Origin of the sequence: Xanthomonas sp. DAR 35659 (assembly GCF_041242975.1) — a bacterium.
GTDB classification, from domain to species: domain Bacteria; phylum Pseudomonadota; class Gammaproteobacteria; order Xanthomonadales; family Xanthomonadaceae; genus Xanthomonas_A; species Xanthomonas_A medicagonis.
The window spans coordinates 2,601,863-2,659,533 of the sequence record NZ_CP162488.1; the positions used below are offsets into that span (position 1 = coordinate 2,601,863).

12 protein-coding genes (2 of these 12 running past the window's edge) are annotated in these 57,671 nt (G+C 69.1%); 3 read left to right on the forward strand and 9 right to left on the reverse strand.

The features are described from left to right. The 6 genes from AB3X07_RS11110 to AB3X07_RS11135 all read right to left on the reverse strand — a co-directional run. On the reverse strand, positions 1-4,620 hold the start of the coding sequence (locus AB3X07_RS11110) for a non-ribosomal peptide synthetase (RefSeq protein ID WP_369944550.1). 4,884 nt of this gene lie to the left of the window's left edge; the window shows 4,620 of its 9,504 coding nt (coding positions 1-4,620); its start codon is at positions 4,618-4,620; the stop codon falls past the left edge of the window. A 1-nt stretch (position 4,621) separates the two neighbouring features. After that, a complete protein-coding gene (locus AB3X07_RS11115; RefSeq protein WP_369944551.1) occupies positions 4,622-9,991 on the reverse strand; it encodes an amino acid adenylation domain-containing protein in 5,370 nt (1,789 codons plus the stop codon). Positions 9,992-10,075: 84 nt separating this feature from the next. Beyond that, positions 10,076-17,893 carry an amino acid adenylation domain-containing protein gene (locus tag AB3X07_RS11120; protein WP_369944552.1) on the reverse strand — a complete coding sequence of 2,606 codons (7,818 nt, stop codon included), beginning with the start codon at positions 17,891-17,893 and terminating at the stop codon, positions 10,076-10,078. Between the two features lie 4 nt (positions 17,894-17,897). After that, positions 17,898-30,863, reverse strand: coding sequence for an amino acid adenylation domain-containing protein (locus AB3X07_RS11125; protein ID WP_369944553.1), 12,966 nt, complete (start codon positions 30,861-30,863; stop codon positions 17,898-17,900). After that, positions 30,863-37,471 carry an amino acid adenylation domain-containing protein gene (locus AB3X07_RS11130; protein WP_369944725.1) on the reverse strand — a complete coding sequence of 2,203 codons (6,609 nt, stop codon included), beginning with the start codon at positions 37,469-37,471 and terminating at the stop codon, positions 30,863-30,865. The genes AB3X07_RS11125 and AB3X07_RS11130 overlap by 1 nt, the downstream gene beginning before the upstream one ends. Beyond that, a complete protein-coding gene (locus tag AB3X07_RS11135) occupies positions 37,471-47,088 on the reverse strand; it encodes an amino acid adenylation domain-containing protein (RefSeq protein ID WP_369944554.1) in 9,618 nt (3,205 codons plus the stop codon). Before AB3X07_RS11135 ends, AB3X07_RS11130 begins: the two co-directional genes overlap by 1 nt. A 940-nt stretch (positions 47,089-48,028) precedes the next feature. Here AB3X07_RS11135 and AB3X07_RS11140 point away from each other — a divergent pair. Together AB3X07_RS11140 and AB3X07_RS11145 are read left to right on the forward strand one after the other, a co-directional pair. Continuing rightward, positions 48,029-49,495 carry a serine hydrolase domain-containing protein gene (locus AB3X07_RS11140; protein WP_369944555.1) on the forward strand — a complete coding sequence of 489 codons (1,467 nt, stop codon included), beginning with the start codon at positions 48,029-48,031 and terminating at the stop codon, positions 49,493-49,495. Between the two features lie 446 nt (positions 49,496-49,941). After that, positions 49,942-51,855 (forward strand): XVIPCD domain-containing protein, encoded by a 1,914-nt coding sequence (locus AB3X07_RS11145; protein ID WP_369944556.1) that lies wholly within the window; start codon positions 49,942-49,944, stop codon positions 51,853-51,855. Positions 51,856-52,158: 303 nt separating this feature from the next. Here AB3X07_RS11145 and AB3X07_RS11150 read toward each other — a convergent pair whose 3' ends face one another. The 3 genes from AB3X07_RS11150 to AB3X07_RS11160 form a co-directional block, all read right to left on the reverse strand. Continuing rightward, on the reverse strand, positions 52,159-52,839 hold the full coding sequence (locus tag AB3X07_RS11150; RefSeq protein ID WP_369944727.1) for a TraX family protein: 681 nt from the start codon (positions 52,837-52,839) through the stop codon (positions 52,159-52,161). A 215-nt stretch (positions 52,840-53,054) separates the two neighbouring features. Continuing rightward, positions 53,055-54,767: an ATP-binding cassette domain-containing protein gene (locus tag AB3X07_RS11155; RefSeq protein WP_369944557.1), complete on the reverse strand. Its 1,713-nt coding sequence runs from the start codon at positions 54,765-54,767 to the stop codon at positions 53,055-53,057. Positions 54,768-54,896: 129 nt separating this feature from the next. Further along, a complete protein-coding gene (locus tag AB3X07_RS11160) occupies positions 54,897-55,961 on the reverse strand; it encodes a serine kinase (RefSeq protein WP_369944728.1) in 1,065 nt (354 codons plus the stop codon). A gap of 334 nt (positions 55,962-56,295) precedes the next feature. Here AB3X07_RS11160 and AB3X07_RS11165 point away from each other — a divergent pair, with 334 nt between their 5' ends. After that, positions 56,296-57,671, forward strand: the 5' portion of a protein-coding gene (locus tag AB3X07_RS11165; protein ID WP_369944559.1) for a radical SAM protein. Its footprint extends 112 nt past the window's final position; 1,376 of the gene's 1,488 nt are visible here — the first part of the coding sequence; it begins with the start codon at positions 56,296-56,298; the stop codon falls past the right edge of the window.

Genomic DNA, 57,671 nt, shown 5'->3' on the forward strand with positions numbered 1-57,671 from the left:
GCGCATCCGCCCACCGAGCACGAAGGCCGCGATCGACAGCCTGTGCATTCTGGGCGCGGTCGGCGCGCTCTCGGGCCCGGCGGCTTCGTTGGCCAGGCCGAACGCGGACGTCGCCTCGCCACCGGCGTCGAGCTGCCCCAGGTAATTGAAGACCAGCTGCTCGGCGCCATGCGCCTGCTGGAGTGCGGCGTCCCCGACGAGATACTTCAGCACGCCGAATCCGATGCCGCCGCGCGGCACGGCGCGCAGATTGTCCTTGATGCTGCGCAGCGTCGCACCAGGATCGGTGGGATCGCCGCTCAGCACGTGGGGATGGATGCTGGTGAACCAGCCCAGCGTCTCCGAGAGGTCCAGTCCCGTTTCCAGGTCCTCGCGGCCGTGGCCCTCCAGCGCGACGCTGAAGGAGGTCGTGCCGGCGCGCGGCGCCAGCCCCAGGTACACGGAGGCGAGCAGCAACTCGAGAGTGCGGGTGGCGTACGGCGCGTTGGCGTGGGTCAGCAGCGCGGAGGTCTCCTCGTCGGAAAGTTCGACCAGCACTTGCCGCGTGCTCTGCATCGTGGGCGGGCGGTCCGGCAGGTGTTCGCGATAGTCGAAACCGACGCCGGCGGCCTGGCCGCGCCAGTAGTCGCGCTCGCCGGCAAACGCTCCTTCGGCCGCCAGGCGGCCCAGCAGCTGGCTCCAGTACTGGTAGGAGGTCCCGCCTGCGCCCAGTGCGATCCCGCTGCCGTCCAGGCACTTCTGCCAGGCGCGCTCGAAATCCTCCAGCAGCACGCGCCAGGAGACGCCGTCGACCACCATGTGGTGGGCGACGATCAGGACCCGCGACGCTTGCGTGCCGCTGAACAGCACCGCCTTGAATACCGGTCCGCGATCCAGGCGCAGGCTCGCCTGGTGGTGCTCGCCACGCGAGGCGATGAATCGGCGACGCGCTTCGACGCCGTCCGGCAGTGGCTCCACCACCACGCTGTCGGCGACCTGGCTCGGATCGAATGCCGCCACGCGCGCGTGCCAGCCCGCGTCCTCGCGCGCGAAGCGGGTGCGCAGGCCGTCGTGCCTGCGCAGCAGCGCCTCGACGATGGCGGCAAGACGCGACGCGTCCAGCGCGGCCGGCGCTTCCAGCAGCAGGCTCTGGTTGTAGTGGTCCGCGGTCTCGGGCTGGGCGAGCACGAACCATTGCTGGATCGGCGTCAGCGCGAAGGGCGCGGCGCTGGTCTGCGCTCCCACCGCGGGCGCGGCGGTCGTCGATGCCACGCGCGCCAGCGCCGCCACCGTCTGATGCTCGAAGATCTGCTGCGTCGATACGCGCAGCCCGGCCTTCCTGGCGCGCGATACCAGTTGGATCGCGAGAATGGAATCGCCGCCCAGGGCGAAGAAATTGTCGTCCAGGCCGACACGCTCGCGATTCAGCAACGCGCCCAGCAGCGCGCAAAGCGACCGCTCGACCGGCGTCTCCGGCGCGCGATAGGACGCGACCGGTTGCAGGTGGACGGGCAATGCCGCCAGCGCCTGCCTGTCCACCTTGCCGTTGCTGGTGGTCGGCAGGCGCGGCAGGAGCCGAAACGCGGCGGGGATGCTGACCGCGGACAACCGCGCCTGGCACCAGTCGCGCAGCGGGCCTTGCAGCGCCGCTTCCTGCTCGTCGCTGGCGTCGGCGACCAGGCAGGCGACCAGCACGGGCGGTGTCGTCTGACTGGACAGGACGACCGAGGCCTCGCGGATGCCGGGATAGGCGCACAGGCAAGCTTCGATCTCGGCCGGTTCGATGCGGTGGCCGCGCAACTTGATCTGTTCGTCGTTGCGGCCCTTGAACTCGAGTTCGCCGGCGTTGTTGCGCCGGACCAGGTCGCCGGTGCGATAGAAGCGCTGCGGCATGCCCGCGAGGTCGCGCACGACGAAGTGGCGTGTCTGCAGCGCGTCCCGATTCACGTAACCGCGCGCGACGCCGGCGCCGGCAATGAACAGTTCGCCCGTCGTGCCGTGCGGTACGAGGCGCTGGTCGTCCAGCACCAGCAGGCGGGTGTTCTGGATCGGGCGCCCGATCGGCACCGCGGCCGTGGCCACCTGCAGATCGGCCAGGGAGCGCACCGTGTAAACGCAGCAGCCCACGACGGTTTCGGTCGGGCCGTACTCGTTGACGAAGACGGAGCCGGCAGCGAGACGCTCCAGCAACGGCGCCAGCGTCTTGCGCAGCAACTGCTCGCCGCCGATGACCAACTGCATCGGAACCAGGCCCTGGCGCTGCTCGCCCTGCTCTTCCCAATAGCGCGCCAGCAGATCCAGGTGCGCCGGCGTCAACTTGAACAGGCGGCGGACCCGGTCACCCAGCATCAGGTCGCCGAGCGTCCGCGCCAGGTCCTCGTGGCGGGCAGCCACGATGCGCAGCGCGCATCCGCTGATCAAGGGCGTGAACAGCGTGGTGATGGTCGCATCGAAGGTGAGCGGCGAGCTGACCACGGCCTCCTCGACGCCTTCGTTCGCATACGTCCGCAGGCAATGACCGAGATAGTTGCTGAGCCCGGCGCGGGTGATCGCCACGCCCTTGGGCTGTCCGGTGGAGCCGGAGGTATAGAGGATGTAGGCCAGTTCGTCCGGCGCCGCGGCGACGGCGGGCAAGGCGGCGGCGGACGAAGCGGCGGCTGTGCGGTCGGGCTCGTCGACGTAGCAGGCCGCCACGCCGGTGGCCCGGGTGAAGTCCGGCAGGGTGGAGAGCGTCAGCAACAGCCGCAGGCCGCTGTCGCCGATGATGTGATCGATGCTGCTTTGCGCGGCGGCGGGGTCGATGGGCACGTAGCAGGCACCGATCCGCAGGCAGGCAAGGACGGCCACCGCCATCGAACTGCTCGGCGGCAAGGCGATACCGACGTTGTCCTGGGACGCGACGCCGTGCGCGATCAGCCGCGTCGCCAGCCGGTCGATTTCCGCATCGAGCCAGGCATAGCTCAGGGACGATCCGCCGTCGATGAGTGCGATCGCGGCCGGCGTTCGGCGGGCGAACTGCGCGACCCGCAGATCCGGCAGCAAGGCATGATCGACGGCGACGCTTTCGCCCACCATGCCGCCCTCCAGCTCGGCCCGTTCGGCGGGCGTCAACCAGTCCAGCGCGGACAGCGGGCGCTCCAACTCCCCTGGCAACGACGCCAGCAGGGCCTCCAGGTGCCCGCACAAGCGCTCGACGGTGCCGGCGCTGAACAGCGCGGTGTCGTAGACCCAATCCAAATGCAGGCCTTGCTGATCGACAGCCGCGTGTAAGGTCAGGTCGTACTTGGCCTGGATCACGCCTGTGGACAGCGGCTCGACCGCGAGGACCCCGCCGCTGTCCGCCGTCCTGGACGTATTGTCCAGCGACAACATGATCTGGAACAGAGGGCTGTACGCGCTGCTGCGCGGAAGCTCCAGCCGCTCGATCAACAGGTCGAATGGCACGTCCTGCCGCGCCTGTGCCCCCAGGTTGACCTCGCGGACGTGCCGGAAGTAGTCGGCGACCGTCTGCGACTCGCGACAGGAAACGCGTAGCGCCAGGGTATTGATGAAGTATCCGATCAGTTCGTCGAGCTGCGCGCTGCCCCGGTTGGCGACGGGGGTTCCGATCACCACGTCCGGTTCCGCGCCCTGGCGCGCCAGGACCAGCGCCAGCGCGCCGTGCAGCAGCATGAACAGGGTGACGTCCAGGCGCGCGGCCAGCGCTTCCAGGCGCGTCAACTCCGCGACCGGAATGCGTCCGTTGACCCGCGCGCCCACGTGCCGCCTCTGCCGTGGACGCGGGTAATCCAGCGGTAGCGCGTGTTCCAGGGGCGCACCGGCAAGCGCCTGCGTCCAGTAGCCGAGCTGTTCCTCCACGCGCTCCTGGTTCTGTCGTTGGCGCTGCCAGATGGCGTAGTCGGCATACTGAATCGACAGCGGCAGCAGTCCATGCGGCACGCCCTGCGTGCGTTCGCGATAGAACGCCACGAACTCCCGCAGCAGGATGTCCATGGACCAGCCGTCGAACACGATATGGTGCAGGTTGAAGTACAGCACGCCCTCGTCCGCGGCCAGCGCCATCCAGGCCGCACGCAGCAACGGCGGTTGCGCGAGGTCGAACGGAGTGCCGGCGTCGGCGGCGATGATGCGGGCGACGGCGGCCTCGCGATCGGCGGCGGCCAATCCACTGAGGTCGTGGCGGGCGATGGTGGCCCGCAACGCGTCGTGCGAGCGCTGGTGGACCTGCTCCTCGTCCTGGTGGAAGCTGCTGCGCAGCACGGCGTGCCGCGCCATCACCGCGTCCAGTGCGGCCTGGGCGGCGTCGATGGAGAACGCGCCGCGCACGCGGTAGGCGGCGGGAATGCTGTAATCGGCGGTTCCCGGATGCAATGTCTCGTTGACCCACAGGCGCTGCTGCTGCAGTGACAGCGGCAGTCGCCCTTCCCGCTGCAGGCCGGGCAGGATGACATCGCGCCCGTCTTCGCGCCGCACGCCGTCCAGTTCCGTCAGCAACGCGATCAGCTCGGCCTTGGACGCCAGGATGCGTTGCCGCAGGTCATCGCTGACCGCGCCGCGATTGGCGCGCAACTTCAGCTTTCCGTTGCTCAGGAACAGGACCACGCCCGCTTCGCCGGCTTCGTTCAACAGGTCCATTGTCATCTCAGATCTCCTCTTCGACGATGTCTTCGTCGAGTGATTCTTCCGCCTTGGCCACCGCCAGGAAGCGCTCGATGATGCGAGCCTGCGCGGCGATGCTGCGATGCGCGAACAGGGTTCCGACCGGCACGGCCACCTCGCATTCGGCGCGGATCCTGCTCTGCAGCCTGGCCAGGAGCAGCGAGTTGCCGCCGACGGCGAAGAAGTCCTGGTCGCAACCGAACACCGCATGCGGCAGCAGGCCCTGCCACACGCGATGCAGCATGTGCTCGATCTCGCTGCGCGGCGGCGACTGCCGGTCCGCGTCCGGCGCCGGAACCGGCAGCGGCAACGCCGCGCGGTCGAGTTTGCCGTTGCCGGTCAACGGCAGCGCAGGCAGGAACACGATCGCGGCGGGCAGCATGTACGCCGGCAGGCGGCCGGACAGCGCCTCCTTCAGCGCGGTGGCGTCGAACGCGGCGCCGGGACGCAGAACCGCATACAGCACCAGATCCAGGCCGCCACCGGAGACGAGCTCGCGCGCCACCACGGCGGCCTCGGCGATCTCGGCGCAGTGGCGCGCGGCAGCCTCGATCTCGCCAGGCTCGATGCGCACGCCGCGGATCTTGAGTTGATCGTCGTTGCGGCCAAGGAATTCCAGCACGCCGTCGTCCAACCATCGCGCCACGTCGCCGGAGCGGTACATGCGCGCCTCGGGCTTCGCGCTGAACGGATCGAGCACGAAGCGCTCGGCGGTCAGCGCCGGCTGATTGAGATAGCCGCGGGCGACGCCCGCACCGCCGATGTGGAGCTCGCCGGCAACACCGACCGGTACGGGTTCTCCCAGCGCATCGAGGACATAGATCGAGGCGTTGGCGATGGGCCGGCCGATGGGCACGGTGTCGGCGTGGCCTAGCCAGTCCGTGGCGGAAAAGGCCGTGCAGCCGACCACGGTCTCGGTCGGGCCGTACTCGTTGATGATGCGCGAGGCCGGGGAGACCGCGCGCCAGCGCGCCACGGTGGCGCTGGGAAGCGCTTCGCCGCCCACCACGAACAGATGCGGCGGGCAGCTGTCTTCCTGCAGACCGTGGCCAAGGACCGCCAGGTGCGCCGGGGTGATCTTGACCAGGCAGGGAGACGGGGCCGCCAACAAATGCCGCTCCAGCTCCACCACCTCCTGGCCCTGCGGCAACAGCGTGAGTGCGCCGCCAACCAGCAGCGGCACGAAGAGGCTGGTCACGGTCGCGTCGAAGACCAGCGGCGTGGAGACCACCGCGTCGATGCGCGCGTTTCCAGCGTAGTGGTCGACGGCCCAGTGCAGATAGTTCGCCAGACCGCCGTGTTCCACCACGACCCCCTTCGGCGTCCCCGTGGAGCCGGAGGTATAGATGACGTACGCGGCGGTGCCCAGCGTCAGGCCTGGCACCGCTGGCTCGTCCTCGGGCAGCCCGGCGATGTCGGCGGCGGTGCCATCCAGCGGCAGCACCGGGCATGGCGCGTCGTGCAGGGCCAGCGACGACCGCGTCAGCATCAGCACCGGCTGGCAGTCGTTCAACTGCGCGTGGAGACGCGCGGCCGGAGCGCCCGGGTCGAGCGGAACGTAGGCGCCTCCGGACTTCAGCACGGCCAGTACCGCCACGACCATCTCCGGTCCGCGCTCGATGCACAGCGCGACCCTGGACTCGGGCGTGACGCCGGCGGCCACCAGGCGATGGGCCAGCTGATTGGCCAGCCGCTCTAGCGTCGCGTAACTCAAGCGCGTGTCGCCGGCGATCACCGCGGGTGCGTCCGGCGTGGCGCGGGCCTGCGCCGCGATGGCGTGGTGGACCGGGCGCAACTGTGCGCGTTCGACCCATGCCGGGTTGAACTCCTCAACCACGCGGCGTCGTTGCGTCGCCGGCAGGACGTCCAACTGCCGCAGCGGCGTCGCGCCGGCGGCGTCGGTGTCCTGGGCGAGCCGTGCCAGGGCACCGAAGATCTGGTGAAGATGCGCGTCCAGGCGCTCGATGCTGGCGCGGTCGAAGATGCTGTGGTCGTAGGTCCAGCTGACCGATGCACCATCCGGCGTCCACCGGCTGTGGATCTCGATGTCGAACTTCACCCCGGTGCCTTCGAAGGCATAGGTCCGTACCTGCGCGCCGGGTACTTCGAGCAGCGCCCGTTCGTCGCCGCGCTTGAGCCCGTAGTCCGCATCCGCGCTCAGCATGATCTGGAACAACGGCGTGTGCTTCGGGGTGCGCTGCACCTGCAGGCGATCCACCAGCAGTTCGAACGGGATGTCCTGGTTGGACTGCGCGTCGAGGTGCACCTGCCTGACCTCGGCCAGTAAGTCCCCGAGGGTCGCATGCGCGGTCGTCAGGCGCAGCACCAGGGTATTGATGAAGAAGCCGATCAACTGCTCGGTCTGCGCCTGGTGGCGATTGGCCACCGGCGTGCCGATCAGCACCTTGCCGGCATGGCTGTGACGGTCCAGCACCAGGGCCAGCGCCGCGTGGGTCAGCATGAACGGGGTCAGCTGGAAATGCTTCGCCAGCCGCTCCAGCGCGGCGGCCTCCGCCGCCTGGACGCGGCTGATGACGCTGCTGCCGACATGCGCCTTGGTCTCAGGCCGGGGTCGGTCCAGGCGCAAGCCATGGACGGGCGGCGCGTCGGCCAGTTGGGTGAGCCAGTATTGCAACTGGCGCTCGAACGCATCGCTGCCCATCCATTGCCGCTGCCAGTGCGCATAGTCCGCGTACTGGATCGAGAGCGAGGCCGGCGCTGCGCCGCCCTGAGCGAGATGGCGGTAGGCGACGACGAACTCGTTGACCAGCAGATCCTGCGACCAGCCATCGCAGGCGATGTGGTGCACGTTGAACAGCAGCACGCCCTGCGCATGCCCTGCCCCGTCGCGGCCGGTGTCGAAGTAGGTCGCGCGCACCATCAGGTCCTGCGCCAGGTTGAACGGACGCGTCAGTTCCTCCTGGATGAGCCGCGACAGGCGCGGCTCGCGTTCGCCGGGCGGCAGCGCCGCCAGATCGTGGCGCAGCACATGGAACCGTTCTTGCTCGAGCACGCGTTGCACGACGCCGTCGTCGTCGGTGGCGTAGACGCTGCGTAGCACTTCATGGCGCTGGATCACCAACCCCATCGCGCGTTCGGCGAGATCGAGATCAAGCGTCCCGGTCAGCTGGAACAGCGCCGGCATGTTGTACTCGGGGCTGCCGCCGTTGAGCTGGTCGATGAACCATACCCGCTCCTGGGCGAACGACAGCGCCATCCGCGCGCCCGCCGGCCGTACCGGAATCAGCGGGCGCTTTCCGAGGCCGCGCGCCTCGAGCACGAGCGCATAGTCGGCCAGGACCGTGTGCTCGAAGATGTCGCGGATCTGCATTTCCACCGAGCACAGTTCGGACAGCCTGGAGGTGGCGCGCATCGCCTTGATGGAGTTGCCGCCTCGGTCGAAGAAGTCGTCGGTGAGGCCCAGGCCGGGACATTCGAGCATCTCGCTCCACACGGCTGCGACCCGCCGCTGCGCCTCCGTCTCGAGCGGAAAGTGCACCGTCGGCAATTTCCTGTGGTCCAGCCGGCCCGCCCCGCGCAGACAATCCGCGCCGACCAGCGACCAAGCATGCGGCACCCAGTCCTGGCCGAGCGTCGCTGCGACCTGCCGCTCCACCGCCAGTTGGCGTTGGCGCAGCGCCTGGGCGTCGGGCGCCGCATCGGCCAACAGGTGCAGCACGTGGCGTGGCGCCGTGCTGCCGCCCTGCCTGATCCAGGCCAGCGGGCAGCCGGGGAAGGCGTCCTGGGCGATCGCCAGCGCCTGCCTGAGCGCATCCTCCGGCCCGTCGCCGATGCGCGTGGTGCGCGGGACCAGTCCCGGGAACTCCAGTGCGGCCACGTCCTCCACATCGCCAGCCGCCAGTTGCCGCAAGGCGGCAAGACAGGCGTCGGCCAGCATCTGCACGGTGCCCGCCAGGAACAGGCGATCGGCATACTTCCAGCTCAGCGTCAGGCCGTCGGCATCCTGCAGCGCCACGATCTCCAGGTCGTACTTGATCAGCGGCGGCTGCGCGAGCGCGGACAGCGCGACCTCGCCCAGGCGTGGCGCCGCGTCCACGGCGTTCTGCAGATTGAACACGGTCTGGAACAGCGGCGAGTGCCCCATCGATTGCTCGATGTCCAGCGACTCCAGCAGATACCCTAGCGGCAAGGCCTGCATGGACAGCGCTTGGAGCGTGCGCTCGCGGGACTGCGCCAGATACGTTGCCAAGGGCCCCTGCGCCGGGCAGCGGGTGCGCAGCGGCAGCACATTCACGAACAGCCCGACGATGCCGTGCGTCGCTTCGCGGTCGCGGCCGGAAATGGGGGTGCCGATGACGACGTCGTCGCGATCGGCCCAACGCCCGATCATCAGCGCCAGGATCGCCTGCATCAGCATGAACAGGGTCATGTTGTGCTGCTTGGCCAGGGTGGACAGCCGGGCCAGGTCGCCGGCGTCGAGCCGGGTTTCCACCGTCGCGCCGGAGGCGACGAACACCGGCGGGCGCGCCAGGTCGGTCGGCAGCAGCGGCGCGCTCGGCACGCCATCCAGGGTCGCCTTCCAATACGCCAGTTCCTGTGCGAATCGGCCCTGCGCCAGCGCACGGCGCTGGCTGTAGGCGTAGTCGCCGTAACCGAGCGACAGCGGCGGCAGGCGTGGCGCGATCCCTGCGCGCAGGGCCTCGTAGACGGCGCAGATCTCCGCGACCAGCAGTTCCTGCGACCAGCCATCGGAGGCGATGTGATGGATCGTGATCGACAGGACGTGGCGCCCCGACGAACAAATGAAACACGCCACCCGCAGAGGAAGGTCGTGGCCAAGATCGAACCGCCTGGACCGTTCGGTCGCCAGGCGCGCGGACAGTTCCTTCTGCTGCCCGGCATCGTTGAGCCAGCTCAGATCGATCACGTGCAACTGGAACCGCGTCGCATCCACCACGCGCTGCACGATGCCGCCGTCCTCGCCGGGCGCATACAGCGTACGCAGGATCGCGTGGCGCTCGACGATGACCTCCAGGGTACGGCGCAGCGCGTCGTGGTCCAGCGGCCCACGCATGTCGAAGGTGTTGGTGATGTTGTACTGGCCCTGCTCGCTGATGGTGTGGCCCAGCCACACCTGCTGCTGTTGCAGCGAAAGCGGCAGGTCCTCGGCGTCGGGAGCGGCGTCGAGCGGCCAGGTGCCGGCGTCGGCGTCGGTCGCGTCCGCCATTGCGCCGAGATACGCGATGATGTCGCCCTTGTGCGCGGCGATCTCCGCGCGCAACTCGTCCGACAGCGCGCCATCGGCGGCCGTGTAGGCGAGCTTGCCTTGTTTGAGATACAGCGCGACCTGCGCCTGCAGCGCACGCTCGATGATGCCTTCCACCTTCTTCATGACTGCCCCCACAGAACGACCCCGGCGATGCCTGGGCCAGGTCCTTGCAGCAACGGCGCAAGGGATGCTTGACGATCGATCACCTCAGAACTCTCCTTCCTCGACGGTCTGCGTCGCGCGCAGCGCATCGCGCATCGAGGACGAGCGGTCGGTGACCGACAGGCCATCGATGCGCGTGGCGATGTGCGCGACGGTCGGGTTGGCGAAGAATTCGGAGAGCGAGAAAACGCGGTCCGCGACGTTGAAGCGGGCGCGGATCTTGGCCACCAGGCGGGTCGCGATCAGGGAATCGCCGCCCAGTTCGAAGAAATTGGCGTGCGGATCGATCGGGTGGATGCCGAGCACATCCTGCCAGAGCGCGGCCACGGCCCGCTCGGTGGACGGCGGCAGGGCCGCCTGCGACGCGTCCGCCGGGTCCCGCGCGTCGCCGCCGGCGGACACGTCCGCCAGCGACCCCACCCAGCGGGCGAAGCGCGCATCCAGGTCGGCCGTGGAATTGATCAGGCAGGGCTGGTCGCAATGGCCCATGGCCACGGCGAAGGCGCGCAGGCCTTCTTCCGGCCGCATGGCGTGGGCCGTGCCCGGCGTCGTGTCCGCGCCGAAGTTCCAGCCGTCCCAGGCCACGCTGAACCACTGTTCGTGCCCTTGGTTGCGCAGTTGCTGAACGAATGCATCGGCGAAGGCGTTGGCGGCCGCATAGGCGGTGAAGCCAAGTCCGCCCAGCTCGATCGCCAGCGACGACATGACCAGGCAGAAGTCGACATCGCGGCCGCGCAGGACCGACTCCAGGTTCATCAGGCCGGCGACCTTGGGCAGGAAATGGATCGCGCAGGCCGTCTCGTCGGTCTGCGCCAACGGCAGCAGCGCATCGGCGACCACCCCGGCGGCGTGGATGACGCCCGCGACCGGGCCGAACGCCTGCTCGGCCGCGTCCAGCGCGGCGGCAAGGGCCTGGCGGTCGCCCACGTCCGCATGCAGGAAGCGGATGCCGCCGCCGGCATCCGTTAGCGCCGCGGACGCCGGCTCCCGGCGACCGAGCAGACTGACCCGCGCATCGAACTGCTGCGTCAGCCAGGTAGCCAGGACCATTCCGATCCTGCCCGTCCCGCCGGTGATCAGGTAATGCCCGCCGCGTCGCAGGCGCATCGGGGACGGTGCCGGTGCGACCTCGGCGAGTGGGCGGTATTGCTTCAGCCAACGTGTATTGCCGCGCAACGCCAGCTCGGGAACGCCCGTCGCGCAGGTCATCTCCCGCCACAGGCGGATGGCCATGCGCTCGCGCTGGCTGTCATCGGCGAGCGCCGACGCGTCGATGTCGATGAGGCGGCAGGACATCTGCGGCAATTCCTGCGTGGCGACCCGGCACAGGCCGCGCAGCGTCGCCAGCGCCGGGCGCATCAGTTCCGTGCCGGTCACGCGCAGCGCACGGTCGGTGACCACGGCCAGCTGCACGGCCAGGCGCGGATGACGGTCGTTGATCGCCTGCAGCAGGCGCAGGAGCGGATAGAGCACGCGGCGCTGGTCCTGCGCGAACCGCGCGTGCTCGTCCATCGCGGTCACCGCGTGCAGCGGCCACAGGCAGACGATGGCGACGGAGGGGCGTCCGTCGAGATCCTGCAGCAGTGCCTCCCGCCGCGCGTCGTCCGGGAAGGTCGTGCTGCCGTCCCCGCCTTGGTCCGCGAGCAGGATGCCGCCGTGCGCGGCGATGCGCCTGGACAATGCATCGCCGAGGCCGAGGTCGTCTGCAAGCACGACCCAGGCATCGGCGAGCGTTGCATCGTCCGCGCCCGCGTCGCCGAGGTTGGGGACCAATCGCCACTGCGGCACGTAGAACCAGTCGCGCGCCTCCGTCGAACGCGTGCCGCTGGCGGCCGCGGCGGTCGCCAGCGGCGCGCGCGGCGCAAGCCAATGGCGCGCACGGTCGAACCGATAGGTCGGCAGTGCGATGCGCCGCGGCTGCTCCGTGCCTCGCAGGCTGGACCAGTCGATGGCCAGGCCGGCGGACCACAGCCTGCCCAGCGCCTGCTTCCAGTGCCGGGCGTCGGACGTGGCGTCCTGCGCACCGCGCATGCAGGACAGCACGACGGCACCGGCGGCATCGCGATGGCGGCGCACCAGGTTGCCGAGCGCGTTGCCGGGCCCCGCTTCGATGAAGACCGCGCGGGAGTTGGTGGCGGCCAGATGGGCGCACAGCGTCTGCACGCCTTGCTCGAACTTCACCGGTGCCAGCATGTGCGCCACCCAATACTCCGGATCGCACGCCTGCTCGGCCGTGATGAACGTGCCGGTAAGATTGGAGACGAAAGCGTGCCGGGGCGGCTGCAGCGGAATCGTCGCCAGCACCGCGCGCAACCCTTGCGCGGCGGCATCCATCATCGGCGAATGGAAGGCATGCGAGGTCTGCAGGCGACGGTGCGCGATGCCGGCGCCGTCCAGTGCGGCCTCGGCCTGGCCGATCGCGGCGTGGGGGCCGGACAGCACATGGCTGTCCGCGCCGTTGAGCGCGGCCAGCGCGAGCGTGCCGGACGCGACCAGGTGCCGGGTGTGCTCCGCTGCGGCAGCGACCGCCAGCATCGCCCCGGGCGGGCTCTGCTCCATGCACCTGGCGCGTGCGCAGATCAGGCGGACGGCGTCCTCCAGCGAGAACACGCCGGCGATGCAGGCGGCCACGTACTCGCCGAGGCTGTGCCCGAGCATCGCGTCGGGAACGACACCGCTGCCCATCAGTTCGGCGGCGGCCGCATGGCACACCGTGAACAGAAGCGGCTGCGCGACGCTGGTCGCGCGCAGGCGCTCCTCGTCCCCTGCCAGCAGGGCGCGCAGGTCGAAGCCGGCGTGCTGCTTGACCAGGGTGCGGCACGCCTCGAAGGCTTGCGTGTAGCGGGGCGCGACATCGAGCAGTTGCAGGCCCATGCCGGCGTACTGCGCGCCCTGCCCCGGGAACAGGAAGACCGCCGCGGACGTGCCATCGGCGCGCTCGCGGACGCCGGCCTGGGCGAGCCGCGCCAGGCCGGCCGCCGCGTCGTCCATCTCCTCCGCCACCACGAAGGTCCGCCATGCGTGTGCCTGGCGTCCCTCCTGCAGGGTGAAGGCGATATCGGCCAACGACTGCTCGGGAGCCGCCACGAGCCGTGTGCGCAGGGCGGCGATGGCCGCGTCCAATGCGGTCGGAGTCAGCGCCGAGAGCGGAAGTATCTGGGGGCGTGTGGTCGGCTGCGGCCGTGCCGGCAGCGGTGGCGCCTGCTCGATGATCACGTGGACATTGCTGCCGCCGATGCCGAATGCGCTGATGCCGGCGCGGCGCGGCGCGCCGTCCTGCGGCGTCCAGGCCTGCACCTGCTGCGGGAACCGGAACGGCGTTCGCGCCATGTCCATCAGTGGATTGGGCGCGGCATAGTGCAGGCAGGGCGGGAATTCGCCGTGCCTCACCACCTGCACCGCCTTGATCAACCCGGCTACCCCCGCGGCGGCATCCAGATGGCCGATGTTGGGCTTCAAGGTGCCCAGCACGCAGCTGTCGGCGGCTGCGCCGTCGAATACCTTGCGCAGCGCCCGATACTCGACCGGATCGCCGAGCGGCGTACCGGTTCCGTGCGTCTCCACGTATTGGATATCGCGCGCTTGCAGGCCCGCGTCCTGCAGGGCGGCCTGGATCACCGCCACCTGGCCGCTCACGCTCGGCGCGGTGTAGCCGGCCTTGTGCGCCCCGTCGTTGTTCGATGCGCTGCCGACGATCACGGCCAGCACCGGGTCGCGGTCGCGCTGCGCATCCTCGAGGCGCTTGAGCAGCACCAGGCCCGCGCCGTTGCCGCCGCGCGTGCCCTGCGCCTGCGCGTCGAATGCTCTACAGTGACCGTCCGGCGATTCGATGCCGCCCTCCTGGTGGAGATAGCCGCTGGGTCCGAATTCGGAAATGCCCGCGCCGCCGGCCAGCGCCATGGCGCACTCGCCGCGGCGCAGGCTCGCGACCGCCTGGTGCACGGCGACCAGCGAGGTGGAACAGGCGGTGGCGATATTGATCGCAGGGCCGGTCAGGTCGAGCTTGTAGGCGATGCGCGTGGCGAGATAGTGATTGCTGTTGGCATGCATCACCGCCAGGCCCAGGTCGCGCACCAGGCGCATGTTGGACAGCAGATTGTTGGCCAGGTAGGTGCTCTCGCCGCATCCGACGAAGACGCCGCAGTGCCTGGCCTGCGCGCCGTTCCCGTAGCCTGCGGACTCCAGCGCCTCCACCGCCAGTTCCATCAGCACGCGGTGTTGCGGATCGAGGATCTCCGCCTCGCGCGGCGTCATCCGGAAGTACCCGGCGTCGAAGGACTGCACGTCCTCCAGCAGCGCGGCGGACGCCACGAACGCTGGATCCGCCGCGACCGCCGCGGCGATGCCATTGGCCTGCAGTTCGGCCTGGCTGAAGGTTGCCAGGGCTTCGTGGCCTGCGCGCAGGTTCGACCACAGTGCGTCGGGATCGCCCGCGTCGGGAAATCTGCCCGCCATCGCGACGATCGCGATCGGTGCCTGCGGGTTGCGGCCGGCGTGCGGAGCGTCCGGCGAGCCCTGCGCCATCACCGCCGCGCGCGCGGCCTGTGGATCCAGGTGCATGGCCAGCGCCGCGATCGAGGGATGTTCGAAGAACGCGGTGATGTCCAGCGCGTGCCCGAGCCGCGACTGGATCTCCGCGCGCAACCTGACGAACAGCAGCGAGTTCGCGCCCGCATCGAGGAAGTTGTCATGGACGCCGATGGCGTCGTGACCGACCACGTCTTTCCACACGGCGACCAGTGCCGCTTCCAGTTGCGAGCGCGGCATGGCCGCCTCGGCCGAGCCGGGGCCGGAGCGCTGCACGCGCGGCAGCGCCGCCTTGTCCACCTTGCCGTTGACCGTCAACGGCAGCTGCGCGACGCGCTCGAACAGGGTCGGCACCATGTACTCCGGCAGGCTCGCGGCCAGTTGCTGGCGCAGCCCGTGCCGCACGTCCTGCGCGTCGTCGGGATCGGTCTGCACGAACGCCACCAGCTGCCGCTGCGCGGCGTCGCCCTGCACGACCACGGCCGCCTCGCGCACCCCCGGAAGGCGGCGCAGGGCCGATTCGATTTCGCCGATCTCGATGCGGTAGCCCCTGATCTTCACCTGGTCGTCCAGGCGGCGAATGAACTCGAAGTTGCCGTCGTGACGCAGTCGCACCAGGTCGCCGCTGCGATAGGCGCGCGCGCCCTGTTCCACGTCGGCGAGCTGGATGAAGCGCTCGGCGCTGACCGCGGGCAGGTTGAGATAGCCCTCGGCCAGTCCGGCGCCGGTGATGTGCAGCTCGCCCGCGGTGCCTGGAGGCGCCAGGCGTCCGTCGTTGACCGCATACATGCCGACGTTTCCGATCGGGCGCCCGATCGCGACCGGTCCGGTCGTCGGCAGATCGCCGCTGTGCGCGTCGATGGTGAACACCGAACAGCCCACGACGGTTTCGGTCGGGCCATATTCGTTGACATAGGTGGCGCGTGGCAGCCAGCGCGAGCGCCATTGGTGCAGGACGGCGTAATCCAGCTGTTCGCCGCCGATGACCAGAACGTGCCGGGCCATGGATGCCGCCCGCCCCGCGCACGCATGGCCGAGCGCGGACAGATGCGCCGGCGTGATCTTGAACAGCCACGCATGCGCATCGTCGAACAGATGTTCCTCCAGCCCACGGAACACGGCATCGAGGTCGCTTCCCAGCAATTTCACCCGCTGGCCGGCCAGCAACGGGGTCAAAAGCGAAGTGATGGTGGCATCGAAGCCGATGGACGAGCTGACGACGGCGCCGCGCATGTCCTCGCGCAGATAGGTCCGCGCGTGCGCCAGATAGTTGTTCAGCGCGGCGTGGCTGATGACCGCACCCTTCGGGCGGCCGGTCGAGCCCGATGTATAAAGCACGTAGGCGGCGCGGTCCGCCTGCTGTTGCGTGCTGGCCGCTGTGTCGGGATGCGCCGGATGCGCCGGATGCAGCGCCACCTGGTCGACCGCCACCACCTGCTGGGTCTGGGGCCAGTCCGCCTCCAGGTCGCGCCCGCCGCAGAGGACGAACTGCGTGGCGGCATCGGCCAGGATGTAGGTCACTCTGTCGCGCGGATAGGCTGGATCCACGGGGACATACGCCGCCCCGGCCTGATGGACGGCGAGGATCGCCACCACCAGATCGACACCCGGTTGCAGATAGAGTGCGACGCGTCCACCGGGCTCCAGCCCCCTGTGCACCAGATACCGGCAGAGCCCCGCGGCGCGGAACGCGACATCGGCGTAGCTGTACTCGCGTCCGTCGCATTCGACGGCGATGGCCTCGGGCGCTTGCGCGGCGATGGCGGAGAAGCGGACATGCAGCGGTGCGCTGTCCACCTCGACCGCCGGTCCGCGCCCCGCGGCGCCGATGTGCGCCAGGTCGATGGCGGACAGGAACGGCAATGTCCCGAGGCGGGCGGCGGGATCGCCGGTCAACGCCTCAAGGACGGTCTCGAAGCCGCGTTGCAGGCGCAGGATGGTGGTCTCGTCGAACAAGGCGAGCGCATGGATCCAGCGCAGATGCAGGCTGTCCGCGGCTTCGACCGCGGTGATCTCCAGGTCGTACTTGGCGCCCAGGGTGCCGCTGGGCAGTAGCTCGCAATGCAAACCGTCCAGTTCGACGCCAGCGGCGCTGGCCGCCTGGAAGTCCAGCATGATCTGGAACACCGGAGCGTGGCTGGTGGAGCGCACCGGCACCAGTTCCTCCACGATGCGTTCGAAGGGCACCTCCTGGTGCTCGAATGCCTCCAGCAGCACGCGTCGCGTGGTGTCCAGGAGGCTGGCGACCGTGGACGATGGATCGATCCGGTTGCGCAAGATCAGCGGATTGACGAAGAAGCCGACCATGTCCTCCATTCCCGGGCGCGTGCGGCCCGAGGACGAGGTGCCGATGACGATGTCCGATTCGTTGCTCCAGCGCGCCAGCATCAGGGTCAGCGCGGCCTGCAGCACGCAGTAGAGCGTCGTGCCATGGTGCGATGCCGCCCGCCGCGCGGCGGCGACGATGACCGGAGAGATCGTCTGCAGGCACTCGCGCCCTTCATGCGACTGGATGCGCGGGCGCGGATGATCCAGGGGAAGCGCATGCACCACCGGGCTGTCGCGCAGTTGTCCACGCCAGTAGTCCAGATGCGCCGCTTCGTTGTTCCGGTGCTCCGGCGAGGCCAGCCAGCGGGCATGCGCGGCAGCGCTCATACGCAACGGCGGCAGGATCGTGGCCTGGTCATCGCCCGCGTTGTAGAGGGCCTGCAATTCCTTGATGAGCAGCGCGCAGGACCAGCCATCGGCGGCGATGTGGTGCATGCACAGGACCAGCACGTGGTGCTGCGCCGTCACCCGAATGAGATCCGCGCGAATCAGCAGGTCGTGCGACAGATCGAACGGCCTGGCGGCCAGCGCGGAGGCCAGCCGGATGGCTTCGGCGGCACTGTCATCGCCGGCTTCCAGCGCATGCTGCGCCAGCCGCAGCTCGTCCGTGCAGGCGACGGCGAAAATCTCGCCGTCGCGTTCGACCACGTTGGTGCGCAATGCCTCGTGCCGGCGCGCGATGCGCGACAGCGCCTGCGCCAGGCGCGGAACGTGCAGTTCACCGGTGAGCCGCACGATGAGCGGCACGTTGTACATCGCGCCCGCCTGGGACAGGGTCTGTGCGAGCCACAGCCTGCGCATGTTCGGGGTCAGCGCAGGCGCGCCGCTTGCGGCATCGTGTTCCGCGGAAAGCGCGGCGATCAACGCATCGCGGTGCAGCCGGATCAGCGCGGCGATCTCGGGCGTGATGACGCCGGCGGCGGCACGGGTCTTGAGCTTGCCGTCGTCCAGATACGTCTCGACTCCCATCGAGGAAAGCTGGCGCAGCAGATCCTTCGCTGATTGCATGTCGCTACCACTCCAGTTCTTCATGAACCACGTTGCCCGTGGTGCGGTCGGCCTGCGTGCCGGCGGCCCGCTCGTGCCTGTCGTCGATGTGACGCGCGAGATGCACGAGGCTCTGCTGCTCGAACACATCCTTCAATTGCAATGCGTCCGGCCAGCGCTGATTGACCGCCAGGATCATGCGCGTGGCCAGCAACGAGTGGCCGCCCAGGCGGAAGAAGTTGTCGTCGGCGCCGACCGGCGCGTCGCGCTCCAGCAGTTCCTGCCACAGCTGGGCCAGGGCCAGTTCGGTGGCGGTGGCGGGCGCGCGGTATGGGGTCGCGTCGGCCACGTCCAGCATTGGCAACGCCGCGCGGTCGACCTTGCCGTTGCCGGTGAGCGGCAGCTGCGCCAGCACACCCAGCGCCGACGGCCGCATGTACTCGGCCAGCGTCTGCGCCAGCGCTTGCTGCAGCGCTGCGCACAGCGCCGCCTGCGCCTCGGCGGGCACGGCACTGGCCACGAACGCCACGATCCGCCGGCGCTCGCCTTCGCCCTGCAGCAGCGCCACCGCATCGCTCACCCGCGGGTCCTCGCGCAACCGCGACTCGATCTCGCCCAGTTCGATCCGGTAGCCGCGCAGCTTGACCTGCGCATCGCGCCGGCCCAGGTACTCCAGTTCGCCGTCGCGGCCGCAGCGCACCAGATCGCCGCTGTGGTACAGCCGTTCGCTGCGCCCGTCGTGCAACCGGTGCACGCGGAAGCGTGCGGCGGTCTGCGCTTCCAGGCGCTGGTAGCCCTCGGTGACGCCGTCGCCGCCGATGCACAGTTCCCCCACCGCGCCCACCGGCACCGGTTGATCCAGTGCGTTGCGCACATACAGGCGGGTATTCTGGATCGGCCGGCCGATCGCCACCGCATGCCCGCCGCGCTGCAGGTCCTGCGGTCCGCGCACCGTGTACACAGAGCAACCGACGACCGTCTCGGTCGGGCCATACTCGTTCACGTAGACGGCCAGCGGCAGACGTTCGCGCTGCCAGCGGGCCACGGTCGCCTTGGTCAGTTGCTCGCCGCCGATCACCAGGCAATGGCGGCGTTGCATGGCGCTGTCGCCGCCGCCATGGGCGGCGAACACGCCATCCAGGTGCGCCGGCGTCAGCTTGAACAGCCAGTCGCGGCCGTCCTCGAACAGGTAATGGCCCAGGCCGTCGAACAGGGCCGCGGCCTCGGTGGGCAACAGCACCAGGCAGCGCCCTGCCAGCAGCGGGACGAACAACGTGGTCACCGTGGCATCGAAGCTCAGCGGCGTGCCCATCACCGCGCCGTGGTGGTGGGGCTGCAGGTAGCCGCGCGCGTGATCGAGGTAGTTCACCACGCCGCGGTGCGGCACCCGCACGCCCTTGGGCTGGCCGGTGGAGCCGGAGGTGTAGATCAGGTAGGCCAGCTGGCGCGGGTCTTCCTCGGCGTCCGGGGCGACGTCGGGCCAGGACGACAAGGCTTGCATGTCGTCCAGGCACAGCGTCCACGGCGCCAGGGCACGGCCGCGCTCGGCCAGCGCGGCGACGGTCAGCACCTGTTCGACCCCGCTGTCGCTGCACATGTAGGCCAGACGCGCATCGGGATGATCCGGTTCCAGCGGCAGATAGGCGCCGGCGGCCTTGAGGATCGCCAGCACGCCCACCACCTGCTCCAGCGAACGCCCGACATGCAGGCCGACCACCCGGCCCGGCCCGACCCCCTGCGCCCGCAGCGCCTGCGCGGCGCGGTCGGACCATGCATCCAGCGCGGCATAGCTCAGTTGACGCGTGCCGTCGGTGACGGCCAGCGCCTGCGGGGTCCGCTGCGCCTGCTGCCGGAACAGTGCATGCACGCAGCGCTCGCGCGGATAGTCGCGCGCGGTGGCGTTCCAGGCGTCCCAGCGGGCGTGTTCCTGGGCGTCCATCATCGGCAACGCGAACACCGGCGTGGCCGGTGCGTCCAGCACCGCCTCCAGCAGCGCGGCATAGTGCCGCGCCACCTGTTCGATGCTCTGCGCATCGAACAGGTCCGTGGCGTACTGCCAGCTCAGCTGCAGTGCGCCTTCGTGTTCCCAGGCGGTCAGTTCCAGGTCGTACTTGCTGGTCTGCGCGGCATGGGCGATGCCCTCGATGCGCAGGCCCGGCAGTTGCAGCCGCCGTTGCGGCGTGTTCTGCAGGGTGAACAGGATCTGGAACAGCGGGCTGTGGCCCAGGCTGCGCTCCACCTGCAGCCGCTCGACCACCTTGTCGAAGGGCACGGCCTGCTCGCCGTAGGCATCGATCACCGTGGCGCGGGTGGCACGCAGCAGCGTATCGAAGGCCATCGTCGGCGCCAGTTGCGTGCGCAGCGCGAGGTTGTTGACGAAACAGCCGATCAGCGGCTCGACCTCGCGGTGCAGGCGTCCGGCCACCGGAGTGCCGATCACCACGTCGTGCTGATCGCTGTAGCGTGCCACCAGCAGGGCCAGTACCGCTTCCAGCAGCATGAACGGGGTGACGTCGTGCGCATGGCAGAACCCACGCACGCGCACCATCAGGGCCGCCGGCAACGCGCTGCGCAGGTTGGCGCCCTGCCCCGACATGCGCGTGGGGCGTGGGCGATCGCCCGGCAGCGTACTCAGGTCCGGGGCGCCGGCAAGTTGCGCGCTCCACCACGCCAGGCCGTCGGCCAGCGCCGGGGCCTGCGCCTGCTGCCACAGCGCGTAGTCGGCGTACTGGATCGGCAGCGCCGGCAACTGCGGCGGTTGGCCTTGGCCGATCGCGGTGTACAGCTGGACGAACTCGTCGACCAGCACATCCAGCGACCAGCCATCGGCGGCGATGTGATGCACGGTCAGCACCAGCACGTGCGCCTCGTCGGCCAAGGCCACCAGCGTCGCACGCAGCATCGGATCCGCAGACAGGTCGATATCGATGTCGACGGCGGCGCGCACGTGTTCGTCCAGGCGCGCCTGCTGCTCGTCCGGGACGCAGGCACGCAGGTCCCGGTAGCCGCTCAACGCGAACGGCGCGCACGGCTGTATCCGCTGCAGCACGCTTCCATCCGCATGCTCGTGGTACGTGGTGCGAAGCACCTCATGACGGCGGACGATCGCGTCCAGGGCCGCGACCAGTGCGTCCATGTCGAGCCTGCCGAGGATCTTCACGGGCAAGGCGATGTTGTACTGGCGGCTCCCGCCCGAGAGCCGGTCGATGAACCAAAGGCGTTGTTGCGCGTAAGAGAGCGGCGCCGCGGTCGGCGTTGCCCTGCGCTGGATCGGCGCCACCTCGGGCAGGTCGCGTGCGCGCTGCTCGTCGGCCCGTGCCGCCAGTTCCGCGAGCGTCTGCGACTTGAATGCGTCGGCGATGCCGAGCGTGATCGCATAGCGCTGATTGACCGCCAGGATCATGCGCGTGGCCAGCAACGAGTGGCCGCCCAGGCGGAAGAAGTTGTCGTCGGCGCCGACCGGCGCGTCGCGCTCCAGCAGTTCCTGCCACAGCTGGGCCAGGGCCAGTTCGGTGGCGGTGGCGGGCGCGCGGTATGGGGTCGCGTCGGCCACGTCCAGCATTGGCAACGCCGCGCGGTCGACCTTGCCGTTGCCGGTGAGCGGCAGCTGCGCCAGCACACCCAGCGCCGACGGCCGCATGTACTCGGCCAGCGTCTGCGCCAGCGCTTGCTGCAGCGCTGCGCACAGCGCCGCCTGCGCCTCGGCGGGCACGGCACTGGCCACGAACGCCACGATCCGCCGGCGCTCGCCTTCGCCCTGCAGCAGCGCCACCGCATCGCTCACCCGCGGGTCCTCGCGCAACCGCGACTCGATCTCGCCCAGTTCGATCCGGTAGCCGCGCAGCTTGACCTGCGCATCGCGCCGGCCCAGGTACTCCAGTTCGCCGTCGCGGCCGCAGCGCACCAGATCGCCGCTGTGGTACAGCCGTTCGCTGCGCCCGTCGTGCAACCGGTGCACGCGGAAGCGTGCGGCGGTCTGCGCTTCCAGGCGCTGGTAGCCCTCGGTGACGCCGTCGCCGCCGATGCACAGTTCCCCCACCGCGCCCACCGGCACCGGTTGATCCAGTGCGTTGCGCACATACAGGCGGGTATTCTGGATCGGCCGGCCGATCGCCACCGCATGCCCGCCGCGCTGCAGGTCCTGCGGTCCGCGCACCGTGTACACAGAGCAACCGACGACCGTCTCGGTCGGGCCATACTCGTTCACGTAGACGGCCAGCGGCAGACGTTCGCGCTGCCAGCGGGCCACGGTCGCCTTGGTCAGTTGCTCGCCGCCGATCACCAGGCAATGGCGGCGTTGCATGGCGCTGTCGCCGCCGCCATGGGCGGCGAACACGCCATCCAGGTGCGCCGGCGTCAGCTTGAACAGCCAGTCGCGGCCGTCCTCGAACAGGTAATGGCCCAGGCCGTCGAACAGGGCCGCGGCCTCGGTGGGCAACAGCACCAGGCAGCGCCCTGCCAGCAGCGGGACGAACAACGTGGTCACCGTGGCATCGAAGCTCAGCGGCGTGCCCATCACCGCGCCGTGGTGGTGGGGCTGCAGGTAGCCGCGCGCGTGATCGAGGTAGTTCACCACGCCGCGGTGCGGCACCCGCACGCCCTTGGGCTGGCCGGTGGAGCCGGAGGTGTAGATCAGGTAGGCCAGCTGGCGCGGGTCTTCCTCGGCGTCCGGGGCGACGTCGGGCCAGGACGACAAGGCTTGCATGTCGTCCAGGCACAGCGTCCACGGCGCCAGGGCACGGCCGCGCTCGGCCAGCGCGGCGACGGTCAGCACCTGTTCGACCCCGCTGTCGCTGCACATGTAGGCCAGACGCGCATCGGGATGATCCGGTTCCAGCGGCAGATAGGCGCCGGCGGCCTTGAGGATCGCCAGCACGCCCACCACCTGCTCCAGCGAACGCCCGACATGCAGGCCGACCACCCGGCCCGGCCCGACCCCCTGCGCCCGCAGCGCCTGCGCGGCGCGGTCGGACCATGCATCCAGCGCGGCATAGCTCAGTTGACGCGTGCCGTCGGTGACGGCCAGCGCCTGCGGGGTCCGCTGCGCCTGCTGCCGGAACAGTGCATGCACGCAGCGCTCGCGCGGATAGTCGCGCGCGGTGGCGTTCCAGGCGTCCCAGCGGGCGTGTTCCTGGGCGTCCATCATCGGCAACGCGAACACCGGCGTGGCCGGTGCGTCCAGCACCGCCTCCAGCAGCGCGGCATAGTGCCGCGCCACCTGTTCGATGCTCTGCGCATCGAACAGGTCCGTGGCGTACTGCCAGCTCAGCTGCAGTGCGCCTTCGTGTTCCCAGGCGGTCAGTTCCAGGTCGTACTTGCTGGTCTGCGCGGCATGGGCGATGCCCTCGATGCGCAGGCCCGGCAGTTGCAGCCGCCGTTGCGGCGTGTTCTGCAGGGTGAACAGGATCTGGAACAGCGGGCTGTGGCCCAGGCTGCGCTCCACCTGCAGCCGCTCGACCACCTTGTCGAAGGGCACGGCCTGCTCGCCGTAGGCATCGATCACCGTGGCGCGGGTGGCACGCAGCAGCGTATCGAAGGCCATCGTCGGCGCCAGTTGCGTGCGCAGCGCGAGGTTGTTGACGAAACAGCCGATCAGCGGCTCGACCTCGCGGTGCAGGCGTCCGGCCACCGGAGTGCCGATCACCACGTCGTGCTGATCGCTGTAGCGTGCCACCAGCAGGGCCAGTACCGCTTCCAGCAGCATGAACGGGGTGACGTCGTGCGCATGGCAGAACCCACGCACGCGCACCATCAGGGCCGCCGGCAACGCGCTGCGCAGGTTGGCGCCCTGCCCCGACATGCGCGTGGGGCGTGGGCGATCGCCCGGCAGCGTACTCAGGTCCGGGGCGCCGGCAAGTTGCGCGCTCCACCACGCCAGGCCGTCGGCCAGCGCCGGGGCCTGCGCCTGCTGCCACAGCGCGTAGTCGGCGTACTGGATCGGCAGCGCCGGCAGCTGCGGCGGTTGGCCCTGGCCGATCGCGGTGTACAGCTGGACGAACTCGTCGACCAGCACATCCAGCGACCAGCCATCGGCGGCGATGTGGTGCACGGTCAGCACCAGCACGTGCGCCTCGTCGGCCAAGGCCACCAGCGTCGCACGCAGCATCGGATCGGAGGAGAGGTCGAAGGGCCGCGCCTCCGCTTCGGCGATCAGCCGGACCAGGCGCGATTCGTGGTCCCCGGCAGGTTCGCTCGACCAGTCCAGCACGTCGAGCCGGGCACCGCCGTGCGGATGGATCTGTTGCCAGGCGCCATCGGTGTCGACATGGTAGGTCGTGCGCAGGATCTCGTGCCGCTGCTGTATCCGCGCAAGGGCGCCCTCCAGCGCCTCCACGCGCAGGCGACCATGCAGCCGCAGCGCCGTGCCGATTCCGTAGCGCCCGTCGCCATCGGCACCCGTGGACACGAACCACAGGCGCTGTTGCGCCGCGGACAGGGGCAGTCGCTCGGGGCGCATGCCGGCGCGCGGGCCAGACGCGGATGTCCGCGGTCTGGACGCGATCAGCGCGGCCTGCGCGCGGATGGTCGGGTATTGGAAGATCTCGCGCAGCGACAGCTCGACGCCGAACGCATCGCGGATCGCGGACACCAGGCGCGTGGCGAGCAATGAGTGCCCGCCCGCCTCGAAGTAGTCCACGGTCGTGCTGATGCGCTCATGGCCAAGAAGCGCGCTCCAGACCGCCTGCAGGCGCGCCTCGGTGTCGGTTTCGGCATCGGTATGGGCGCGACGATGGAAGGCGCCGGCTTTCGGCGCCGGCAGCGCATTGCGGTCGATCTTGCCGTTGGGAGTGATCGGCAGGCGCGCCAGGACCACGAAGGCCGAGGGCATCATGTAGCCGGTCAGCTCCCGCGCCAGCGCCGCCTTGCAGGCCAGCAGCCAGGCATCCTCGTCCTGCGGTGGCGTGTGCGGCACCACGTAGGCCGCCAGGAACGGCTCGGCATTGGCCGGCGCATGCAGCGTCACCGCCGCCTCGCGCACATCCTCCAGGGCCACCAGTTGGGCCTCGATCTCGCCCAACTCCACGCGATGGCCGCGGATCTTCACCTGCGCATCGCAGCGGCCCACGTACAGCAACTCGCCGCTGTCCAGCCAGCGCACCAGGTCGCCGGTGCGGTAGACCCGCTCGCCCTCGGCCAGCGTCACGAAGCGCTCGGCGGTCAGTTCCTCGCGGCCCAGGTAGCCACGGCTCACCCCGTCGCCACCGATCAGCAGCTCGCCCTGCACCCCGATGGCCACCGGCCGCAGCGCGGCGTCGACCACGTACAGGCGGGTGTTCGCCACCGGCCGGCCGATGGTGACGGCCCGGCCGCCGCCCAACGGCGCCGACGAGGACCAGATCGTGGTTTCGGTGGGGCCGTACAGGTTCACCAGCCGCGCCCGGGTGTGTTGCTCCAGCCGCTCCACCAGCGGTGCCGGACAGGCCTCGCCCCCCACCATCAGCAGCCGCAGCCCGGCCAGTGCCTGGCAGAACTCCGGCAGCTCCATGTACATGCGCAGCAGCGAGGGCGTGCACTGCAGATGGGTCACCTGGTGCTGCGCCATCAGCGCCGCGAACGCATGCCCCGGTTCGGCATGCCGCTGATGGTCGCCCACCACCACGGTGAAGCCCTGCGCCAGCGGGCACAGCAGCTCCAGGAGGGAGATGTCGAACGAGCACGCGGTGACCGCCAGCCACACGCCCTGCTCCAGGTCCAGGCACTGGCGCATGGCCGCATGGAAGTTGGCCAACTGGCGGTGCTCGACCATCACCCCCTTCGGACGGCCGGTCGATCCGGAGGTATAGATCACGTAGGCCAGGTCGCTGCCCTGCGGCTGTACCGCGGCGCAGGCGGCATCGGCGTTGGCATCCAACGCCATGTCCGGCGCATCCTCCACCAACAGTACGTCCACGTTCGCCGACAACGCGGCCACCTGCCCGGCCAGGCCGGCCTCGGTCAGCACCAGTTGCAGGCCGCTGTCCTCCAGCACATACGCCAGGCGCGCGGCCGGGTAGCCCGGATCCAGCGGCACATAGGCCGCGCCTGCGCGGTGGATGCCCAGCAGCGCCACCGGCAGGTCCACGCTGCGCGGCAGGTACACCCCGACCAGACTGCCCGCGCCGATGCCACGGCCGCGCAACCGCTGCGCCAGGCCATCGGCGCGCGCCAGCAGCGTCCGGTAGTCCAGCCGCGTGCGGCCATCGGCCAGCGCCGTCGCATCCGGCGTGCGCCGCGCCTGCGCGGCGATCAGCGCCGGCAACGGCGTCTCCGCCACCGCCAGCGCGGTGGCGTTCCAGTGCGCCAGTTGCGCCCGGTCCGCGGCGGTGAGCGTCGACAAAGCCGACAGCGGCTGCCGATCGTCGGCCACCACCGCCAACGCCAGTTCGCGCAGGCCGGCGGCCAGGCGCGCCACCGTGGCCGCGTTGAACAAGGCGCTGGCATAGCTCCACTGCAGCGTCAGCGCCGCCTCGCGCTCCTGCACCGTCAGTTCCAGGTCGAAGCGGACGTTGTGGGTGCGCGTCAGCAACGGTTCCACCTGCAGCCCGTCCAGTTGCAGGCGCTGCTGCTCGTAGTTCTGGAACGCCAGGAAGACCTGGATCAACGGCGCATGGCTCAGGTTGCGCTCGACCTGCAGCGTCTCCACCAGCAGCTCGAACGGTACGTCCTGATGGGCGAACACCTCCGCCGCCTGCGCCTTGTGCGTCTCCAGCAGGTCGGCGAAGGTGGCCTCCCACGCCAGCGCGTGGCGGAACACCAGCGTATTGGCGAAGAAGCCGATCAGCGCCCCGGTGCCGGGCTGGTTGCGGCCGGCCGCCGGCACGCCCAGCACGATGTCGTGCTGTCCGGAGTGCTTGCCCAGCAGCACCGCGAGCAGGGCCTTGACCACCACGAACATCGTGCAGCCGTGCCGCTGCGCCAGGCCCTGCAGGCCCGCATGCAGCGCGCCCTCGAGCACCTGCGGATGCACCGCGCCGCGATGATCCGGCTGCGGCGGCCGCGGCCGGTCCAATGGCAGCCCATGCACGGTGGGCGCGCCGGCCAGCGCCTGGCGCCAGTAATCCAGCTGCGGCCCCAGCACCGCCTCGCCCAACGCGCTCTGCTGCCATGCGGCGAAGTCGCCGTACTGGAACGGCAGCGGCGGCAAGGCGGCGCTGCGTCCGTGGCGCAGCGCGTCGTACAACGCCATGAACTCGCGCGTCAGGATCGTCATCGACGTTCCGTCGGTCGCAAGGTGGTGGATGGTCAACAACACGGCATGGGAGGTCGGACCCAGCAGCAGCAGGCGCGCGGCCAGCGGGCCGGCGCGGGCGAGGTCGAAGTCGCGGCGCGCTTCCTCATCCATCAGCGCCTGCAGCGCCTGTTCCTGCGCCTGTCCCGGCAGCGCCGACAGATCGCGCCGTTCCAGTGCCACGGGCGAGGACGGCTGGACGCATTGCCGCGCCCCCTCGGCATCCTCGATGAAGGTGGTGCGCAGGATCGCGTGGCGCTCCACCAGGGCGTCCAGCGCTCCGGCCAACGCCGCCAGGTCCAGTTGGCCTTCCAGCCGCAGTGCCGCGCGCAGGTTGTACTGCGCGCCGCCGCCTTCCAGTTGGCTCAGGAAGTGCAGGCGGCGCTGCATGTGCGACAAGGGATATTGCGTCTGGTTCAGCGCTGCGATCGGCGCGGCCAAGGTGCCGGCTTGCGCTGCGCTTCTCAGCAGGTAGTCGGCCTGCTCTGCGACGGTCTGGTGCAGGAAGACATCGGCCAGACGCAGCTGCGACTGCAACTGGGCGTTGATGTCCATGACCAGGCGGGTCGCCAGGAGCGAATGCCCGCCCATGGCGAAGAAGTTCTGATTGACGCCGAGGTCGTCGCGTTGCAAAACGCGCTCCCAGATCCTCAGCAGTTCGCACTCCAGCGGCGAACGTGGCGCGAGCGCCGGCTCGTCCAGACGCAGGTGCGGCGCCGGCAGCGCATTGCGGTCGATCTTGCCGTTGGGAGTGATCGGCAGGCGCTCCAGGACCACGAAGGCCGAGGGCATCATGTAGCCGGTCAGCTCCCGCGCCAGCGCCGCCTTGCAGGCCAGCAGCCAGGCATCCTCGTCCTGCGGTGGCGTGTGCGGCACCACGTAGGCCGCCAGGAACGGCTCGGCATTGGCCGGCGCATGCAGCGTCACCGCCGCCTCGCGCACATCCTCCAGGGCCACCAGTTGGGCCTCGATCTCGCCCAACTCCACGCGATGGCCGCGGATCTTCACCTGCGCATCGCAGCGGCCCACGTACAGCAACTCGCCGCTGTCCAGCCAGCGCACCAGGTCGCCGGTGCGGTAGACCCGCTCGCCCTCGGCCAGCGTCACGAAGCGCTCGGCGGTCAGTTCCTCGCGGCCCAGGTAGCCACGGCTCACCCCGTCGCCACCGATCAGCAGCTCGCCCTGCACCCCGATGGCCACCGGCCGCAGCGCGGCGTCGACCACGTACAGGCGGGTGTTCGCCACCGGCCGGCCGATGGTGACGGCCCGGCCGCCGCCCAACGGCGCCGACGAGGACCAGATCGTGGTTTCGGTGGGGCCGTACAGGTTCACCAGCCGCGCCCGGGTGTGTTGCTCCAGCCGCTCCACCAGCGGTGCCGGACAGGCCTCGCCCCCCACCATCAGCAGCCGCAGCCCGGCCAGTGCCTGGCAGAACTCCGGCAGCTCCATGTACATGCGCAGCAGCGAGGGCGTGCACTGCAGATGGGTCACCTGGTGCTGCGCCATCAGCGCCGCGAACGCATGCCCCGGTTCGGCATGCCGCTGATGGTCGCCCACCACCACGGTGAAGCCCTGCGCCAGCGGGCACAGCAGCTCCAGGAGGGAGATGTCGAACGAGCACGCGGTGACCGCCAGCCACACGCCCTGCTCCAGGTCCAGGCACTGGCGCATGGCCGCATGGAAGTTGGCCAGCTGGCGGTGCTCGACCATCACCCCTTTCGGACGGCCGGTCGACCCGGAGGTATAGATCACGTAGGCCAGGTCGCTGCCCTGCGGCTGTACCGCGGCGCAGGCGGCATCGGCGTTGGCATCCAACGCCATGTCCGGCGCATCCTCCACCAACAGTACGTCCACGTTCGCCGACAACGCGGCCACCTGCCCGGCCAGCCCGGCCTCGGTCAGCACCAGTTGCAGGCCGCTGTCCTCCAGCACATACGCCAGGCGCGCGGCCGGGTAGCCCGGATCCAGCGGCACATAGGCCGCGCCTGCGCGGTGGATGCCCAGCAGCGCCACCGGCAGGTCCACGCTGCGCGGCAGGTACACCCCGACCAGACTGCCCGCGCCGATGCCACGGCCGCGCAACCGCTGCGCCAGGCCATCGGCGCGCGCCAGCAGCGTCCGGTAGTCCAGCCGCGTGCGGCCATCGGCCACCGCCGTCGCATCCGGCGTGCGCCGCGCCTGCGCGGCGATCAGCGCCGGCAACGGCGTCTCCGCCACCGCCAGCGCGGTGGCGTTCCAGTGCGCCAGTTGCGCCCGGTCCGCGGCGGTGAGCGTCGACAAAGCCGACAGCGGCTGCCGATCGTCGGCCACCACCGCCAACGCCAGTTCGCGCAGGCCGGCGGCCAGGCGCGCCACCGTGGCCGCGTCGAACAAGGCGCTGGCATAGCTCCACTGCAGCGTCAGCGCCGCCTCGCGCTCCTGCACCGTCAGTTCCAGGTCGAAGCGGACGTTGTGGGTGCGCGTCAGCAACGGTTCCACCTGCAGCCCGTCCAGTTGCAGGCGCTGCTGCTCGTAGTTCTGGAACGCCAGGAAGACCTGGATCAACGGCGCATGGCTCAGGTTGCGCTCGACCTGCAGCGTCTCCACCAGCAGCTCGAACGGCACGTCCTGATGGGCGAACACCTCCGCCGCCTGCGCCTTGTGCGTCTCCAGCAGGTCGGCGAAGGTGGCCTCCCACGCCAGCGCGTGGCGGAACACCAGCGTATTGGCGAAGAAGCCGATCAGCGCCCCGGTGCCGGGCTGGTTGCGGCCGGCCGCCGGCACGCCCAGCACGATGTCGTGCTGTCCGGAGTGCTTGCCCAGCAGCACCGCGAGCAGGGCCTTGACCACCACGAACATCGTGCAGCCGTGCCGCTGCGCCAGGCCCTGCAGGCCCGCATGCAGCGCGCCCTCGAGCACCTGCGGATGCACCGCGCCGCGATGATCCGGCTGCGGCGGCCGCGGCCGGTCCAATGGCAACCCATGCACGGTGGGCGCGCCGGCCAGCGCCTGGCGCCAGTAGTCCAGCTGCGGCCCCAGCACCGCCTCGCCCAACGCGCTCTGCTGCCATGCGGCGAAGTCGCCGTACTGGAACGGCAGCGGCGGCAAGGCGGCGCTGCGTCCGTGGCGCAGCGCGTCGTACAACGCCATGAACTCGCGCGTCAGGATCGTCATCGACGTTCCGTCGGTCGCCAGGTGGTGGATGGTCAACAACACGGCGTGGGAGGTCGGACCCAGCAGCAGCAGGCGCGCGGCCAGCGGGCCGGCGCGAGCGAGGTCGAAGTCGCGGCGCGCTTCCTCGTCCATCAGCGCCTGCAGCGCCTGTTCCTGCGCCTGTACCGGCAGCGCCGACAGATCGCGTCGTTCCAGTGCCACGGGCGAGGACGGCTGGACGCATTGCCGCGCCCCCTCGGCATCCTCGATGAAGGTGGTACGCAGGATCGCGTGGCGCTCCACCAGGGCGTCTAGCGCTCCGGCCAGCGCCGCCAGGTCCAGTTGGCCTTCCAGCCGCAGTGCCGCGCGCAGGTTGTACTGCGCGCCACCGCCTTCCAGTTGGCTCAGGAAGTGCAGGCGGCGCTGCATGTGCGACAAGGGATACTGCCTCTGGTTCAGCGCTGCGATCGGCGCGGCCTGGCCGTGCGGTGCGGACAACCAGGTCACCAACTCGTCCCGATGCGCGCGCACCAGTTCGCGCAGCGGCTCGGTGAACTGCCCCGCCCGCGCCTTGAAGGCCAGCTTCCCGCCATCCAGATACAGGATGACGCCGGCGTCGCGCGCGGACCTGACGATCTGTTCCGGCCGCATCAGATCAGCCCCGATTCGACCGCGTCGGCGTCGCCCAACACGGCCGTGTCGGCCTCATCGGCCTGCTGCAGCAGGCGCTCGACGATGGCCGCGACCGAGCGCACGGTTGCCGCGCCGAAGAAGTCGTTGAACTGGAATGCGTCGCCGGACAAATGGTACTTCTCGCGAATGGCGGTGATGGCGCGGACCGCCACGATCGAATTGCCTCCGAGCGCGAAGAAGTTGTCGGTGACCCCGAACCCCTCCTTGCCGAGCAGGCCGCTCCACACGGCGGCGATGTCGGTCTCGATGGGTGTCGCCGGCGCGACTGGGTCGTGCCGCGTGGCAGCGATGTTCGGGTCGGGCAGACTGCGCCGATCCACCTTGCCGTTGCTGGTCAACGGGATCGCCGGCAATGCGACGAAGGCCTCGGGCACCATGTAGCCCGGCAGAACCCGGCGCAAGGCGGCGTCGAGCCGCTCGGCTAGCGCATCGGCCTGCCACTGCGGGGTGGCGAGCGCATCCTTCGCGGCCGGCACGACGTAGGCGACCAGGCGCCGCGCGTCGCGATCGCCGGTGGCGACGGCCACCGCTTCGGCGATGCCATCGAGCCCGATCAGGTGGCTTTCGATCTCGCCCAGTTCGATCCGGTAGCCATTGATCTTGACCTGGCTGTCCAGGCGCCCCAGAAACTCCAGGTTGCCGTCGTCCATCCAGCGCGCCAGATCCCCGGTCCGGTACAGCCGGCGTCCGGCGGCATCGGTGGTGAAGCTGGCGGCGGTGAGTTCCGGATTGCCGTGGTAGCCCATCGCCACGCCGATGCCGCCGATGTACAGGTCCCCGCGTACCCAGGCCGGACATGGCTGCCCTGCCGGGTTGAGCACGTGCATGCTCTGGTTCTCCAGCGCGGCCCCGTACGGCACGCTGCGCCAGTCGGGATCGATGGCATCGATGCGGTAGCCGACCGACCAGATCGACGCTTCGGTGGCGCCTCCCAGGCTCTGGATGACCGCATCGGGCAACGCCGCGCGAATCTGCGGCGGCAAATCCAGCGGAATCCAGTCGCCACTCATCATCACGACGCGCAAGGACAGATCGGCAGCTGTGCGTTCGACCTCGTCGAAGAGCAGCTTCGCCAGCGCCGGCACGCTGTTCCAGATGGTGACCGAATGCCGCGCCAGCAACGCGGTCCATGCCTGCGGATCGCGGGTGTGGCGCGCCGCCGGGATCACCAGCGCGGCGCCCGCGGCCAGGGTGCCGAAGATGTCGTACACCGACAGGTCGAAGTTGAGTTCGGAGATGCCGAAAACGCGGTCTTGCGGCCCCACGTCGAAGCGGGCGTTGATGTCCAGGATCGTGTTGACCGCGCCGGCATGATCGATCATCACGCCCTTCGGCACGCCGGTCGAGCCGGAGGTGAAGATGGTGTACGCCAGATCGGCCGGCGTCTGCAGTGCCGGACGGAACGATCCGGCGCATGCCGCGAGTGCCGCCGGCGGATGCAGCAGGACCGTTTCCACATGCAGCGCCGGGTCCAGCGCCATGGCATGGTCGTGCTGCACAAGCACCGCCCGCGCCCGCGTCTGCGCAATGAGGTGGGCGACGCGGTCGGCGGGCAGATCCGCGTCGATCGGGAGATAGGCTGCGCCGGCCTTGAGGATCGCGATGACGGCGACCACCTGCTCCCAGCCCTTGCGCATCAGCACGGCGACATGATCGCCGACGCCGACGCCATGTGCCGACAGCGTGTCGGCGAGCAGGCTGCTCTCGCGGTCGAGGCGGTCGTAGCTGAGCACGACCTCCTCGGCGATGACGGCCGGCGCATCCGCGCACGCCTGCACCTTGTCGAGAAACAGGTCATGCAACAGGCGCGGTGGCCTGGGCACATCGGTCGCATTGCTCGCATCGATCATGGCCTGCTGGCTTGCCGGCAGCAATGCGAGCACGGACGCGCCGCGTGCCTGCGCATCCGACGCGATGGATGCGACCCGGTCGACGTAGGCGGTGAACATCGCATCGACCACGCCGGGAAAGAACAGCGCGTCCACGGTGTTCCAGGTCACCGCGATGCTGTTGGCGGCGTCGTAGACCTGGCAGTCCAGATAGACCTGGGAGGTCTGGGTGGCGCCGACCGTGGAGGCTTCGCTGTCGAGCGGCTCGGAGGGGCCGTCCTGGCGCCCGGTCTCGCCGTGCGACCCGACCAGGCCGGTGAACACCACCGGCATCAACGCCGCGCCGACGCCGCCATTGCGCGTGACGAGCTGGCGCAACACGTCCACGCCGCTGTAGGCGCGATGGTCGAGATCGTCCAGGAGCCGGGTCTGGACTGCCCGCGCCCGATCGATGAAGGTCGATCCCGGCGGCACCTCCATCTGCAGCAGGTTCGAGGAGGTGAAGTCGCCGATCAGGCGGTTGACGTCCTCATGCAGCGGCAAACGATTGAACAGCGTGACATTGACCGTGAAGTCGTTGCGGCCGCCCCAGTAGGCCAGGACGTCGGCGAATGCCGTCATCAGCAGACACAGCGGGGTGACTTGCAGGCTGGTGGCGCAGTCGCGCAGTTGCTCCCACACCTGGCGGTCGAACCGGTGGTTGCGACGCACGAAGACCGGCGTCTCAAGCCGGGACGGGTCCAGCGCCAGCGGCAGTTCGGGCGCTGGCGGCAAGGTTTCCAACCGGTCCAGCCAGTATCGCTGCGCGCGCGCGAACACCTCGTCCTTGCGCTGCTGCGCCTCGGCCAGGACATAGTCGCGGAAGGTGATCGCCAACGGCGGCAGCGCCAGCGTCGGATCGGCATACAGGCGCATGAGTTCGTCGACGAGAATCGCGCGACTGCGCGCATCGAGGATGATCGCGTCGGTGCACACGTGCAGCCGGCCCACGGCGCCGGGCAGCAGCGTCACCCGAAAATCGAAGATCGGCCAGACGTGCACCGAGCGCACCTGGCTGCTCATGTCCGCGCGTAGCCGCTGTAGGTGCAGATCGAGTTCGCTGCGCGGACGGGCGCTGTAGTCGCTGACCGGGATCGTGTAGACAGGCACGGAAGGCAGCACGCGCTGCTCGCCCGATTCGGTGATCACCGCGCGCAGCATGTCGTGACGGTCGATCACCGCCTGCAAGGCGGCGACCATCCTTTCGTGATCGTAGGCCGGGATATCGTGTTCCACATAGCCCTGCGTGGCGACATTGCCGAGCGCGAACGCGCCACTGCGTCCGAGCCAATACGCCTGCTGGATGGGGGTGAGAGGAAACGGATCGTGGCGGCCGTCGCGGTCGGCCACCAGAGGCGCGGACGCGACGGCCGGCGCGGGCGCCGCGCGTCTGGCGTCGATGCAGCGCGCACAGCCGGCGATGGTCGGCGCATCGAAGAAATCGCGCAGGCTCAGCTGGATCGAAAGGCGTCGCGTCACCGCCGAGATGATCTGCAACGACTTGAACGAGTTTCCGCCCAGCGCGAAGAAGTTGGCGTCCACTCCGATCCCGGCCACGCCGAGGACTTCGCTCCATATCGCGGCCAGCTCCCGCTCCAGTTCCGTGCGCGGCGCGATGTCGCCGCCCGTTGTGGCGGCAGCGGCGACCGAGATGCCTGCCAGGGTGCGGCGATCGATCTTGCCGCCGGCGGTGCGCGGCAGGTCCGGCAGTTCCAGCAGAACCGTCGGCACCATGTACGTGGGCAGCGCGTTCGCCACCTGCCGGCCGATCGTGTGCTGCAACGTCTCCCAGGCGGGCGCACCGCTGGCGCGCACCACGCATGCGGCGATCACGTCGTGGCCCTGTCCGTCCTGCGCCAGCACCGCGGCGGCGGCGCGTACCCCTGCGACGCTGCCGATGGCCGCCTCGATTTCCTCGGGAGCGATGCGCTGCCCGTGCAGTTTGAACTGGTTGTCGCGCCGCCCGAGGTAGCGCAGCGTTCCATCCGGGCGCAGGAATGCGAGATCCCCGGTGCGATAGGCGCGCCGGCCGTCCTCGGCGGTGGTGAAACAGCCTGCCGTCAGCTGGGGCAGATTGAGGTAGGCGAGCGCGAGCGCATCGCTCTCCACGACAAGTTCGCCAGGCTCGAACAGGTCCGCTGGGCGGCCATCCTCCCGAAGCGGATACAGGCGCATTCCCGGCATGACCCCGCCGATGTCGCGGCAGTCCGCAGCGGCGCGCGACGCCGGCGCTTCCTGCATCGAGACCAAGGTCGCCTCGCTGCTTCCGTACAGGTTCGCCACGGTGCAGTGGGCCGGCAGCAGGCGCTGGGCGAGTTGCAGTGTGGCCGCATCGGGGGCTTCGCCGCCGAACACCACCGCACGCAGGCGGTCCGGGAGTCGCTCGCCTCGCGCCGCGAACAGGAACTTGAAGACGCTCGGCGTGGAGTGATAGAGCGTCGCTCCCTGCTCGACGGCGGTGGTCACCGCCTCGGGGCCGTGCAGCTTCAGGTCCACAAGATGCAGGCAGGCGCCCTGGCTGAGCGCGGCGAACATGTCCAGCACGGCGGCGTCGTGGCTGAACGAGGCCAGTTGCAGGATCCGGTCGGATGCGTCGATCCGCAACCGCTGGACATAGCACGAGACGTACAGCGCGACGTGCGCGTGGGACTGCACCACGCCCTTGGGGGTGCCGGTGGAGCCCGAGGTGTACAGCACGTAAGCCTCTTGCGCGCCGGTCGCGTGCGCGACGCCGGGCCCTGGCGGGATCGATGCGATGTCGATGAGCGCGGGAGGGGCGAGCCCTGTCGCGACCGCGGCGGTGTGCGGATTGTGCAGCACGCAGCCGATGCCGGCGTCGGCAAGGATGTACGACAGACGTGCGGTTGGATAGGCAACGTCCAACGGGACATAGGTTCGCCCGGCCTTGATGCAGCCCCAGATCGCGACGACCATGTCGGCGCTGTGTCCAAGGCACAGCCCGATGCGTCCCTGCGGCGCGGCCGAGAGCGCGCCCGCCAGCGCATCGCTGCGGCGATCCAGTTCCGCGTAGGTCAGGGCCGTGTCGTCGGTCGCGACGGCAACGGCGTCGGGACGCGCCGCCACCTGGCGCAGCAACCTGTGCAATACCGGCGTGGCGTCGACGGCCTCGCCGCGGCGGTCCAGTGCCACCGCCGTCGCCGGGACGCGGGCGAACGGCGCATAGGCGTCGATTGCCCGCGTCGGATCGGCGATCACGTCCTGGATCAGGCTTGCGAAACCGTCGGCGAAGCTGGAGATGGTCGATGGATCGAACAGCGCCGCACGTGCCACCCACGCCACAGCCAGCCCGGCCGCGTCTTCGGTGACGTACAGATTCAGTTCGTGCTTGGCCGCGTCGACCTGGGTCGTCTGGTCCGCGCGGATGATGCAACCGGGCAACTCGGTGGCGACCTTGGCATTGTTCTGAAGCACGAACCACACCTGGAAGATGGGGTGGTACGCATTGCTGCGCGACGGATTGAGTTCCTCCACCACCAGCTCGAACGGCAGGTACTGGAATTCGTGCGCGGACAGGATGCGCTCGCGCATACGCTGCAGGTGCGCGTCGAAGGATTCGCCTGGAGCGAACGGATTACGCAGCACCACGGTATTGATGAATAGCCCGATCAGTGGCTCCAGCGCTACGTCGGTGCGCCCCGACATCGGCGTGCCCATGACGATGTCCGGCTGGCCGCTGGCGCGGTGCAGCAGCAGCGCGAAGACACTCTGCAGGAACATGAATAGCGTGATCCCGCGCGCCTTGCAGAACGCCTGCACCCTGGCGAGGGTCTGCATGTCGATCCGCTGCTCCACGCGCAGGGCGGCAACGTCCTGGGTGGCCGAGCGCGCCCGGTCCATCGGCAGCGCGTGGACGTCGGGGATCCCGGCCAGCGCCGCTGTCCAGTACTCGATCGCCAGCGCCCGCGCGGGACCCTCAAGCAGCTGTCGCTGCCAGACGGCGTAGTCCACGTACTGCAGCGGCAGCGCGGCGCGCGCGCCCTCCCCGGCCTCCTGCGCATGGAAGCGCTTGAGTTCTTCGACGAACACGCCCAGCGACCATCCGTCCGAGGCGATATGGTGGAAGCAAAAGATCAAGACGTGCATCCGTTCCGCGAGACGCACCACCTGCATGCGCAGCATCGGATCGCGCTCGAGATCGAACGGCGCAAGCGCATCCTCGCGTACCAAACGGGCCAGCGCTTCCTCGCGCGCCTGCGCGTCCAGCATCGATAGATCGACGCTGCGAAGCGGCACATCGAACGCAGCCTGGACGAACTGGAAGAAGTTTCCGTCCAGCTCCACGATGTTGGTGCGCAGAACCTGGTGGCGCTCGATGATCCGGCTCACCGCCTGCCGCAAGGCGTTCACGTCCAGCGCGCCCTCGGCGCGAAACACGCCCTGGATGTTGTATTGCCTGCTGCCTTCGCCGAGACGGTCGGTCAGCAGCAACTGCTGTTGCGCATACGACAGCGGCGCGTCGTCCGCGGCGACGCGTGGTGCGATCGGCGGCAGCGTGGCCGCGACGGGCTGCAGCGCGGCGAGATAGGCGACGATCGCGTCCTTGTTGGCCACGATGTCGTCGCGCAGCGCCGTGGGCACGCCCTTGCCCGCGGCCGCCCGGTACGCCAGACCGCCTTCCTTCAGGAACAGCACGACATCCAGTTCCAGCGCCCTTTCGATGATCGCGTTGGGTGACATCAGAACGTTCCCTCTTCCAGGTCGGCGCTCATCGCGAGCAGTGATCGTTCCTTGGCCAGCAGCCTGCCGTAGCTGCGCCGGGCATCGATGACCCGCGCCGCGGCCGCGACGGTCGGGTTCTGGAAGAATTCCTTCACGCTCATCGATGCGTCCTCGAGATCGAAATCGCGCGCGACCCGGCTGGCCAGGCGCGTCACCAGCAGCGAATGGCCTCCCAGCTCGAAGAAGTCGTCGTCCACGCCGACCGCATCGGTGGCCAGCAGTTCCTTCCATATCGCCAGCAGCGCCGCCTCCGTTTCGGTCTCCGGCTCACGCGTATGGCGCACGAACCGCCATCCCGGGTTCGAGCGGGTGTGCGCCAGCAGCGTGGCTCGGTCGATCTTTCCGTTTGGCGTCAGCGGCATCGCCTCCACGCGGATCAGCCGCCCAGGCACGATGAAGGCCGGCAGTTGCTCGACCAGGCTGGCCCGGATCTGCCGGAACAGCGCGTCGGCCGCCTCCGTATCCGGCGCCGGCGCCGCGAACGCGATACAGGTCGCCAGCGACATCTCCCCTGCCGCATCCGCGTGCGCCAGGGTGAGCGCATGCCGCACCCTCGGATGGCGGCAGACCAGGGCATCGATTTCGGCCGTCTCCACGCGATAGCCACGGATCTTGACCTGGTGATCGGCGCGGCCGATGTAATGGAACACGCCCTGCCCATCGATGCGGACGAGATCGCCGGTGCGATAGGTGCGACCCGCGCCTGGCAGGACGTCGTCGGGGAAGCAGCTGAGGTTGAGGTCATCGCGATCGATGTAGCCATCGCTGACGCCGATGCCGCCGATGTACAGCTCGCCCACGACGCCGCGCGGCTGCAACTGCCGCTGGTCATTGAGCACGAACGCGAAGCAGTTGGGGATCGGGCGCCCGATCGGAACGGTGACCGTGTGCGATGCCGCCGCGTCGCGGCTGTAGAGGCCGGCGATGGCGATGTCCGTGCATTCGCTGGGTCCATACATGTTCAGCAACTGCGCACGGCACAAGGGGCTGCGCAACCACGGACGCAGGTCGCTCATCCGGATCGCTTCGCCTCCCAGCGCGAGCAGGCGCAGCGAGGTGAGGCGCGGCCAGTGCGCCGGCGACTCCAGCAACTGCGCCGCCGCGCTCGGCGCGCAATTGATGACGCTCACGCCCGTCGCGTCGATCAGCGCGGCGATCGCGGCGGGGTCGAACACGTCGTCGGGCACGACCAGCGCCGCGCCCGCCAGCAACGGCGTGAAGACGTTCTTCTGGGTCATGTCGAAGCCGATCGACCCGATCAGCAGGCAGCGGTCCGCCGGCGTGAACGCGTAGTCGGAGAGATACCACAGCACGAGGTTGAGGAAGCTGTCCTGACGGACCCTTACCCCCTTGGGCTGGCCGGTCGAGCCGGAGGTATAGACCACGTAGGCGTGCCGTCTCTCGTCCAGCGGGGGCATCGCCTGCAACGTGGCGTCGGTCGCGTCCTGACCACCGGCGCACGCCTCTTTCAGCGCATCGTCGATCTTGCACACGCACGCCGCGCCGGTCGCGCCGGACAGGCGCGACGCGGTCGCGTCGTCGCACAGGACCAGTGCAACCTGGGCATCCTCCAGGATGAAGCCCACGCGCGGCGCCGGGTAGCCGAGGTCGATCGGCAGGTAGGCGGCGCCGGACTTCATGACCGCCAGCAGCGCGATCACCAGTTCCACGCCGCGGGCCATGTAGATCGCCACCGGTCCGCCGGCGGCATGACCGTTGCGGACCAGCCACGACGCCAGGCTCCGCGCACGCGCGTCAAGTTCGGTGTAGGTCACCTGCCGCTCGCCGTGGATCACCGCCACGGCATCGGGCTGCTGCTGCGCCATGCGTTCGAACCGTTCGCAGATCGACCCGCCGGGGATCAGCGCGTCCGGCAGAGTCCGCGCCGGTGCCAGCAGGGCCTCGCGCTCGGCGTCGCGCACGATGGCGTGCTCGTGGATACCGAGCGCGGGGTGGGCGAGCAACGATTCGAGCAGGCAGGTGAAGGTATCCGAGAACCGCTCGATGGTCTGCGGCTGGAACAGGTGGGTATCGAACAGCCACTGGCAGGCCAGCCCGTCCTCGCCACCGCTGATGGCCAGTTCCAGGTCGAACTTGACCGGACGCGGCCCGTCCTCGTCGAGAACCTTCACCGCCAGGCCGGGAACGCGCAGCGAGGCCAGTTTGGCCTGGGGGCTCTCGTCGTAGGAGAACAGCAGTTGCACGAGCGGCGAGTGCGCAGCGGTGCGGATGGTGCCGGTCGCCTCCACCACCATCTCGAAAGGCACGTGCTGGTACGCGAAGCCATCCAGGAAGGCGGCCCGGCTTTCCCGCAGCAGCGTCCCGAACGGGATGTTGCGGGTACAGTCGGTTCGCAACACCAGCGTGTTGGCGAAGAAACCGATCAACTGCCCGAGTTCGGCGCGGTGGCGGTTGGCGATCGGCGTGCCGATCACGATGTCGCGGTGCTCGCTCCAGCGCGATACCAGCACCGCGAACGCGGACTGCAACACGACGAACAGCGTGGTGTCGTGCGCCCTTCCCAACTCGGCGAGCCGTGCCGCCAGCGAAGCCGGGATCCGGCTCGTCCAGGCGCGACCGCGCAGCGATGCCGTGGCGCCACGCGGTGCGTCCAGCGGCAGGCTGTGGCAGGCGGGCACCCCCTGCAGGCGCGCGCGCCAGAACTGCAATCCGGCCTCCAGCCCTCCGTCCAGCGCCTGCGCCCGTTGCATTGCCGCGTGCTGGCCATACTGCAGCGGCAGCGTCGGCAGCGGGTCCTCGCGCCCCTCGAGCATCGCGCCGTAGAGCGCGCCGAATTCCGCGATCAGGCGATCGACCGACCAGCCATCGGCGGCGATATGGTGCAAGGTGAGGAACAGGACGGCCTCGTCGTCGGCGACGCTGAGCAGGCACGCCCTCAGCATCAGCGCATCGGCAAGGTCGAACGGCGTGTCCTGCTCTTGCTGGCGCAAGCGCCGCGTCCATTCGGCACCGGTTTCGCGCGGCGCACGGCGATGCTCCAGCCGTAGCTGGAGGTCATCACGGACCAACTGCACCGGTGCGCCGTCCGCGCCCGTCCTGAACGTCGTGCGCAGGCTTTCATGACGCGCCACGATGCGCTGCAGCGCTGCTTCGATCAGCGGTGGCTCGACACGCCCCCGCAGTTCCAGCACGACCGGCATGTTGTAGTGCTGGCTGCCCTGCTCCAGCTGATCGATGAACCACAGGCGCTGCTGTTCGAACGACAGCGGATAGCTGCCGCCTTGCCCGCCCGCAAGTACCGGCGCCACCGCCACCTCGGGTTCCTGGTGCAAGGCGCGCGGCTGGCGGTCGATGAATGCCGCGAGCGCGGCGATCGTCGGATGTTCGAAGAACTGGCGATAATCCATGGCGATGCCGAAGCGGCTGCGCAGCGCCGCCAGCGCATCGGACACCAGCAGCGAGTAGCCGCCGAGCTCGAAGAAGCCGCGGTCGGGATCGTCGGCCTGCGGCCCTAGCAGTTCCACCCACAGATCGCGGACGATGGACTCCGTGGCGGTCAACGACCGCCGTGCCGTGGCGGCGGCCATCACGTCGTCGCGCGCGGCCAGTGCCTTGCGATCCACCTTCCCGCTCTGGTTCAGCGGCAGCGCGTCGAGCAGCACGAAGCTGGACGGCACCATGAAGCCAGGCAGAGCGCCGAGCAGATGCTGGCGCAGGGCCTCGATGCGCGCATCGCCAGCGAATTCGCCGTCCGCCGCCAGATAGGCGACCAATACACGGTCGCCGCCCGGCACGTCTCGCGTGCCCACCGCGGCCTCGCGAATGCCCGGGAACGCGGCAAGACGCGCCTCGACTTCCCCGCATTCGACGCGGTGGCCACGGATCTTCACTTGCTCGTCGAGGCGGCCCTCGAATGCTAGTTCGCCGTCGGCAAGTCGGCGCACCCGATCGCCGGTCCTGTACACCCGATGGTGCCGTCCGTCGTCGCACTCCAGGTCGACGAAGGCCGCGCGCGTCTGCTCGGGTTTGTTCAGATAGCCCTTGGCCAGCGCGACGCCGGCGATGCACAGTTCGCCGACGGCGCCTTCCGGCAGCGGCCGCAGATCGCGGTCGACGACGTACAACGTCAGTCCTTCCATCGCACGCCCGATGGTGACCTCCCCGGAGCGTGCGCTGATGCCGCCGATCGTGGCGCAGACCGTGGCCTCGCTGGGACCGTAGGCGTTGATGAAGCGGCAGTGGGTGGCCCAGCGCCGCGCTTCGTCTAGGGTGACCGCTTCGCCCGCGGAGATGACATGGGTCAGGGTCGGCCATGCCTGCGGCGACAGGCGCCGCAGCACCGTGGGCGGCAGCGTCGCATGGGTGACCCGGTAGCGTTGCGCCCAGGCGGTGAGCGCCTGCGCATCCGGCACCACATCCTCGGGCACGAGCACCAGTTCCGCTCCTGCGGACAGGGTGGTACTCCACTCGGAAACCGCGGCGTCGAAGCTCGGCGAGGCGAACTGCAGGACACGCGCATGCGCGTCGATGCCGAAGGCATCGGCCTGAGCCAGGGCCAGGTTGATGAGGCCGCGATGGCCGATGAGCACGCCCTTGGGCTGCCCGGTCGAGCCGGAGGTGTGGATCACGTAGGCGTCGCTGTCCGGCGACAACCCCACCTCGGTCGCCGCGATCGCGGTGGCCGGCAGCACGGACAGCGCGGCATCCAACGTTTCCTCGTCCAGCATGAGCACTCCGTGCGGCTGCAGCAGCGCTGCCACCGCGGGGGGCAGCGCGGACGTCGCAAGGACGCAGGCTGGGGCGGCATCGTCCAGCAGGTAGGCGATGCGCGCCGGCGGATAGCCGGGATCCACCGGAACATAGGCCGCGCCCGCCTTGAGGACCGCGAGCGTGCCGACGATCTGCAGCGCGCCGCGCGGCAGGCACAACGCCACCCGCTCGCCTGGCCGCACGCCGCGCTGCAGCAGCAGCCGCGCCAGGCGGTTGCTGCGCTGTTCCAGCTCGAGATAGGAGACCGCCTGCTCGCCCCAACGCAACGCGACGGCGGTCGGGCGCGATCGTGCCTGCGCCGAAATCAGTTCATGCACGCCGGCGACCGTGGCTGGCCGCGCCGGCTGCCCCATCGCCGACGGCGTGCTCGCGAGGCGGACCTGCGCCATCGCGCGATCGGGCATGCAGACCACCTGTTCGAGCGCCGAGGCGAACGCGTTGGCGAGCGAATGCAGGTCATCCGTCTCCATCACCCCGGGCGCTGCGAGCCATCGGCACGACCACCCGTCCACGGCGCGGGTCACCAGACACTCCAACTCGTATTTCGCGACCGGCGTCGGATCCGGTAGCCGTTGCAGCCGTAGCCCGCCGGCATCGATCACGCCGGGCAACGCGTCCTGGAAAGCGAAGAGCACCTGGAACAGCGGATGGCGGCCTGCTTCGCGCGGTGGCTGCAGCGCCTCCACGATGGCCTCGAACGGAACGTCCTGATGGTCGAGCGCCCGCGCCGCGTCGCGTTGGAATCGCGCCAGGTAGTCGGCGAAGCTCTCGCCGCGCGTGAAGCGATGGGGATACGCCAGCATGTTGACGAACATGCCGACGCTGCCCTCGAACTCCGCGGCTGTGCGGCCGCTTACCGGGCTTCCGATCACGATGGCGTCGCTGTAGCTCCATTTGCATAGCGTCAGCGCGAGCGCGCTTTGCAGCACACTGAATTCCGTCGCCGCTGCACGCTTGGCATACGCCTGGAGGCGATCCACCAACGGGCGCGCCAGCACGGTATCGACCGCTTCGGGAGCGGAACCGCCGGCTTCGCGCGAGCGCGGCGCCGGCAATGCGTGCGTCGGCGGCAGCCCAGCGAGCCGGTCTCGCCAGTACTCCAGTTGCGCCGCCCAGGCATTGCCGGCCAGCATCGCGTGCTGCCACGCCGCGAAATCGGCGAACTGGCGCACCGGCGCCGGCATCGGCGCGTCGCGCCCATGCGTTGCGGCGGCATGGTCCGCCAGAAACTCCCGCAGCGCGATCTCCACCGATGCGCCATCGGCGGCGATGTGGTGAACGCCGAGCAGGAGCACGGCCTCTCGATGGCCCAGGGTGATCAAGCGGGCGCGGAACGGATAGTCGCGCCCCAGATCGAAAGGCCTTCGCGCGAACGCCTCGTGCTCGGCCGTCGCGGCCTGTACGCGAAGCGCCTCTTCTCCGGTGCTCGCATCCACCTGTTCCAGGCACCAGCCCTGTACGGGAAGGAGGACCTGCACCAGGCCTTCGTCGCCATCACGAAAGACGGTCCGCAACGCGTGATGTCGCTCGACCAGACGCGCCAGCGCTGTCTGCAGGACATCGACATGCACCTCGCCGTCGAGCCAGTAGCCGGCGGTCATGTTGTAGCGGGCGCTCCGAGGATCCTGCTGGCTGAGCAACCACAACTGTCGCTGCACCAGGCTCGCGGGGCCCGGCGCTTGGCCGTTGGCGGCTGTCGAAGACAGCCCCGGCTGCCATGCCGCCAGCTTGTCCACGCGTGCGGCCAGGTCGGACAACCGTGGGTGATTGAACAGATCCGCCGTTTCGATATGGCGGCCGGTCGCCGCGCGCAGGCGAGCGACCATCCGCACTGCGAGGACCGAATCGCCGCCCAGTGCGAAAAAGTCGCTTTGCCCGCCCAGAGCGTCGAGGCGCAGACCGAGAAGTTCCGACCAGTGCGAAGCAATCAGGCGCTCGGTGACGCTGTCCAGGGCAAGCGGTTGCTCCGCGTTTTGCGGCTCGGCCGCCGGCAATCGTGCGATATCCAGTTTGCCGTTGGTATTGACCGGCAGCGCCGGCAGCGCCGTCAAGGCCGCCGGCACCATGTAGGCCGGCAGTTGCAGCTTGGCATGGGCACGCGCCGCCTCGAGCATGGTCGACGGATCCTCGCCCGCCTCCGCACAGAGATACGCCGACAGGTGCGCGGGGCGGTCCGCCGCGGCCGCGCGGTGTACCACGGCGGCATCGCGCACCCCGGGGCAGGTAAGCAGGACGGAGCGGATCTCGCCCAGTTCGATGCGGTAGCCGCGCAACTTGATCTGGTCGTCGTTGCGCCCCAGGTAACGGAAGCATCCCTCCCCCATCTGCCTCACCAGATCGCCGGTGCGGTACAGGCGCGTCTCGGGCACGCCTTGCGGCACGACGAACTGGCGTGCGGTGAGTTCATCGCGATTGAGGTAGCCGGCGGCGAGCCCGGCGCCGGCGATCACCAGTTCCCCGGTCAATCCGGCCGGAATCAGGCGTTGCCAACGATTGAGGACGTAGTGCCGGTAGCCCGGCAGCTGATCGCCGATGGCGACGCGAAGGTCGGCCGGTTCGGCGTCATCCACGCGTTTGACCAGCGAGTACACCGTCGCCTCGGTCGGACCGTAGCCGTTCCACAGAACGACACCGCAAGCCAGCAGATCCTGCGCGAGTTCCTGCGACAGGGGCTCGCCCGCGCTGATGACGCGTTGTCCTGGGCGAGGACGCCAGCCAGCGCTGCGTAGCTGCTTCAGGCGCGAGGGCGTGCTCTGCAACAACGACAACTCCGCCATGTTGGCCAAGTCGGCGAGCGCGAACGGATCGGCCAGCTGCGACGCCGAGGGAATCACGCAGGTCCCGGCCGAGCCCAGGCAGCCGAGCCATTCGACGATCGAGATATCGAAGCCGACGCTCGACATGAACAGCCACCGCCCTCCCTCGACCGCGCCGAGCCTGGTCAGGAGGCCGGCCAGCAGGTTCCGCGCCGACCGCCGATGAATGAGCACACCCTTCGGAAGGCCGGTGGAACCGGACGTATAGAGAACATAAAGCGCAGCGTCCGCATCGACGGCCTCGCTGACGGGGCGCGCCGCATGCCCGTCGCGGTTCCACAATTCGACCAGCGTGACCAGGCGCAGGCCCGCGGCGGGCGACAGCGGAGGCGCCATGTCGCTGACCAGTAGCGTCGCAGCGCAGTCCTCCAGGATGTGACGCGTTCGCGCCGCCGGACTCTGTGTGTCGATGGGCACATACACGGCGCCTAGCCGGATCAGCGCCATCAGCACGATCACCAGTTCCGCCGAGTGCTCCAGCAACACGGCAACGCGGTCGCCGGCACGGACGCCGTGGTCTTGCCACAGTGCGGCAGCGATGGCATCGATCCTTTCGTCCAGCTTGGCGTAGGTCATCCGCGCGGATCCGCACTCCAGCGCGGTGCGTTGGGGGTATCGGCGAACAACCTCGGCGATCCGCCCCTCTAGGTCGAATCCCACCGTCGCCTCCATCGCGCCGTGCTGCGCTTGGCGGACAAGCGCGGCGCGCTCCTGCCGGGTGACGCAGTCCAGATCGAGCAGGGGTTGGTCCGGCGCCTCGTGCAGTTGGTCGATGAGGTAGGTCAGGCGCGCCTGGAACGCCTCGATGTGCGCGGCGGAGAAGCGCCCGAGATTGAAGTCGAGGAGAATGCTGCTGTCCGCCGATCCGCCATCCCAGAAAGTGGCCAGCAACGGATGCGGCTCATGGTCGTGCGAACAGTAGACGAGCTGCGCTGGAACGGTGGCGAACGCCAGCCCGGCCCCGGCGGGCACATAGCTGTAAGCGAAGTCGAACGGCTGCCCCTGCGGGCGTCGATTGCCTGGCTGATGGAGGATCCCGGCCAACGGATAGCGGCGATGGCGGAGCAGTTCCCGCTGACCACGCCCGATGCGTTCGAGCAGCGAGGCCATGCCGGCATGTACGTCCAGCTCCACCACCAGGGGCAACATCTGGGTGAACAGGCCGATCTTCGCGCGCTCGCGCGCACCCTGCCGCCCGTGTTGCGGAATGCCGATCACCAGCGCGTCCGCGCTGTAGCACTGGCTGAAATAGACCGACAACACGCCGAGCAGCACGGCGTGCGCTTCCACCCCTAGCCGCGTCGCCAACTCTCCCAGCTTCCGATACAGCTGCGGCGTCACCGGCATCCGCTGTCGCACGCTGCGCCGCGCATCATCGGCGACGGACATCATGTCGCTGGCGAACAGGCTGTCGGGAAAGCGGGCGGCCTGGTCCGACCAGTAGCGCCGATCGCGCTCGTACTGCGCGCTTCCAAGGTAGTCGGCATCGCGCGCGGCGAGTTCCGCGTAGCTCGGTTCGTCCGCGGGCGCGAATGCGTCGGCGCCATCTTCATCGTGATAGCGGGCAAGCCTGTGGGCCCAGTTCACGAACCCCATGCCATCCACTGCGATGTGGTGCGCCATGCCTACATACCAGTAGACGCTGTCGGACAACTTCAGCAGCGCGGCGCGATGCAGCTCGGCGTCCTCGAGAGGAATGCACTGCGCGAAGAGCGCATCGATCCAAGCCTGCGCCGCGGCGTGCGGATCCCGCTGCGCGGAGAGATCGACCAGGGGGAGTTCACCGCCGACCGCATCGCCATCGATCAACGACTGTCGTGCACCATCTTGCGTGTCCGCGACATGGACCCTGATCCGGAACGCTTCGTGGGTCCGCACCAACCGGGCATGCGCCCGTTGCAGTCGCGCCACATCGGGGTGTTGGAGCCGGATGTAGCCGCCGATGTTGTAGAGAGGATTTCCCTGTTCCTTGCACTGATGAAGATAGATTCCGGATTGCGCGGATGACAGCGGAAACCACGTGTGCACTGAAAGCTCCCTGCTCGGCAAGAGGGCGCCAATCCAGCAGCGCCAACGGTACATTCAGATTTTCATACGGTAGCGATGCGCCCACATGGGGCTGAGCCATGATGCCGTGCGATGCGGTGTCGAAAAACGTGGGTGATCACGTCGGCGCGGGGAAATAAAACACACCGCAATGACAGGCGCAAGTGAATTCACTGCGCAATTTTTCTTCACATTGTTTATGAATGGCGCGTGGCGTCGGCAACAGTGTTCGTGGTGTTCATCCCAGTCGCGAGGCGGATAATTTTGTCTACCAAAACGACCGAAAAAACAGCATTTCAGCCTGTACCATGCGTGCCGCACCGACGTGCAAGTGCCGATGTTCTTATCGTGTCGGAGCCGAGCTTCTCCGTCTTCGATTGCACTGTGTATTGAATAAATATTCATTTACGGAAGCGCCTGCGTTGGACGCATCGCCTGATGGCAACTTGATGCGTGCACACGTCGATTGCGTTGGATTCCGTATGGCTGTGCGTCAGTGGGTAGGCGGATTTTGACGTCCGCGATGCCCTCTCTGTCGACGCCAACGCCATTATCATGACGAACGCAGTAATTATGGTGCGATGCCGCAGATTTAGGGTGCGCCATATTCGCAGCGAGAACGCGTGTGCTCTGTTCGCCTTGGGCGGGCCAAGTCCAATTCGGACGAGGAGTGCGAATTGGCTCGCATGCTGCTTTCCGCGCCGCAAAGCGCTCGCGTTGCGGGTCCGCGGGATGCTTGTCCTTACGCAGGAAGTCAACGCTGCTTTCCACCATGCGCAGGGGCGCCGCCGCTCCCTAGCCGCAGTGCGTGACGTATCGCGGGCCACGTCGTACCATCCCTTATGTCCGGCCGGTCCGTACCGGATCGGTAAGGAAAAGGACACATACGCGACGCAATGGCTACCGTATCAAGGAATGGATCGTGATAAACATCACGCGTTTACTTTTGGCGTTACTCGCAATCCTTGTGTCCTGCACGGCGGCTGCGGACGATGGAATGGCATCCAGGCTCGACCAGCAACTGCAGAGGAACCGGGAACGCTACGGGATCGCCGGACAGGCGCTGCTGATCGCGCACGACGGCCGCGTCCTGTACCGCGGCGCGGATGGCCAAGCGGACCTCGCCAGCCATCGCGCGGTGACTGCCAGCGATGTGTTCCCTGCCTATTCGCTCAGCAAGTTGCTGGTGAGCACGCTGGTCATGCAACTTGTCGAAAAAGGACAGGTGGATCTGGATGCCCCCGCAAGTCGCTACCTCGCCACGCTACCTCCACGTTGGCGCGGCATCACCGTTGGCCAGTTTCTCGATCATATGTCTGGCGTGCCCGAGTACTTCACCACGGAGCAGGGTCAGGTGGTCACGCCGCCGGGTGGCTTTCCGCCCGACGTCGATGCGCTTTTCGCGTCGCTGGCGGATGTTCCGCTGCAGTTTCCGGCGGGTACCCGCACGCTTTACACACAGACCAACTATGTCGTGCTGGCGGCGCTGCTGTCGGCGCACTACCACATGCCCTATGCACGCATCGCCGAGCAGCGCATCTTCCGCAAGCTCGGCATGCGCCATAGCACGTTGGGCACGCCGGGTTCCGGCGCGCGCGATGTCGTCACCAGCTACATCGGGCGCGACGGTGGTCTGCAGCCAATGCCGGACGTCGCGTGGCCGGCCTATGCCTATGGCCACGCCGCGCTGTATCTGACATTGGATGATCTGAAGCGCTTCCTGCAGGCCGTGACGGCCGGCGAACTGGTGAACAAGCGCACCCTGCAACGCGCGTGGCGGCCTGTCCGCCAGGCGGACGGAACGCCCGGCTGGTTCGCCGGCGGATGGGAGACCGGTGATGTCGACGGCTACCGGATGGTCGGACACGATGGTGGCGCGCGCGACCGCGTACGCATCCTGTTTCGTGGCGAGCCAGGGAAGGACACCTGGATCGTGGTCTACCTGACGAACGGCAGTGTGCGAAACGTATGGTCTCGTGTACTCGTCGATAGCGCCATGGCCGCCGCTGCGCCCGAGCGCTTTCCGACTGCCGCGCTCTCGGAGTCGCTGATCAACCAAGCGACGTTGGAGCACCCTCCTGCACCGGATGTCTGGGCAGCCGATCTGCGGGCGCGCAGCACGTTGAGCGATGATGCGCTGCAGAAGACTGTCAAGCGCACCGCCGAGAGCGTCCGAGAGAATCTTGGCATCGACACCGCCATCGGGATCTTCGCGCTCAACACCGCGCTGTTTCCCGAGGCTGCGGCGACATGGTCGGATCTGGCCACCGCACATGCCAGCCGCGGGGACCAGGCCGCCGCCAGCGTGTTCTCAGCGAAGGCGCGTGAAATCGAACGCATGCATCTCCAATCGGCAGGCACCGAGGGCAAGGCAACAACTAGACCGTAGTACGCCTCGCTTGTGCTGCCTGCGCCGCCAGGTTCGCACAGGCACGTTCTGCGCAGCGATTGGATGCGTTCCCCGCCAAGCGCGTAGCGGTCGCGCGGCGAACCGTTCGGAGAGGTCACTCCATAGCACATCCGGGCGTTTCCCTCGGAGGCGATGCCGCGGATCGTGTCGTCATGCGTCGTAGTTCGCCGAGGGACCATCGCCAGATGCGGTCGCTGGCCGCAGCGGCATGCATGGCGCCTTTCTGACCACGCAAAACGTCTACAAGGCACTCCGTTCGGCGACATCGCGGTATCGGAAGATAGTCACTGCGCCAATGGTTCAAGTCCGCCTGGCGCGCGCCATGGCGCCATCACCGCCTCACTGCGTGCGCGTTGGCTGGGCGAATGCCCGGATCGCCGTCTTTCGACATCCCATCTGCGACACCTCCGCCAAGGACACGAGATATGCCCAACGACTACGAGAACCCGCTCAACCCGGAAAATCGGCAGACGCCATGGGAAGTGGCGAGCAAACCCGGCAACGCGAAGCAGTTCTACGATCAGGTCGGCAGTGGCGCCAAGGCGCTCACAGCCATGCCATCCGACCTGCTGCTGGCCAACGGCAGGACCTTCTTCCGTTCCGACGACCGGCCCACGGAAGAGATCTTTCGCGATGGCTTCGCCCCGCGCGATGGCCAAGGCATCGTCTACCGCCTGATGAAGCAGGACATCCACCCCCATACCGCTGTCTGCGTGACGGACTCGCCGCAGGTCGCGGCACTGTTTCCGATCAAGGTGGATCGCGAGCGTGCCGATTTCGACCCCTCACAGAAGGAGGCGCCGGAGGAGACGCGCGTCTATGTCGTCGCGCCGAAGCTGCTGGTCGACACCTACGACATTCAGGCGCGCTTCGCTGCGCGCGCGGTGCGCGACCAGGGCGTCGAGCAGCAGACGATGGCCGAGGGCAATCTGTACGGCATGGAGCGTGCCGCGCCGCGCATCGCGCCGGAGGATGTCATCGGTGCCTATACCATCAAGCGCACCTGGACGGGCCGCGACTACCTGGACGGCGGCACTTACGAGGTGACCGGTTACACGCCGAACGAGCGTGCCCGCGCCCACGCCTACAACCCTAAGGACTTGCTCAGTACCAGCGGCAAATTGGCGGTGCAGACGGACAAGTCCCCCGCCATCGCTGCGCTGGTGGACCGGTACAAACGGGATGGCAACGTGCCCGCCGAGCCCGAATCCGCCGCCGCATCCGCGCCAAAGCCGGATCGCGCGTCAGCGCTCGGACCCGTGCTCGATGCGCAGAAGACCGCGCAGGAAGCGGTGCGCACCACGCGTGCGGAGCAGACCAAGGCCTGGAACGAATGGAAGGCCGGGGTCTCCAACCCCGAGCAGGGCATTACCGCGGACACCCCTGTCACCGTACGCAGGATAGACGACCGCAACGCCTTCCTGGCCGAGATCGAGAAGTTCGAGTTGCGCATGGGCCAGACCGACGAAATCGGCAACATGGCGCGCAAGAAGCACTTCGATCAGGGAGACAATGCGCCCGGCACCGAGCAGTACGTGGCCTTCAAGAACGACGTGCCGGTCGGTTGGATGACGGTGGACACCAGCGCCGGCGCGAGAATCGATAAGATCTGTACGGACGCCAAGCCGGCGCATGACGCGCATGTGGGTACCCATCTGCTCGTGGAGGCCGTCGGCACGTCCTTGCGCCACGGCGGAGGCGGCGTTGTGTCGATAAATGGACCCGAAACGCTGAAGTACGCGAGCGTCGACGGCGGCCTGTACGCACGGATGGGCTTCCACGACGCCGGAGCGCGCAGCGAACTGTTTCCATCCGACCACGTCCGCCGCGATGCCGACGGCACGGCCGCCTACCCGCGCTGGGAACACACCGCGGTGCCGCTCGGCACCTACAGCGAGCGCGGCAACGAACGGATCGGCCTGCGTCTGGCGTATCTGCCCGAGGCCGGGCAGCGGCTGGAGCCAACGACGACGCCGCAACTGGTTGCTCCGGAGCGTCCGAAGTTGTTCACCGAGGCGGTCACCGGCATCCGGGCACTGGGCGCGGTCAAGGGGCTGGAGAGCGACCGCGACTATGCGTGCGCGGCGGGTTCCCTGGCCGCCTCTGCCCACGAAGGCGGGATGACGCAGATCGACAGCGTGGTCCGCGGCACCAAGGGCAACCTCATCGCGGTACAGGGAGATCCCCAGTCGCCAACGTGCCAACGCGCCTCGGTCCTCATCGCGCCGGACATGACACCGCCGTTGGAGTCCAGTCTCGCGCGGTTGGAGCGCCCACTCGTCCCAACCGGAGCGCCGACCGAAGCCGTTGCGCATGGCATGGGCGTCGGAGGACGCTGATACCGTCGCCAGGGCGCGCGCGCGCCCCTGGTGGTGCGAATCTCTAGGCGGCGCGCGGGCTGTCCCCTGCTCTGCCGCTATCGATCCAACCGGTTCCTCTACGATCCGGCGTTCAAGCTTGGGCGGGCGTCGAGCAGGATCGCGATGACAGGCGGAAGCGCAGATCCGGCCGCATGCTCGTTTGCGATGCATGCGCCTCCAGCCAGCAAGCTGGCCGCGATGAGCAGTTCATCCCGAGCGGCAAGGGCTCAGCGGGCCGGGTTCGCCCCGGCGCCTTGAGGCTGGCCGAGACCGTGCTTCACCTCATGCGTGACCGCTGGCAATCGCTCCGTTCACCGCCGCCAACAACGCCAGGTGACCCACGTAGTACAGGTAGAACGCCCAACGCGTGCGCGGGACGGGAACGTTCCGCTTCGCCAGCACCGCCACGATGGGCAATGCCAACAACGCCCAGGCGTTGTCGTTCAACCAGCACAATGGCCCGAACGCCAGGACGAGAAGCGCGATCCTGACGGCGTGGCGTGTGGAGGACGGCAGCGGTTGCTCCTGCGCCGCCGGCAACTTGAACAGCCACCATGCCGCCACGACCAGGATCAATCCGGTCCAGTAGTATTCCACCAGCCCCGGTGCGATCACCGCGCACATGCCGAGCAGCACCCATTCGCGCCGCTGGATGCTCCAGATCACGGCGGCGGCGAGACCGAAGCTAAACAGGACGTTGAACGGCAGCCAATGGCCGAACGCCAGCCCCCACGCCGGTTGCGCGATGACGCCCCACAGCAGCAGCCGGCGCACGGACTTGAGCAGGTCGGCGCCGGGCTGGGCCAGGTTGTAGGCCAGGACCAGGGCGAACAGCGGAAAGGCGATGCGGCCGAGTTCGGACACGACCGGGATGTAGCCGTCCCCCAGGACCCTCGCCACGTGATCGCCGGTCATCAGGACCACGGCGATCCATTTCAACAGTTCGCGGGCACCGCTGGTGATGGTGTAGTTCAGAACGCCGCTCCTGGGCCGGCCGTACGTCCCCTGCCCCAGCCCTTGCGCCGGTGCCTGGTGAGGTGCGATGACGGAGGCTCGGCAGGCGGGCGCCGCGTATCGCGCTTAGCCGGCGAACATTAGTCCGTTCCCCCAATGCTGGCAACACCGGAGGCCCGTGGCGCTGCGCCATTTGCTTTTGCCGCGTGGTCCCTCTCGTGGTGTCAGTCGGCGCCCGCCGTAGCACGTGGCGGCACGGCTGGCGCCCGCGCGATGTGCAGGCAGCGATCGGCCACGCTGGACAAGCCGGTCCGGTGCGACACGACGATCAGCGCGGTCTGCGGCAGCCGCTGGCGCAGCGCCGACAGCACCTGCTGTTCCGAGGCGGCGTCGAGCGCGCTGGTGGCTTCGTCGAGCAGGGCGATCCGGGGTTGCCTGAGGATCACCTGCGCCAGCAGCAGGCGCTGCAGTTCGCCCCCTGACAATTTGGTGGCGGCGCTGTTCACGGTGGTGTCCAGGCCGTACGCGCCCGCTTTCAGGCGTAGGGCCAGGCCGACGTCGTGCAACGCCTGCCACATCGCCGCGTCGCTGGCGCCGGGCGCGGCCCAGGCCAGGCACTCGCGCACGGTACGCTGCCACGGGCGCACGCTCTGGCCGACATAGGCGCCGTGCCGGATCGCGGCGCGGTAGTCGACGAAGTCCAGCGGTCGCTCTCCGCTGTGCGCCGCGAACACCTGCGGTTCGACCATGCCGGCAAGGGCGTCCATCAGGCTGCTCTTGCCGGCGCCGGACGGCCCGCTCAGCAGGATCATGCTGCCAGGCGCCAGCAGCAGTTCGTCCAGTGCGACCTCGGCCAGCGGCGGTGCCAGGCCAATCTTGCGGATCCGCAACGGAGCGGACGCGGTAGCGCCCGCGGGTGCGGCCGACGCCCCCGCCCTCGCCACTCCCAGCTCGACGTGGCGGCGCCACAGATCCAATGCCGGTGCCGCCGACCGCAGTTGCTGAAAGCTCTGCCGGGTCGAGACCAGATACGGGAGCAGCCGCCCCAGCAGCAGGCCGACGGTGATCAGGGCGCCGCGGTCGATGCCGTGCCACAGCCCGGCCAGCAGCATGATCGCGGCGATGGCGGCCACGGCGCTGAGTTCCAGCATCAGCCGGCCCGAGGCGACCAGCGCCTGCTGCCGCCGGTAGCCGTGCGCCAGTTGGCCGGAGATGGCGTCGTAGGCGTTTTTCTCCAGATCCTCGCGTTCGAACGAACGAACGTGGCGCAGGCGCCGCGGGAAGTCCTCGCTGAGCCAGAAGAGCTGGGTCATGTCGGCGACGTACTGGCGGCTCACCCTGGCCTGCTCGTGGCCGGAGAGGCGGAACGCCAATACGGCCAGCGCCAGCAGCGGCGGCAACGCCAGCATCAGCGTCGGCGACACCAGGAAGGCGATGCCCAGGCTCACGCCGGCGGTGATCGCCGCGACCAGCAGTTGCAGCAAGGCGCTGAAGCCCTGGACGATGATCTCGATGTTGTAGGTGAGCACGTTGGCGATTTCCGCCGAACTGGCATCGGCGAGCGCCGGCAGCGGCGCGTCGAGCAGGCCGGCATGCACCTGCCGGCGCAGGCGCACCGCGCGCTCGGCGACCAGGCGCGCCGCCAGGTGCGCGGTTGCCCAGCGCAGCAGGGCGAAGGCGATGCTGGCCACGACGAAGAGCGCGGTCTGGGCGACGACGCCATCGGGCAATGCGAGCGCGTAGCCACCCAGGCGCGGTGCGTGCCCTGGCTGCACCAGGGGGACCAGGGCGACGGTGGCGATGGCGCCGGTCAACGCGGCGATCAGCGACAGCCCGACGTAGAGACACACGCGCCAGCGTTCCGCGCGGTCCAGGGTGGCGAGGAAGGCGCGCAGCAAGTGGTGCGTAGGGTCGGGCGTGGTTGTGCGCGTGCTCATTGGTGCCGGCCCGAGGCAGCCCACTGCGCACCGCCCGTGGAGGCGCGGCTCGGCGTTCGCTTCGCGCCGCCGCGTTGGGGTTCGCGCGCGAGGGCCTGCATCAGTCGCATCAGCAACGCGCTCGCGGGCTCATCGCAGCAGTCGCAGGACGGCGTCGACCGACGCGTCCGGGTGCGTGCCGCGCTGCAGTTCGTACACGCCAAGTCGCTGCAGTTGCCGGGCGAACAACGACCACCCCGGTTGCGCGGCGGCGTAGGGTTGATCTTCGGTCAGACGCTCCAGCACCGTTGCGGCGTCGATCGGCTGCAACACCTGGCGCGGGTCCGCCGCGATGGTGGCCGAGACGAAGACCGCCGCGACCACGTGCAGCGGCGCGGGCGCCAGGCGCGCGCGGCCGTGGCGGATGTCGACCTCGTACTTGGCCACGCCGCTGCGGCGATGGATCGTCGGCGCGGCCGCGATCCAGGCACGGGTGGCGTCGTCGACCAGCCGCGACACCTCCGGCCGCAGGTGCAGGAAGTTGCCGATGCCGGTGGCCAGCATGCGCTGCGGATCGACGAACAGCGCGTCTTCGGCGAGGAAGTCCAGGCCGCGCAGCAGGCTGTGCAGGGCCAGGGTGGACTTGCCCGAGCCGGTGGCGCCCAACAACAGCACGCCGCGCCCTTCCCTGCCGACACAGGCGCCATGCAGCGGCACCAGGCCCATGCCGCGCGCGGCCAGCACGAACACCGCGAACTCGATCAGTTCGTAGCGCAGGTGGTACGGATGGGCGAGCATGTCCTCGGAGATCACCAGCAACGCCCTGCCCTGTTCGGGCATCAGCATCATGTAGTTGTCGGCATCGATGACCCCGCACAGCGCGCCGGCGCCGGAATGGGTGCGGACCGGCGGTGGCGCCAATGCCAGCGCATAGGGCGCGTCGCGGCGCGCCACCAGGCTCAACGCGATGTGGAATTCGATCGCGCCGGGCAACTGATGCGCCGGGACATCGCCGAACGCCGCTTCGACCAGGTCCAGCAGGGCCTGGCTGTTGCTGCGGAAATGGAAGCGGCCGCCCAGCACCTGCTTGCTGAGGACATGCTCGCGCCGCAGCCGGTCGTGGAAGGGATCGTCGGCGGCATCGGCGTCCGCCACGTCGGCGTTGGCCGCGGGCTTGCAGCGGTGCGCGCGCGCGGTCGAGACAGGCATCGGCAGGGATCCATTGGGTCGATACCGCGTGAGTGCGCGCCGCGGGCGCAAAGGTTGCGAGGTGACCGCGCGCCCTGATCGCGCTGGATGGCGAGCGGCCGCTGCGCGCAAGGCAACGCCGCCATCGCGCGGAGATTGAGAAACGGGGCTTTCGTGGAAGGGGATGCGATCGCGTCGCAGGCGGTCCGCGCCCACTGGGTCCGGGGTTTCAACGGCGCGCATGCGCAGCGCGACAACCAAAGCCGGCGCCAGCGGCACTTACGGCACGGCCACCTGTGCGCGGCCCCTGCTGCATGCGCTGCGGCCTCCGCCGATGGCGCCGAACGAGACCCTTCCGCCGATGTCAAAGATCCAGGTCAGCCATTCCTACTTCCTGCGCTACGACCCCAAGCAATGGGAACGCGGCAAGCCGTACCCGCCGCTGGCGACGCTGCAGGTAGCCACGCTGTTGCGCCGGCATGGGCACGAGGTGGTGCTGTTCGATGCGATGCTCGCCGACGGCGTGGAGGACTACCCGGCCGCGGTGCGCGCGGCGCGGCCGGACCTGGTGGTGTTCTACGAGGACAACTTCAATTTCCTGACCAAGATGTGCCTGAGCCGGATGCGCGAGGCCGCCTGCCAGATGATCGCCGAGGCGCGCGCCTGCGGCAGCCGCGTGATCGTCGCCGGCTCCGACGCGTCCGACCATCCCGAGGCGTTCCTGGCCGCGGGCGCTCACGCGGTCCTGGTCGGCGAAGGCATCGCGCCGTTGCTGGAGCTGGTCGCGCGATTGCAGCAGGCGCCGGACATCGCCGTGGCGGACTGGCTCGCCGGCGTGGCCGACGTCGCCTCGGCCGCGGCGCCGGAACTGAAGCGCGCGCACATCGGCGCGCGCCCGCCGGATCCGCGGCTGTCCGGCCTGGCCGCGTGGGATCTGGTGGACATGCAGCGCTACCGCGACCTGTGGCTGCAGCGGCATGGCCATTTCAGCCTGAACATGGCCGCCTCGCGCGGTTGCCCGTTCCGCTGCAACTGGTGCGCCAAGCCGATCTGGGGCAACCACTACAAGCGCCGCAGCGCGCCGGAAGTGGCCGAGGAGATGATCCACCTCAAGCGCGCCTTCGCCCCGGACCACATCTGGATGGCCGACGACATCTTCGGCTTCCACATCGACTGGGTGGAAGAATTCGCCGACGTGCTGGCCGCGGCCGACGGCTCGGTGCCCTTCACCATCCAGACCCGCGCCGACCTGGGCAGCGAGCGCATGGCCGCCGCCCTGGCGCGGGCCGGCTGCGCGGAGGCGTGGATCGGCGCGGAGAGCGGCAGCCAGCGCATCCTCGACAAGATGACCAAGGGCACCGCGGTGGAGGACGTGATCGCCGCGCGCCAGCGCCTGGGCGCGCAGGGCATTCGCGTCGGCTTCTTCCTGCAGTTGGGCTATCTGGACGAACAATTGGAGGACATCCTCGCCACCCGCGCGCTGGTGGCGCGTGCGCGCCCGGACGACATCGGCGTCAGCGTGTCCTATCCGCTGCCGGGGACCAAGTTCTACCAGCAGGTGAAGAATCAGCTCGGCCGCAAGACCCACTGGCAGGACAGCGACGACCTGGCGATGATGTTCCATGGCGCCTACGACTCGGAGTTCTACCGGCGCGTGCGCGACCTGCTGCACCGCCAGGTGGACCTGCAGCGCAGCGAGGCCACCGCCGCGCCGCACGCGCATGCGCAGGCGCGCGC

Bases quoted from the DNA above. Each gene is read 5' to 3' on its own strand.
- AB3X07_RS11145 (WP_369944556.1), top strand. From the start codon at position 49,942: ATGCCCAACGACTACGAGAACCCGCTCAACCCGGAAAATCGGCAGACG.
- AB3X07_RS11125 (WP_369944553.1), bottom strand. From the start codon at position 30,863: ATGCGGCCGGAACAGATCGTCAGGTCCGCGCGCGACGCCGGCGTCATC.
- AB3X07_RS11115 (WP_369944551.1), bottom strand. From the start codon at position 9,991: ATGAAGAAGGTGGAAGGCATCATCGAGCGTGCGCTGCAGGCGCAGGTC.
- AB3X07_RS11120 (WP_369944552.1), bottom strand. From the start codon at position 17,893: ATGCAATCAGCGAAGGATCTGCTGCGCCAGCTTTCCTCGATGGGAGTC.
- AB3X07_RS11130 (WP_369944725.1), bottom strand. From the start codon at position 37,471: ATGTCACCCAACGCGATCATCGAAAGGGCGCTGGAACTGGATGTCGTG.
- AB3X07_RS11155 (WP_369944557.1), bottom strand. From the start codon at position 54,767: ATGAGCACGCGCACAACCACGCCCGACCCTACGCACCACTTGCTGCGC.